This is a genomic window from Thermococcus onnurineus NA1 (assembly GCF_000018365.1).
Taxonomy (GTDB): domain Archaea; phylum Methanobacteriota_B; class Thermococci; order Thermococcales; family Thermococcaceae; genus Thermococcus; species Thermococcus onnurineus.
The window spans coordinates 274,939-332,609 of the sequence record NC_011529.1; the positions used below are offsets into that span (position 1 = coordinate 274,939).

Sequence of the window (57,671 nt, forward strand, 5' to 3'; positions counted from 1 at the left end):
GGGTCTTTGGGCTGGGTTATTCCGAACCTGATGAAGTAGGTAGTTGGATCAGCGTAGAAGGCTCCAATGAGGTCCCACTCATCCTGGCCAACGTTTCTGACCATAACGTCATTGGTGTCAAGCCTACCAAGACCGTAGCCGACGGCGGTGGCGTTGAAGTTATCATAGTTGTTCTCAACTATGGCACTAACGCTAATGTTTGTGGGGGTCGTGAGATATCCAGAAATAAGTTCAGGAGTAATTGTAACTGATGATATATTAACCTCAATCTCGTACTGGGAAGTGTCGTAGCCGCTGAAGTACTTGGTGAATACGCTCGAGTAGGCGGTTATCTCCCAGGTTCCCTCGACCGGGTCAGGGATAACCCAGGTGTACTCGTAGACGTTTCCGGCAGGGTTGGCTCCGACGTAGTAGTAGCCCGGAACGTACGCTGCAACGACCTCACCGAGTGGCCTGGCGATGAGAAGGGTCGTTCTGCCAATCGGGTTGCCCTCGGCGTCGGTTGCGATGCGGAGGGTGACGCGGAGCTCCTTGGTGCCGCGCGGAACCTTAACGAAGTAGTGCTTGGCTTCTCCAGGCTTCTCGGTGTCGGAGAGCTTGGCATAGCTTTCACCGTTCGGGTTCACCGGAATGTCGACGGTGACAGCTATGTAGCCGTCGATGTAGCTGGTGTCGGGGTCGTCGATGTAAACGAGTCCAACGTAGGTGCCGCTCTTCTGGAGCTTGGAGTAGTCGATGTTAATTAAGAACTGTCCTATGAGGTCGTCTATGCTCTGAGCACCGGCGCCGTCGATCGTGACCTCTGTGGTGTTGGGAATGATCCAATTAACGTTGGTGCTTATCCTGTAGGTCTTGTTCTGGAAGACGTACCAGAGTCCCCAACCTGGCTCATAGACGAGCGGTGAGAAGTATATCGGAACGCTTCCCGGATACTCGTTCCTTATGTAGACTCCCCTGTAAAGGTACGGGAAGCCAAAGGCGTTCTGGAAGTAGCCGTTGAAGTCCACATAGGCCTGTGATATCGGGATCATCGGAACGCCTATCGGGTTCTTGAAGCCGGTGTAGGTGGTTCCGGCGAAGATGTAGGTGGTCGGCTCCTGGCTGAGCTTCTCAAGCTCCTCGATGGCCTTGTCCACCTGTATGAGGCCGAAGCCCTGATCTATAAGGGTCCCATTGACGGGCTTGGCGCTGAGTTCGAGGGCGCGCTTTATCATTATGGGATCATAGGTCAGGTTGTGCTGCTTGGCGTAGCTAATCATCAGGGCAACGGCACCGCTGACATGCGGAGTGGCCATTGAGGTACCGCTCCATATTCCATAGTATCTGTTGGAGTCGTTGTAAACGATAGTGTACCACATCGGCAGGCTCGAGAATATGTCGGTACCCGGAGCCATGACGTCGGGGTCGAGCATACCGTCGTCCCTCGGTCCCCTGCTGGAGCTCATAGCTGGACCGGAGATTATGCCCATATCAACCCCGTACCAGAAGGACTCCCTCTCGTTGTCTACGTAGTTGCCGACGGTTATGGCGAGGTCGCTGTCACCCGGTGAGTGGACGGTGTTGGTGGTCGGGCCCTCGTTTCCTGCGGCTATGGCAAATGTAACACCGTACCAGTCGGTTAGCAGGTTAACGTAGAAGTTCTCCGGGCTCTCTATACCGTCGTTTATCTCGCCTCCACCACCTAGGGACATGCTTATGACGTCCGCACCGTTGAGGGTGGCGTATATCATTCCGCCGATGATCCAGCTAGTCCTTCCAAATCCAAACTCACCCGGAAGAACCTTGACCTCCATGAGCTGGGCGTTGGGGGCAACTCCATACACACCGCCGAAAAGCGGGTCGTCTGGAAGGCCAACGCCGGCAACGGTACCGCTGACGTGAGTTCCGTGACCGTGAGCGTCCCACATGAACATTGCGTAGTATGGAGCCATGAACTCGGCAAACGCAACGTTAACGAGGCTGGTGTTGAAGGTGAAGTACTCACCTGTCTCAGTATAGAGGCCAACCCCAGTATCATCAGTAAAGTTATTGTTCATATTGATATCCATGTATGCGGTGTAAGTGCCATTGTTGTCAACGACGAGAATCGGGTAAACATCGTTCTTATCACCATCAAAGTTCAAGTCAAAGTACCTCTCCGGGAGGAGTCCTATATAGTACATGTCACCGGTTATGTTGCCGATGTAATAGGTTCCCATGGTGTAGTTCGTGTAATATGCATCGTGGCCGTAGTACGGCGCATAAACACCCCAGAACAGGGTGACGTTCTTATCGACTGTTATGTAGCCACTAGACGTGGTGTTGGTGGAGTAGTATATCTCCGCGAGCCCCTCATCACTGGCGTCGTATATGTTCACAATCTTAGGCCTTCCATCGAGGGTGACCTGGAGGAACGGGTGGCCGACGTCAATTCCAGTGTCAAGAACGGCAACGGTGACATTGTCTCCGAGGACGCCATAATTAACCCATGTGTCGTAAGCGTGAATCGTGAAGATGCTCATGAACATGTCCGGGTGAGTGGGGAAGCTGGCATCTGGAGAAACATCTCCTGCCCCGGCCTCAGGGGCAACGGGCTCCTCGAGCTTGACCATCTCGTCCTTCCAGACGTGGAGTATTCCGGGTATTTCAGCGAGCTTTTCAACGTTGGAAACCGGCATTTCAACAACTATGAACTGCAGCTCAGGTTTGCTGATGGGGTCAATCTTACCAAGGCTCTTAAGGGCGTTGTAAACCTCAGTCCTGTGATCCCTATCCGGTGCCACTATGAGGCGCACCGTCTTACCGCTGCTCTCCAGAACCTTCTGGATTTCCTTCTGAAGGACTTCCCCTGGTATGAAATTGCTGGGCTTCTCCACCTCGATCTGCTGGGGGCTCTCGGACTGCTGTACTGGAGTCGCCGTTACTGCTAGCACTGATACTGCCGCTGGGATCGCAGAGAGTAGCATCACTACCACGACTAAAAGGCTCAGAGCCTTTTTGTTCATCCTAACACCTCCTAATCGTAATGCTCACCTATACAGTGAAAATCGCATGGATATAAATATTTCGTTCTATGGAGTAACCATATCCCCTCTACTATCCCGGTAACACCAGCAGTGACTCTTTTTGAACATTAGAATGCTAGTCTGTCAATCTCAGTAGAACAGAAAGTTAATACTGATACAGAGCGATGTGACTCCGACACCCTTCTTAGAATCCACCTTGACTCGGATAGGAACGGCACCGGTTACTCCTTTAGAAACAGCAGTGCCCCCAGAAGGAATATCAGCAGGAAGGCATCGATTCCAGGATCGAGGGCGTATATCATAATGGCAAGCACAAATGCAAAACTTTTTGTGTTTTTCTCGCTTTCCCTCAGGAGAAAACCTAACAAATAAGCCTCCAGAAGTCCAAAAAATCCAAAATCGGCAATTGCCTGTCCGAAAAAGAAATATGTGTAGTTGCCGCTCGCCCCAAAGAGCCCCGCAATCATATGTCTAGGATTGTCGCTGAATAGCAGACTCCCATGGAAGATGCCAGTCGGAAGGGAAAGACGAACCAAGTTGTGAAACACTAAAAAAGTAAAGCCAATCCTAATCAGAATTGCTTCGATGCTACCGCTGAGCCATATCACCAAAAGGCCCAAGAGGAGACCACTTCCCAGAGTTTTTGTATCAACTCTGAAAATCCCGCGGGAGTACATGTCAAATACGTAGGCGAGATACATCAGCACTATAAGGGAGCGGAACGTTCCGAGGAAGAAGATGAAGGTAAAGATCAGGAATAGTAGAGTCTTCACTTTGGTGCTGGTGTCTGTATACACAATACTGAGGGCTCCCAAAAGCGCAGAAAAGACAAGTGGTCCAACCAGCTCATACCTCAGGTGTTTTTCAAATAGAGGAACACCCACGACCAGATAAAGACCAATCGGGATAAGAAGGGCAATGACCAAGGCATGAACTGCAAATCTGTTGTACACATTGATACGGAGATAATAAGCCACAATGAGCAAGGTGGCCAACAGCGGGCCGAGGGGATATTCGAGGAATGAAAGCACAAATATTCCCAGAGCGTAGAACCAAGGATTTACCTTGAATCTGGTTGAATATCCGAGGGCAAATACTGCAAAGAACGCCAGAGCATAAACCACGCCCAACAGTAGCATCGAAGGAGAAAGACCTTTAGCATAAATTAGCTCTCTTAACTCGCCGTCAAAGTAGTTGGAATAGAGGGAGATGAGGAGATAACTGAAAAAGGCGAGGCTAAAGATTTTTAACCCCCTCACTTTACCACCAACAAATGTTAAAGGGAGAGCTTAAAAGGTTTGAGGGGTGCCGGTGAGATGAAAACTGGGACTGAAAAGCGTTACCTTTCACTGCTCCTCGTTGCGTCTTTTATCATTAGGCTGATACCTCACAGGACTCTTCTGCTGGCGACCTACGACGAGTACCTTCACAGAGACATAACACTGAGGCTCGCCGAGCAGGGATTAAGTGCGATATCAAAAGATATCCCATCCCTTCTCGGTCTGAGGGCCTACAGCTACCCACCGCTCTTCCACATCATCGGAGCAGCAGTGTATAAGCTGTTTCCCTCGGATTACATATTCTTCATACTCCCACCCATCTACGGCACCATAGCCGTGTTTGGCTTCTATCTAGCCTTTAAAGAGCTCATGGAAGATAGAAAGCGCGCACTCCTTGCGACGGCGCTTTTAGCTTTCGCTCCGAACTTCATATACAGGACTGGGCTCTACATCCCTGAGAACCTCGGACTGGCAATGTTCTCCTTCAGCCTGCTGTTCCTGATAAAGTTCCTGAAGACCAGGCGTCTCAAGTATCTGATAGTCCTCGGCGTTCTGCTTGGGGTGTACATGCTCACCCACAGGGGATGGATATTCTTCATGATGGCGGCCGCACTGATAGTTTTCTCGTACCTGTGGCCAACGGTAAAGAGGAACCTCCACTACTTCCTCGCCCTGCTAGTTCTGGCGTACATAGCATACCTCCAGGTCGAGTTCATTAACTCCCTTGTTGCAGACTTCTTCCTGAGGCTGCAGAAGACGGAAGTCAGCTTCTTGGGCTACTTCAAGTGGATAGGGATCATCCAGCTCGTATTTGGCGCTCTCGGAACGAGATATTACCTCGAAAAGGATCCCATAAGTAGGGGCTTTGCCCTTTGGGCCTGGGCATTTATGCTCGCCGGCGGTATCTCCTTCCGCTTCCGTGACCCCTACGCGACGATACCTCTCGCTGCCATGGCCACCGATTTCCTAATGGACGAAGTATTCCCAAGGGTGGCGTTACTCCTCAGGAAATCCTTTGAGGATATCCGGGGATTCGGAGCGGGCTGGATCAGGAAGATCACAGCAAAGAAGAGCTTCGCAACGGCAGTTATCATATTGATGCTCCTCGTTCCTTTCGCCCAGGGAACCTACGGTGCCTTCAATTACATCAACCCACCGACCATTAGCGACAAGGAGGCCTATCAGTGGGTTATCGACAACACCCCCGAGAACGCCACCATACTCGTCTGGTGGGACATGGGATATCTCATCATAGGCAACACCCATAGGAAGGATGTTGTCATCTGGAAAAAGGTCTACCAGGGCTTCTTTGGTGAGGCGCCAACAGCAATGGAAGCGAGCCGGGCGTACAACGACCACGTTGTGATGTTCAGCTCCAATCAGAGGGAGCGTGTCTATTTCCTCATGAAGAAATACAACGTGAGCTACATCTTCGTGGACAGGACAAGACTGAGCTACGGCCTTATCAAGTATGGCCTCATGGAGTACGCCCCCTATGATACCCACTTCAAGCTGGAGTTCTGCAACGGCAACGCCCAGATATACAGCTTCATTCCGGAGCCTGAACTGAAGCCGGTGGATCCCTTCCCGCTGAACTACACCGGAACCTATGAGCCTCTCGTGAACTTCCTGGAAAAGTTCTGGACTGGCTACAACTACGCTGACTTCGATGACCGCTACAAGGCCTACTTCAACCTCAACGCTTGGATGGTGGAGCTCTACACGAGGCTTTACGAGAAGACGGGAGATACGGCATTCAAGGAACGCACCGACTGGCTCCTACAATGGCTCTCTTACAAGCAGATGGACAACGGAGCCTTCCCGTGGGGCGTTCCACCGAATGATTTCACGCTCTACACGGCGTACACCCTTGAACCTCTGAGGGACATCAATTTCGATGGTAAAGAGAAGTCAATTGAGCTCCTCGAGAGCCGGGAGATGGAAGACTACTTCATGACGACGCCGAAGGACGAGAAGGGGTCACTTGTCGTCAACGCCATGTTACTTCCTCTCTACAAGGAGCTGGGAATACTCAACGAGACCACTGAGAAAAACGTGCTTGAGGGGATACTTAAAGAGCAGAAGAGGGGGGGCAGCTGGAACGATAACGTGGGAACGACCGTGGCGATAGCCTCAGGCCTCGCTAGGTACTATCAACTGACGGGCAATGAGACAGTTCTCGAGTCGATAAAGAAGGCCGCGGAGTGGCTGAGGGATCAGCAGGAAGAGAGTGGAAAGCTAAAGGCTGAGAAGTTTGAGTACGCCTACTCGCGCGCCACCTACGCTCAAATGGCCTATATATACCACATCGCTGGATTCACTGAGGATGAAAACAGGACGATACAGTTCATCTTCAACACCTTTGATCCCAACAGGGAAGTTCACCCACTAGACGCCGTTTTAACTATGTACCGCCACTTCAGTTACGCCTACGGCTGGGATAAAGCCATAGGGATGCTAAACGAACTGCTAGAGCTTCATTCGTTGATTAAATTTAATTAAATATTCCTTAGTTTCTTCTCTGTTTATTGTGCTCGGCAATTACAAATGGTATTGTCGCATTAGGAGATCTGTGGGAATGGGCGAAAAATATAAAAATTCAAGAAACATTTTCAGAAAAAACTTCGTGAGCTCCGCAAAAAGGAATAAAGAATTATGGTGCCTTTATCCATCCAATGCGTACATTTGGAGTTTCTATCATTTCTGTACGCCACCGAACATCACTGGATAGTTAATTTTAAATATAGACTTTCTATATATCACCCGCAGTAAACAACTGTGGAGGGATTTGTATGAGCGAATACAAGTTTATAAAGTGGTTTGAGGAGCTTGGAAAGAAGGACGTTGCCCTTGTAGGTGGAAAGGGTGCAAACCTTGGTGAACTTACCAACGCAGGTATTCCGGTTCCACCCGGGTTCTGTGTTACTGCTGAGGCCTACAAGTACTTTGTTGAGAACGTCCGCGTTGAGGATGGTAGAACCCTTCAGGAGTGGATTCTGGACATCATCACCCAAACCAACGTTGATGACTCCAAGCAGCTCCAGGAGAACACCGCTAAGATAAGGGAGAAGATCATCTCCATGGAGATGCCCGCGGAGATAGCCAAGGAGATTGTTGACGCCTACAAGAAGCTCAGCCAGCGCTTCAACAAGGACGCCGTTTACGTTGCCGTCCGCTCTTCTGCCACCGCTGAGGACCTCCCAGAGGCTTCCTTCGCCGGCCAGCAGGAGACCTACCTCGACGTCTACGGCGAGGACGACGTTCTCGACAAGGTCAAGCGCTGCTGGGCCAGCCTCTGGACTGCAAGGGCCACCTTCTACAGGGCCAAGCAGGGCTTTGACCACAGCAAGGTCTACCTCAGCGCCGTCGTCCAGAAGATGGTCAACAGCGAGACCAGCGGTGTCATGTTCACTGCCAACCCGGTCACCAACGACAGGAGCGAGATCATGATCAACGCCGCCTGGGGCCTCGGTGAGGCCGTCGTCAGCGGTGCCGTTTCTCCGGACGAATACATCGTTGAGAAGGGTACCTGGAAGATTAAGGAGAAGTACATCGCCAAGAAGGAGATAATGATTGTCAAGAACCCCGAGACCGGCAAGGGAACCGTCACCGTTAAGACCGCCGAGTATCTCGGTCCAGAGTACGTCGAGAAGCAGGTCCTCACCGACGAGCAGATACTCGAGGTCGCCAAGATCGGTGCCAGGATCGAGGAGCACTATGGCTGGCCGCAGGATATCGAGTGGGCCTACGACAAGGACGACGGCAAGCTCTACATCGTCCAGTCCAGGCCGATTACGACCCTTAAGGAGGAGGTTAAGGCGGAGGAGGCCGAGATGACCGAGGAGATGAAGGTTCTCCTCAAGGGTCTTGGAGCCTCACCGGGCATTGGTGCCGGTAAGGTTGTCGTCATCTTCGACGCGAATGACATAGACAAGGTCAAAGAAGGCGATGTCCTCGTCACCACCATGACCAACCCGGACATGGTTCCGGCCATGAAGAGGGCCAGCGCTATCGTCACCGACGAGGGCGGAAGAACATGCCACGCCGCCATCGTTAGTAGGGAGCTTGGCATCCCAGCCGTCGTCGGTACCAAGGAGGCCACCAAGGTCCTCAAGGACGGCATGCTCGTTACCGTCGACGGTACCAGGGGTGTCGTCTACGAGGGCATAGTCAAGAGCCTCGTTAAGAGCGAAGAAGAGAAGGCCGAGGGTAAGGTCGTCGTTGCCGGTGCTCCACTCATCACCGCCACCGAGGTCAAGGTCAACGTCTCCATGCCGGAGGTCGCCGAGAGGGCCGCCGCCACCGGCGCCGACGGAGTTGGCCTCCTCAGGGCCGAGCACATGATCCTCGGCATCGGTGCCCACCCGATCAAGTTCATCAAGGAAGGCAGGGAGGAAGAGCTCGTTGAGAAGCTCGTCGAGGGCATCAGGAAGGTCGTTGAGGCCTTCTACCCGAGGAGGGTCTGGTACAGAACCCTTGACGCTCCGACCAACGAGTTCCGCGAGCTCCCAGGTGGCGAGGACGAGCCAGAAGAGAGGAACCCGATGCTTGGCTGGAGAGGCATCAGGCGCGGTCTCGACCAGCCTGAGCTCCTTAAGGCCGAGTTCAAGGCCATCAAGAGGCTCGTTGACGAGGGCTACGACAACATCGGTGTCATGCTCCCGCTCGTCAGCCACCCAGAGCAGATAAGGAAGGCCAAGGAGATAGCCATGGAGGTTGGCCTCATTCCGCACAAGGACGTCGAGTGGGGCGTCATGATCGAGACCCCGGCTTCAGCCCTCATCATCGAGGACCTCATCAAGGAGGGCCTTGACTTCGTCAGCTTCGGTACCAACGACCTCACCCAGTACACCCTCGCCATCGACAGGGACAACGAGCGCGTCTTCAAGCTCTACGACGAGAAGCACCCGGCCGTTCTCAAGCTCATCGAGAACGTCATAAAGACCTGCAAGAAATACGGCGTTGAGACCAGCATCTGTGGCCAGGCCGGCAGCGACCCGAAGATGGTCAAGCTCCTCGTCAGGATGGGCATCGACAGCGTCAGCGCCAACCCAGATGCTGTCGAGCTCGTCAGGAAGACCGTCGCCAGGGAAGAGCAGAAGCTCATGCTTGAGGCCGCCAGGAAGAGGCTCTTCGAGTGAACCTCTTCAAGCAGCGCTCTGCGCTTCCTTCTTTTCTATCCCCTTTGATTTCTATCTTCCGTGACTTAAGCATTCTCCAGTTTTCTGAAAAACAGAGATGGATTCTTTATCCACAGCAAGGCTTTTATATTAGCGTTTCGACACCCGTTTGATTGACATGGATGGCGACAAAAGGGACAAAATAGATGCGATGAGGCAGCAAATCGTCGAGGGACACGTGGAGAAGACCCTCATCAAGTTAGCTTCCCCGCTCATAATCAACAACTTAGTGCAGGTTCTTTACAACCTCACGGATACCTTCTGGCTCGGCAAGCTCGGCAGGGAAGAGCTCTCCGCACCGGGGACCGCGTGGCCCCTCGTGTGGTTCTTTATGAGCATAGGGATGGGCTTCGCCATAGCAGGCTTTGCCTTCGTGAGCCAGTACGTGGGAGCCAAGAGGTACGACGAAGCAAACAGGGCGGCGGGCTCCCTCTATTCCCTCATGATGATATTCTCTGCCATTGTGGCGGTCGTCGGTGTTCTGATAGCGCCTCTGGCGATGGATTTCATGAACGTCACGCCTGAGGTTTATGACTATGCCCTAAGCTACACGAGGATAGTCTTCATCGGAATACCCTTCTCTTTTACGCTCTTCGCTTTCAACTTCCTCCTGAGGGCTATAGGAGACACCAAGACGCCAATGAAGATAAACGCATTCACGGTCTTTCTTAACATAGTCCTAGACCCGTTTCTAATCTTTGGCTGGCTTGGCTTTCCGGAGCTGGGCGTCGTCGGAGCGGCTGTGGCTACGATGGTCTCAAACAGCATCGGCTCGCTCATAGGCGGCTACCTGCTCTTCACAGGCAAGGTTGGAATCCACCTAACGCTGGAAAACCTGAAGCCGAACTGGGACTTCTACAAGCGTATCTTCAGGGTGGGCATTCCATCAAGCGTTGGTTTCTCCACGGATGCTCTAGGCTTTGTTGTGCTTACAAGGATTATATACGGTTATGGAACTGTAGCCTTCGCAACGTACAGCATAGCCAACAGGCTGATCAACTTCATGTTCGCCTTTGCCAACGGCATAAGCCAGGCCATGGGTACGATGGTAGGTCAGAACGTTGGGGCAGAGAAGTACGAGAGGGCCAAGAAGATAGCCGAAAAAGCGATGCTCATCAACTTCATAATCCTGAGTGCTGGAACGGCCATAGTCATAATTTTCAGGCCGCAGATATTCGGCTTCTTCCTAGAGGACCCAGAAGTTTTAGCGGAGAGCGTTAAGTTCGTGAAGTACTTCGCGGTCTCGCTGCCCTTCTTCGGCATACTCTCCGCGGTAAGCAACGTCTTTCAGAGCGCTGGCCACACTAAGAAGGCCATGGTGCTTGGCATGATAAGGCTCTGGATCCTGAGAATTCCTCTCGCTTACGGTCTCGGGCTGTTCCTGAATGACACCATTGGAGTCTGGCTCGGTATGGGGCTAAGCAACATCCTTAGCGCGCTGTTTGCCCTCGCTTGGTTCCTCCAGGGAAGCTGGATGAGAAAAATAATAGAAAAAGCACCATAACCCTTTTATATCAACGTTTCGATTGCGGTCTGATTGAACATGGGGGGCAAGAAAGTTCAGAAAATGCGCGAGGAGATACTCCAAGGGCCCATCGAGAAGACGCTTTTTGCGCTCTCATTTCCCCTAATAATCAACAACTTAGTGCAGGTTCTTTACAACCTCACGGATACCTTCTGGTTAGGACGCCTTGGTAGGGCAGAACTTTCAGCTCCTGGAACGGCATGGCCAATGATAGGGACTCTCATGGCTTTAGGCATGGGCTTTGCAACTGCCGGCTTTGCTCTGGTAGGCCAGTACGTTGGGGCCGGAAGATACGACAAGGCCAACAATGCAGCTGGCTCGCTTTACTCCCTTGTCCTCATATTTGCGACAATCGTTGGCGTATTCGGCTACTTCGTGACCCCCTATGCGCTTCATTTCATGAAGGTCTCGGAGAGCGTCTATCCCTACGCCCTGGCCTACACCCGAATAATCTTCCTCGGCATACCCTTTGCATTCACCAGCTTCGCCTTCAGCTTCCTTCTGAGGGCGGTTGGTGACACCAAAACGCCAATGAAGCTCAATCTTTTAACGGTTGCCATAAACGTAATTCTTGATCCGATACTTATCTTCGGCTGGCTCGGCCTTCCGGAGATGGGAATAAAGGGAGCCGCTCTGGCAACGATAACGGCCAACAGCGTCGGCTCACTCATCGGGGTGTATCTCCTCTTCAGCGGTAGGGTTGGGGTTCACCTGACACTTGAAAGCCTCAAGCCCAATCTGGAGTTCTACGGCAAGATATTCCGCATAGGACTACCCTCGAGTGTCGGGCAGTCGGCAAATAATTTTGGCTTCGTAGTTCTGACGAGGATTATATTTGGCTTCGGCGATGTAGCTTACGCTGCCTATATAATCACCACTCGCCTAGTGAACGTCCTCACGAGTATAGCAAGGGGAATAGGAATGGGAATGGGCACAATGGTCGCCCAGAACGTCGGTGCGGAGCAGTACGAAAGGGCCAAAAAGATAGCCGAGAGGACAATGATGGTGAACTTCGCGATAGCCTCGCTTTCAGTCCTCCTGATAGGGATCTTCCGGGAGGATATTTTCCGCATCTTCCTCAATGATCCAGCCGTTATAGCAGAGAGTGAGATAGTGCTCAAGTACTTCCTCATCTCAGTCCCATTTTTCAATGGCATCTTTGTCGTCGTGACCAACGTCTTTAGGAGTGCCGGCCATACCAAAAAGAGCATGACGCTGAGCATACTGCGCCTCTGGGGGCTCAGAGTACCTCTTAGCTACGCCTTTGGATATATACCGGCGATAACAATACTCGGACTCACGATACCCCTTGCCGAGTTCTTTGACTTCACCAGCAAGGGCGTCTTCTTCGGCATGGGATTGAGCAACTTTATAGCCGCAGGTGTTGCATTAATATGGTTCGTGCGGGGCACATGGATGAAAAGGATCATTGAAAGATGGTAATACCCTCCTATTTTGCCCCCCAAAGGGTAGGGCCTGAAAAGTCGTTAAGTAAAGATGTTCGTGAAAAGTTTCCTGCCTTCACGAGTAAGAACCGATAATTTTTTAAACTTTCTTGCGAATTATAAGTAAATATTCGAATCTAAAATCATGGGGGTAAAATCAGCAGCTCAAATCAGGAGTCAGACTAATAAACCCCCTCCCCAACCCCCTTTTGGTGATGGCATGATCAGGGACGAACGCTGGGAAGGTGTCTACTCTTTTGAGGACTCCCCATTCATTATGGAGATTTTGACTGAGCTGAGAGATGAGAACACAGGCCCGATAGCCTTCAGGAAGGGTCTTGTCAAGCTTGGCAGATACATGGCCTACGAGATAACCAAGACAATGGAGACGGAGAGGATCAAGATAAAGACGCCCCTCGAAGAGACCGACGGGATCCTCATTGCCGACAGGCGTAACGTTGTCATAATAACCGTTCTGAGGGCAGCAATACCTCTTATGGAGGGACTCATTAAGGTCCTCGACCACGCCCGCGTGGGCATTGTCTCAGCCTCCCGCGGCAAGGCTCCGAAGTTCGAAATAGAGATGAAATACGTCAAGGTGCCCCAAATAACTGAGAAAGACACAGTCATCATAGCCGACCCTATGATAGCGACAGGCTCGACGCTGATTAAGGTTCTCGACGAGGTCAAGAAGTACGGAAAGGCTAAGCGCTACGTCATCGTCGGCGTCCTGGCCGCTCCAGAGGGAATAAGCAGGATAAAGGAAGCTCACCCCGACGTGGAGATGTTCGTCGCGGCGATAGACAGGGAGCTCAACGAAAAAGGCTACATCCTGCCGGGCCTTGGCGATGCTGGAGACAGAGCATTTGGGGCGCCGATTAAGGTCTGAGATGCGTTTCTTTCCTTTTTCGATTTCCCAAGATGCACGACCTACGTTAAATTTATAAGTTCGCGCCTGGTTATTCCTTTTGACCCGTAGACGCGGGGGTTGCCGAGCCTGGTCAAAGGCGGTGGACTCAAGATCCACTCCCGCAGGGGTTCCGGGGTTCAAATCCCCGCCCCCGCACCATTCTAACAAACTCCACCTTCGCGAGATTTGATCGGGGTTCGCATGTGGGTTCCAGAATGGCTGGTTCTTAAGTGAGTTTACTCATTAAGTTGTCAGTTTCTCAGTGTTTACTTCAAAATAACGCCTGAATTGGCGTTGAGAGAGGATAAACCGCCTAACTTGCTTGTTCCTTGTTAAACCCTCGTTGAACTTGCAGTCTTAAGATGACATGCAAACTCCTTCAGCCGATTGGGGGAGTTTACCACTTGATCAGACTTTGCAGAGCGAAGTTCGCTTGCTGGCGCATGTTGAGACGCAGTCTCAACATGTCGGGAAGCTTCGCTTCCCATGAAGCGTTGACGGGAAACTTGAGTACAGTCCTAAAAGTGCTTGTTCTCAAGGGGTTAACTTTTTGATTAACTTTGCCCATCAAAGCTTGTTCCGCAGAATTTTTATACGGCCGTCCCGTAGGGAGTAGAGGTGTCGTCATGGTCACGCTCATTATCGCCGAGAAGCCTAACGTCGCGAGAAAGATAGCCTATGCCCTGGCAGAGGGTAGGCCGGTCAGGAAGACCATCGGTAAGGTTCCTTACTATGAGTTCACGCGCGACGGGAAGAGAATAATCGTAGCTCCGGCAGTTGGCCACCTCTTCTCGCTCGCCCCAAAGACGAAGACTTACGGTTATCCGGTCTTTGATATTGAATGGGTTCCTGTCTATGTTGCCGAGAAGGGCAAGAGTTACGCTAAAGACTACATCAAGGCTCTGGCAACTCTAGCCAAACGCGCCGACGAGTTTGTAGTTGCCTGCGACTACGATACCGAGGGTGAGGTTATCGGCTATACAGCCCTCAAATACGCCTGCGGCGTTGACCCCTCAAAGGCCAAGCGCATGAAGTTCTCCGCCTTAACGAAGAAGGACCTCCTAAAGGCCTGGTACAACCTGGAATCGACCATAAACTTTGGAATGGCCGACGCGGGAATAGCACGCCATGTCCTCGACTGGTACTGGGGAGTGAACCTCTCTCGCGCCCTAACCTCTGCGATAAAGCGCGCCAGTGGCAAGTGGATGGTTCTGAGCACCGGTAGAGTCCAGGGGCCCACTCTTAAGTTCCTCGTGGACAGGGAGAAGGAGATCCAGAACTTCAAACCCACGCCATACTGGGTCATTAAAATGGTTTTAGAGAAGAACGGCCAGCAGTACACGGCCGTTTACGAAAAGGAGCGCATCCTTGATGAAAATGAGGCCAAGCGCATCGTTGAAGAGGCCAAGAAGGGGCCGGCCTTCGTCGAGAAGGTTGATGTGAAGCAGCAGAACAGACATCCTCCGGTTCCCTTCGACCTCGGAACGCTCCAGAGGGAAGCATATTCAGCCTTTGGATACTCACCTAAAAAGACATTAGAGCTCGCACAGAAGCTGTATGAGCGCGGATTAACGAGCTATCCAAGGACAAGCTCGCAGAAACTCCCAAAGAACCTCAACTTCCGCTCCATACTCCAGAACCTGGCTAAGCTTCCGGAGTACAAGCCCTTTGCCCATGAGCTTCTGGGTAAGGAGAGGCTCAAACCTGTCGAAGGCAAGAAGGACGACCCAGCCCATCCTGCCATTTACCCTACAGGCGAGCTTCCAAAGCCGGGAGAGCTGACTAAAGACGAGGCCAATCTCTACGACCTAATCGTGAGGCGCTTTTTGGCTCTCTTTATGGAGCCGGCCGTTAGGGAGATAATGAAGGTCATTATAAACTCAAACGGTCACCGCTTCATTCTGAGCGGAGCCAGAACGATTAAGGAAGGGTGGCTCAAGGTTTATGGAAAGTATGTCAAGTTTGATGAGGCTATCCTGCCCGCCTTTAAGGAGGGCGAGCCTGTTAAGGTCCTCCAGATAAAGCGTGAGAAGAAGAAAACCAAGCCGCCGGCAAGATACTCTCCCGCAGCCGTAATCAAGAGGATGGAGGACCTCGGAATCGGAACCAAGGCAACGAGAGCTCAGATACTCGAAACGCTCTACAGTAGAGGCTACATCGAGGGTAAGAAGAAGATAAAGGTAACTCCCCTCGGCATGCGAGTCGTCGAGGCCTTGGAGCGGAACGTCCCGGACATAGTGAGCGTCGAGCTGACAAGGGCCTTCGAGGAGAAGATGGAGGAGATAATGGCTGGCAAGGCCGATAAAGACAGGGTTATAGAAGAGAGCAAGGAGCAGCTCATCAAGATTCTTCAGCAGTTCAAAGAAAAGGAGCTGGACATCGGAAAGGTCCTCATGGAAACTACGGGCACCGGTGTAACAACGAGCAAGGAAAATGCCAAGCGCGCTGGGACGGTGAAGGAACTCAGTGAGACCGAGGAAAAAGATGTGAAGAAGACCATTGAAAAGGGAGAAAAGACGCCCCTTGTCGTTGGCAAATGCCCTAAATGTGGCGGCGATTTGGTCGTCCGCTACAACAGAAAGACGGGGAAGAGATTCGTTGGCTGCTCGAACTGGCCGAAGTGCAACGTTACGTACCCACTCCTCCAGCGCGGGCGGATAATCCCAACGAACAAGACCTGCTGTGATGGTGCCCCTGTTGTCAAAATCCGCGAAAAGGGCAGGGAGTATGAGATTTGCCTGGATATGAACTGCAAGGACTGGAAGAAGGGAAAGAAGTGATTAGAGCAACTCCTTTAGGAGGCTCAGCCTCCTCTTGCTCATGAGCACCTTGGGGTGCTTGAGGAGGGCCTTTACAACCTCTCCATAGTCGCCGCTGGCTATCTTTTCGGCATCCGCACCACTGAGTATCTGGATGAAGAGGTCAAGGTCTTCGTCGGTGAGCTTCTCCGTGACGCGCCTGACCCTTAGGACCTTCTCAAGCCTCTTTCCGTCGGTCCCCCACCATTCGGTCGTGTAGTTCTTGAGAAGTTCCGGGTTTTCCTCTTCCAGAGCCTTGACTATCCACTTGCTGGCTATGGTTCCGGCTTCCATTGCCTCGGCCATTCCGCCTCCGTGCATGGGGTTGACCTGCCTTGCTGCGTCGCCGACAACGATAACGTTGTCCTTGGCGAGCTCTTTGACGAAGCCGCCAACCGGAACGACGCCGACGTTTATCTCCAGAAGCTTCTTGACAGGGATGTTATTCTCCTTTAGCCACTTGTCGAGGTAGTACTTGGCCGTCCGGGGATTGTCGGAGTTTATGCCTATTCCGACGTTGGCTCTATCCTCATCCTTGGGGAAGACCCAGACGTAGCCCCTCGGCGCTATCTCGTTCCCGAACCAGAGGTGGATTAGGTCAGGGTCAAAGCCCTCGATGAGCATCTCGTACTCGTAGCTAGAATCGAACTCGTGCGGCGGAGCGTAGGTGTTTATGCCGGCCTTCCTCGCTATGGTACTCTCCACGCCATCGGCAGCAACGATGATATCAGCATAAATCTCAATGGGCTCGTCCTCGTGCTTGGCCTTTATTCCTGCTATCTTTCCGTCCTTTCTTATGACATCCATTGCCTCAGTTCTAGCCAGGACGTCGGCCCCAGCTTTGGCGGCGTAATAAGCAAGCATTTTGTCAAAGACCTTCCTCTCGAGGATTACACCGCTGACTTCCTTGTATCTGAGCTCGAGCTCGTAGCCGCTTGGGGAGTAGAGTTTGGCACCGTAAATTTCACGGTTGATGAAGCGTCTGTCGTAGGGTATGTCGTACTTCTCAAAGACCGTCTTGCTGATTCCCTCGGCGCACTGCTTTGGAGTGCCTATCGCGGACTTCTTATCGATGAGCAGGACGGAAAAGCCAGCTTTAGCAACGTTTCTCGCGACGATTGGGCCGGCGATTCCTGCGCCGACAACCACTACATCGTACTTCATCTCGGTCATTCGGACACCCCCAGGGGTTCAGCGGTTAGGGCGCCAACCGGGCAGGCGTTGATGCATATGCGGCAGGATATGCACTTGTCTTGGAAGAACTCCCACCTTGAGGAGCCTACTTTTATGGCCAGCGTTGGGCAGACGCCTGCACAGCCGCCGCAGAGGTAGCACCTGTCTTCGTTAACGACGACTTTAATCTTCTCCGGCATCTTCGACACCGCCAAGCTTTTGTTTGAGCCTTTCCTCGTCGATTTTGACGATTCCGTCTTTTATTCTTAACGGTATAAACTTGTCCAGCTCTTGGGCTTTGGCGATGACTTCCCTCTCCTTGAGGTTCAGCCTGTCGCTCAGGCCTTCGATAGTGGCCTCACCGTTGAGGAGTAAGTAATGGAGTATCGCCATTTGAGTCATGTCGCCGATTTCCTCTAGGTAGCGCTCTTTTATCTCCTTCATCAGCCTATCCCTTCTGCTCTCAACTGCTTGAAGGGCCTGGAGAATCTTCTCGAGCTCTTCGGTAAGCTCAAGGAATGAGGCAACCATACTGATGAGTGTTTCGTGCTCGAGGGGTATGCGGGAGAGGTCTATCTCGGCTTTTTCTATCAAAGATCCGCCCAGGTCAAGGCCGCGGTACCAGAATAGGTTGGGGGTTACCGTGGTGACGTAAGTTCTGGATATGGCTATGTCATAGTACTTCCTCGCGGGCCCAATGAATGGGCCTTCCCTCTCGTAGGACTTGAGTATGCCTTCGCGCTCCATGATTTTAAGGTGCTTGGCAACTGCCGTTGAGGAAACGTTTACTTTACTGCTGAGGAAGCTAAAGTAGCATTCCGTACAGGTGAGATGGCTGAGCAGATCGCGCCTCACCTTGTTTCCTAATATGTAAAAGATGTCCGGTTCAGTCATGACCCACACCACCCAGATCTGTGACGCAAAGCTTATATAGTGAACATTCAACCTTAGGTTGCAAACCTGGAGATTAAGCCTCACCAGGTATTGTGCTCAAAGCGTTATAAACCTTTAGCTATGGAGGTGTTGAGAATGGGATTGATTAGCGATGGAGATAAGAAGGTCATCAGGGAGGAGTTCTTCTCCAAGATGACGAACCCAGTCAAGATTATCGGATTCATCGGCAAGGATCACTGCCAGTACTGTGACCAGCTGAAGCAGCTCGTCCAGGAACTCTCAGAGCTCAGCGACAAGCTCAGCTACGAGTTCTATGACTTCGACAGTGAGGATGGCAGGAAGCTCGCCGAGCAGTATGGTATCGACCGCGCCCCGGCTATTACCATAACCCAGGACGGCAAGGACATGGGCGTAAGGTTCTTCGGCCTTCCTGCCGGCCACGAGTTCGGTGCCTTCCTTGAGGACATCGTCGATGTCAGCAACGCCCAGACTGACCTCATGCCTGATACGAAGGAGGAGCTTGCCAAGGTCGACAGGGACGTCAGGATACTCGTCTTCGTCACCCCGACCTGCCCATACTGCCCGCTCGCGGTCAGGATGGCCCACAAGTTCGCCATCGAGAACACCAACGCCGGCAAGGGCAAGATCAGGGGAGACATGGTTGAGGCCATCGAGTATCCGGAATGGGCTGACCAGTACAGCGTCATGGCCGTCCCGAAGATCGTCATCCAGGTGGACGGCGAGGACAAGGTTCAGTTCGAGGGAGCTTACCCGGAGAAGATGTTCATGGAGAAGCTTTTGGCTGCCCTCGAGTGAGGGCGATTTTGTTCCTTTTCTGTTTCTTTGGGTTTCATAGTGCCTTCCACTTAACGCTAATTTGCTGCGATTTCCCTCCAGATCTATCTTTGCACAATTAGATTATTGGTTTATTGTAGAATTATGTAATTAATTCCTTCCCAGAAGAACTTCTAGAATTCTCCTAGAGTCTTATTGCAACCATTGGTTGGAGCAACACTTGGGAAGGTGAGTATCCCCGTTTCAATTCTCCTAGAGTCTTATTGCAACAAGGCTACGAGGCAAAGTATAAAGTGGAAGTCAGTAAGTTTCAATTCTCCTAGAGTCTTATTGCAACCCAAACATTTCCATCCACCTCCATCTTTTTGCTTTTTGTTTCAATTCTCCTAGAGTCTTATTGCAACTTGAAGAGATAACTACAGACATGGAGATGTTAGGGGTAGTTTCAATTCTCCTAGAGTCTTATTGCAACATATCGCCGCCCCATTCGACGACATAAGGGCGTATAAAGTTTCAATTCTCCTAGAGTCTTATTGCAACGAGGGAGAGCCATGAACACCTTCGGTCATTTTTTTGTGGGTTTCAATTCTCCTAGAGTCTTATTGCAACCCCGATGTCGGTCAGGTCAGCAGCCCCGATGTCGTGTTTCAATTCTCCTAGAGTCTTATTGCAACGCACTCGGTTGATGGATTCGCCGAGCTCATGGCCGACATGTTTCAATTCTCCTAGAGTCTTATTGCAACCTTGGAAATCTCCATTATGGGTTGATTGTAGTATTCAGTTTCAATTCTCCTAGAGTCTTATTGCAACCCGTTCGTGGTGTTCTTGAAGAGGCCCTTAATGAGTAGTTTCAATTCTCCTAGAGTCTTATTGCAACTGAGGTCGAGCTCGCCGACGAGGCGGTCATTAAGTCTTGTTTCAATTCTCCTAGAGTCTTATTGCAACGCTACTACGACCGCAGGGATGGCTTTGCCGTGGAATTCGTTTCAATTCTCCTAGAGTCTTATTGCAACCGGGCCTCACCTCCATAGTACGCTTTTTCGATAGTTACGTTTCAATTCTCCTAGAGTCTTATTGCAACGCGCTGGAAGCCGCCCGATACGTCTATGGCCCAATAGTTTCAATTCTCCTAGAGTCTTATTGCAACAGTTCCTGCTCCCACTTCTTGAGCCGGGCCTCGCGCTGTTTCAATTCTCCTAGAGTCTTATTGCAACAGAACTCACCCGCGACCGCCTTCGGGTCCTTCCTCTTGTTTCAATTCTCCTAGAGTCTTATTGCAACATGCTAGTATTCCTGCAAAGTTTATAAACACAGAATAGTTTCAATTCTCCTAGAGTCTTATTGCAACCTGCTTATTGGGGCTGCTGGGGCTGCCCTGGTTCTAGGTTTCAATTCTCCTAGAGTCTTATTGCAACGGCCGGTAGTCTCCAGATCCAGGACTATCTCTCCCTCGTTTCAATTCTCCTAGAGTCTTATTGCAACCTGTCCAGCAGGTCTTTCACCGTACCCTGCACAAACAGGTTTCAATTCTCCTAGAGTCTTATTGCAACGCGAGATATGCCAGGACAAGGCCGAACGCAGCCGCGAGTTTCAATTCTCCTAGAGTCTTATTGCAACACCCCTTCGTCGTCCTCGCTTTCGCTTTCGAGGGTCGTTTCAATTCTCCTAGAGTCTTATTGCAACAGGATGGCGTCGGAGTTTAAGGCGGTGGTGAGCCGTGTTTCAATTCTCCTAGAGTCTTATTGCAACGAGATGCTAAAGGGAAAGGCCCCTGAACTCGCCGCGAAGTTTCAATTCTCCTAGAGTCTTATTGCAACAGGGCGGCTTTTTCCTTCTTCTGCCTAACAAAAGATTATGAGAGCTTAGTTTTTATAAGCCTTTCTCCGGAGGTCTGCTAATGCGTATCTATGTGGCCTTGGAAATCTCCGGATTAAAATGATCAATTGGAGAATAGAAAGCTCCAAGACGTCTTTCTGGTGTTGTGTGTGGTAATCCTTGCAAGTTCCGGAGGATAGAGATCGCTGTGATTGACTTAACGAGCAATTGGACCCTTTGGGTTATAAAAACGCCGAGTTTAAACAGGTTGCTAACTTTTTGGGGGCCCATGAAGTTTCATCTTAACTTTCAGAAAAATTTCGTTACATCAAATATCTTTGATGCAACATTAAGTTTGATAATTACTTTATGTTACTAAAGACTTCCCATCCGACGACAGTGCCATGTTTTTCCTTTTAAATCCTCAGAGTACGCCAGTTCCAAAATGTGCCCCTCCAAACTTGATACTGCCTTCCAAAATCCCTAAAAGACCTTATTCAGTATTTCTTTTAGGTGAGCTCATGTACGTGGTCATCGTCTACGATGTGGCCGTTGAACGGGTGAACAAAGTCAAGAAGTTCCTACGCCGGCATCTCCACTGGGTTCAGAACAGCGTCTTCGAGGGTGAGGTAACCCTCGCCGAGTTCGAGCGCATAAAAGCCGGTCTGCTCGATCTGATTGATGAAGACGAAGACTCCGTGGTCATTTACAAGCTCCGTTCGATGCCAAAAAGGGAAGTGCTGGGAATGGAAAAGAACCCTCTGGAGGACATCATTTAGACTCAACGGCCTCACATATGGGTCTAAAGAGGCATCCTCCACATTCCCGCTTTCCGTAGCGGGGCTTTATCCACTCTGGGAAACTGCCGGATTCGAGCTGCCTCACACCTTCAATAACCACCTTGGCCCTTCTGAGTATCCTTTGAAAGGCCTTTTTGTCCCTTTCTACGGGGAACGGCTTGAAGCTTAGACCATTTCGGTCAAAGACATAGATGTAGCCCAGTTTCTTGTCCATCATGTTAAGATATGCGTTGAGCTGCTCCTTTGCAAGCTTTGGGGGTTCGTTCATCTCGTCCGGTGTCTTTGGACTGCTCTCGTCCTCTCCGTTGAATCCTTTGAACTTGAACTCAAGTGGATAATTCCCCTTTACTGCGTCCACCCTGCCTACGAGCTTCCATCCGTCCTCTAGGGGATACTCAACGGTAACCTCAAACTCTATGTCTTCGCTACTGAGCGCATTGCCGAGCCATTCATGGAGAACACTCCCCACGAGCATTTCGCCCGTCCTCTCGTACTTGAATGTGCCCAGGTAGATGGAAAGTGCAGCCTTTCTCAGGCAGTAGCTTAGAGATGTCACCCATATCTTCCGCTCAGGGGTCTTTCCCACTATCGCGTTCCGAATCCTCTCGTTAAACTCCTCAATCTCTTCGGGATACCCCATCTCATCCACCTCAGAACCACGCTACCAGCGGCTGGTGATTTCTGCTACGAAACTTGGAACAGGGCAGATTTGATGACTAGATGTCTTCTCCAGTAAGGTGGTTTTTCGGCACCGTATCCAATTTTGGAGTCTAAGAGGGAAAATTTCCTGTATTGGGTCATTCTTCGTGATCCTTTTACTAGCTCTGCGATTTTTTCTGGAGACCATGGCCTCCAAGTTTCCAAGAATTTTTTGTTATGGATAATATACTCAGAAGTTATTGCACTTCTACTATTGCGGTCTAGGGGATAGATATGGTAATCCAAAAGATCCCCCCACCCCATATTGCGTTTTTTACCCATACCAAACTTCCTCAAGATAGAAAGCAGTTCTTCAAGCTTCTCTTTAGATGTTCCTTCAACAACTGAAACCCACATTAAATTGGGAGTGTGTATTTTAACCAAATAATCAACGGCCTTATACGGGCCACTTTGAGAACTTGGAAGCGCTTTGATTTTTCTTGTGAGCTCAATGCCCAGAGACTTACGTAGAATCTCGACTTTAATAATGTCATCTCGTCGCCCAAGCCGAAGCAATATCTGAGAGGATTCCATCCGTCTAGGATACTGACTTTGTGAAAGCTCATAATGAGCCTTGATACCAACGGTAAATATTGCTTTAAAGCCCATTGGAGTCGTTACTACGAGGTTCTTGCCATCCATAATGGTGGGTAACAGGTAAGAACTCTGGATTTTAGATCTCCATTCGACTTCTTTTGAAGTCAACATGTCTTCTAATATTGCATCCTCCAATCCGAATCGGTGGATAGTTTAATTTTGTAGTATTCTGCGAATGCCAATGCACCATCCAAGGGCGTTAGTTCTTGGGAAAGTTCATTAGGATTAGAAAGGGATAATGAAAGAGGATAAGTCCTGAATTTTAGAGTCACCAAGTACATTACTGCAACCTCCTATGATCTATTTCAAATTATTGAGCTTTTGGGGCCTGCTCACTAGTCTCTGAATCATTATGGGACTTTTTGAAAAAGTCGTTGGGGTTAGTCTTCAGTGCGGTTAGTATGCTGTCTAGGTTATCCTTGATGTAATCATCGTAAGCTTTGATGAATTTGTCTGTTGAAACTCCTTGAATGTCGACTTTTACCTTACCAAGTCCCCCTGCAACACGGCCACCAACTTTGTTCAAGCGTTTAAGGGTCTTTAGAACAAGCCCCCACTCAGCGTCAGTCATTGGTATTACATCCTCGATGTAGCTGTAGAATACTGTACCTGGCACGACCACTTGTCGATACAGTCTTTGCTGAATTGCACTATCACTCGCTTTTGCTTCTTCAGGATCACCTTCAACATCCAAGAGTTCTCTCAACTGCATTACTTTGTTAGTATCATCCTTGCGGGTTATTAAGACTGAAGAATGGGTAATCTCTTGTAAAGAGGGAGTGTTTCCTTCTGGATTAACTCCGAGGTCTATCAGTAGGGATTTGGTCTCCTCTGTAAGTGGATATCCAATACCCACTTTGATTTTCCCGGGTATAATTATTTTTTTGAGGGCAACGCCCATTATCGAAAGTGGCAGGAGGGGATAGATGTAGGTGTCCATGATTTCTTTGATATTGGGGGTACTTCCTCCCTTTTCTTCACCGCTGAGTATGCCCCCGCTAAAGAGCGACAAGAGTGTCCCAATGTTGGCGGTTAGAGAATCGTAATCTGCTAAATCTTTTTTGTCCTCACCCCCATTATGATTTTTGCCCTTGGCTACGATGGTGGATTTCACATCTTCAAGGAACTGGAGTGCCATCTGATCTCTTAAAACTCCTCTAAGGCTGTTACCAGGAAGTATTGGAACATCAATGGCCGTACCATCCTCCTTTACTATGGGCAATGAATAGAGTAAGGTTTCTATGCCTATGGACTCGTATCCTACACTTATGGGCTCAAGAGCTTTCATTTTTAATATTACTTTCATTTTTTGTCACCTCCTAGTCCTTCAACATAGGCAGCGTATAGAACTGTGCTTAAGTAGGGGTAGTCTTTTAAGAATTGAAGAACGTCCTTTTCTTGCTTTTTTGCCACTAGATAGATTTTTCTAAACTTTTTGCCCTTTTCCTTAGAAACAAAAAGAGAATCTCCAGCTATCTGGCTTAGCAGTTTTTCAACAAATTCGTTAAGGTTGTTTGAACTCTTAGCTACTACTGCTATCCTCTTTGCTAGGATCGAGTATTTCTTTCTGTGTACTTTGTCCCCCATTGAACTCCAGTCCACGAGGCCATCTATAGCTCCCAACAGGGAAACAACCAAATCTTCAACCTTTTCGTTTTCTTGCACGAGAGACACCTCCTTTTCGTATCTCAACGTTTGGAACACCAAAAACTGGAGAGTATACATTCCTAATTTTTTGAAGGAGGTGTATACCAGTACTCGGGTGTGAAATGTAAAATCGTCTCATTGCTGAAAACTCCTCAGGAGTTAAGTCCTTTTCACTACCCGGAAACACGATATTGGAATGAAGGCCACTTTGAAGAACAAACTTCTTCTTTGGATGTCGGAGAGCAACCGTCAAGACCTGTGGAATTAGGTCAGCCACATATGGATAAAACAATACCTTGGGATTTAAATAGAACTTCACTACCCATTCTTTCCTTTTTGTTATTTTCTGCAATTCCTTGGAGTTGTGTAGAGAATAATAGATCTCACTGAGCAACTCTAACCAGATCTTAGATGAGATACTTTTCATAAAATGCTCTTTTCCAAAGATTGGAATACTATGAATCAGGTGGTAATCCTCTAATAACGCCTCTTGAACTATATGTTTGTTCATTCCAGAGCCTCTGAAAAGCTCTTCAATCTCGAATCCTAACTTACATACAGGGCATACGCTTGTTCCACAAGTTAAAAGTAACCAGGTGTCTGTGAACTTAGCTTTCAGGATACTACTAACTTTTTCGTGACTCTCAATTGGCTCTCCGGGTTCCCCACAGAGAGCACATAACTCGTCACTATGAAGGTCACTACTTAGAGATTTTACAACTTTGTCTAAGTCCACATACTCAAATGCATTCTTTCGCTTTTTCTCGGACAAAGATTGCTTTAGGTCGCTGAGCACATCATCAAGGAGATACTCTAAGGACAACGAACCAAACCCGGCATCCACATAGAGCAAATATGCATCCTGAGATCCAGTGAGATATACTGTGGACAAGGCCTTTCCAAAGGGGACTTTGACTCCACGGATAGCCTTTGCCTTTGTATCCACATCGAGCACTACTTCTGTTCCCTCGTAGTATTCAAAGTAGAAAGCATCCTTATGGAATCGGGATGGAAGAGGTATTACCATCATGTTGTCTTTAACCTCAATTCTCCAGTCATTCTCTTTTATTATCCTTCCAGCGTCTTCGAGGGTGTCAGCACTATTAACTGGCCTGTACTCGTAACGTATTCTTGAAACACCCAGAATTTTCTGAAATCTCTCTGAGTATTTTTCACTCAATGTCTTGGCGAGCTTCTCTTTTAGGAGGGCTAAGATGAACATCCTGTACTTTCCTAGGACTCGTAAATGATGAACCACAGTATATTCTCTCTGAGTTGGCAAAATAAACGGAACACTCGTTTCTAATGTGGATATAAGCTCGCTATTCTCAATCTGGCATATTTCATTACAGTTTTTCCTTTTGTGGTGCCATTGTGAGATGTTAGCAACGTTAGAGATATTGGTTGAGTCATCGAACTCAGATAATAATTGTGAATACAGATCAGGATCTGTTATGAAATGATACCATTTGCCATTTTTGAAATCAAACACTGGCTTAAAATAGTCGTGAATTAATGCCGCCAAAACCACATCCGGAGAGTTAAATTTCAGAGAAGCCGTAGCAACGGCGATCAGATGGTGAGTTAGCTCATCCAAGTGAGGTAAACCACTTATTGGGTCAGTTCTGGCTATTGTGCCTTTGATTAGAGCAGAATTGGGCTCAGAACTTGAAGTCTCTATAAGTTGCATGGTTGAATGCTTGTTAGATTTACTTCTTGATTTACGAGGCGTTGGCCTTCCAAAGTTTTCAAAATACACATCAAGGGACCTTTCCTTCCCGATCTCTTTCACCTCCTTTCCAGCGCCTTTTTACTTTTGACTTTCGCCTCTCATCAACCTTCACCATCCCAAATCCGATCGAGTTCTTCTCTCCGAAGCCGGCCTGGTAGCCAACCCTCAGCAGACCCTCGTCGCCGTAGGCCCTAAAGACAAGATGCCACGCGATCTGGAATATCCCCGGCTTGACCTCAAAGCGCTTGGGCTTGGCGTTGAGGACCTTCATCTCAAACTCTTCTGGCGGCTTGCTCCCGTGCAGGATAACATATTTCTCGCGCAGATTCTCTTTGATCAGCTCGTAGAACTCCGGCTCGTTGGGGCCAAGGTCATAGCTCCTCGGCTTCCCGAACTGGATCCTCTTGGTTGTCACGGCTATCGGTGAGAGGGTTACGAACTTCTTTCCACTCAGCTTTCGCGGCTCGGCGAGAGCTTGGACTTCCTCGACCGTGAACTTCTCGCCCCAGAGTTCTACCTCAGGATTCTGGAGCAGGCCGCCGATGAAGGCTTCAGCAATCTCGGCGATGGGCGTCGAGAAGTAGAAAAAGCCACGCTTGTAGCCCAGCAGAGAGCTCTTGTCCTCAGCCAGCTCGCGCCTTTCTGCCATGAAGAGAGAATACGTGAACAGCTTCGGAACCTTGGGGGCGTGGAGACGTAGGCTGAGGTCAGGGTTTACGCGCTGGATGCGCCTGTATATCAAACCTTGGAGCTTGTGCTGGTGGTTGAAGGGTATTCGGAACGGTTCATTCTCCGGGCGGAGTCTTATTGCAAAGCGCACGGTATCACCTCATCCATTGGTACAATAAAATATACAGACGCACGGAAAGATACGACTTCAAACCTTATAACTTTTTCTCACGGTTTGGAGTACAAAGAGAAGTTCACCGAAAACTCTTCCACTCAAACAAAACATGAGTAATAGAAGAAAAGGGCCGAAAGCTCAGAGAAGCATCCTCGCGTCAACGGCAACCGCGCTGTCCTCGTAGGCGAAGATCGGGTTGATGTCGAGCTCCTTGATCTCCGGAAGCTCAAGGGCGAGCTCGCCGACCTTGACGATTATGTCCGCGAGAGTATCGATGTCCACCGGCTTCTCACCACGGGCTCCGGCGAGGATCGGGTAAGCCTTGATCTCCTTTATCATGTCGAGGGCTTCCTCCTTGGTTATCGGGGCAACACGGAAGCTGACATCCTTAAGGATCTCAACAAAAATTCCACCGAGACCGAACATGATGGCCGGGCCGAACTGTGGGTCGCGGATCATACCGACGATGACCTCCTTGCCGAGCGGGAGCATCTTGTAGACGATGACGCCCCAGAGGTCGGCGTCCGGCTTGTAGTTCTTAGCGTTCTCCATGATGGTTCTGAAGGCCTGTCTGGCCTCCTCATCGTTCTTGATGTTGACCTTAACTCCACCCGCGTCGCTCTTGTGGATGATCTGCGGAGAAACGATCTTCATAACGACCGGATAGCCGATTTCCCTTGCGAACTGAACGGCCTCCTCCTCGTTGGTGGCGACTTTGAAGTCCGGAACGGGGACACCGTAGAGCTTGAGTATCTCCTTGGCTTCCGGCTCGACGAGCTGCCTGTTTTCAGCCTTCGCCTTCTCGATTATCTCCCTAGCCTTTGCAATCCTGTCCATACCAATCACCTCATCAGCTTGACAGTTGTGAATCTCTCGGGAGAGTTAAAAGGGTTTCCATTTGCCAACCTTTCGTTATCGGCTCGGTTTGAAGCGATAACCGGGGTATAAATACTATGCCGCCGAAAGGGATATAGGTGATTGCGATGAATAGAAAAATGATCGCTGGACTCGGAGGAATTTTAATTCTGATTCTGGCGGTTTTCTCGTTTCAGGGGGAGAAGGCCATGGATGCCAACACCACGGTTGTCCTCTACAATTCTGTCCGGATTGGGGTTATTGAAGAGACCATTGAGCTCGACCTGAATGAGGGGATTAACGATGTTCCCCTTGAGGAACTGGCCGGGCTGAACATAGCAGAGGTCACGATAAGGCCTCTCGACGAGGGAGTTAGAGTCTTAGGGATTTTCAGTAAGAGCTCCACTGGAGACGTTTACAGCGCCAACGTTGGAAGCGATGTTGAGGTCAAGCTGGGGAGCGGCGATACCGTTACCGGAAAGTTCCTTGGCATCAAGAACGGCAAGCTTGCCATTCAGGGCGATGCATACTACCTTATTAACCCGAACGAGGTGGTTTACTTCAAAGCTGAGACCTGGGGGGCCTTGAGCGTTTATGCTGCTATTCAGGCTGATGCAGCCGGCAAGTACCGCTTCGACGTAATATACCGTGTGGCAAACATGAGCTGGTCCTCTCGCTACAAGCTCTACATTGGGGATACCGCCAAGCTCTACGGTTATATCGTGATAGACAACCCCACTGCCCAGGCTTTTGAGGGTGCGAGGGTTCTCCTCGTTGCCGGTGATGTTCAGCTTTATCAGCAGGCCTTCCCGCAGCCGAGGGTTCTCTACGAAAAGGCCGAGATTGGTGTGGTAGAGCCGGGTGAACCTGAGAAGATAGAGGCATTTTATCTGTACAAGCTCGGTATAGTCGACCTGAGCCCTTCGAGCAAAATGGTCTTCCCGTACATCAGCTTCGAGGCCCCCTTCGAGAGGGAGTACCTCTACGAGAGCTACACATACTGTGGAGAGGGTGCAGTTTACGAGTCAATCTCCTTTAAGACGGATGACGTTCTTCCGGCTGGAGTCGTTGAGATTTACAGGGAGACCGAAGACGGGACGCTCTTGATAGGTGAGAGAATGATAGAGCACACGCCTGAGGGCGACATGCTCAGAATAGGGATCGGCAGAGACTACGACCTGAAGGGAAGCACCGTTCTCCTCGAGGAGAGGCACGCAGAGAGCTACTACTATTACAAGGTGAAGGTCACGCTCGAGAACTTCGGGGAAAAGACGAAAACCATAATAGCTAGGCACTACAAGTGGGGCAAGATAATTAGCTCGAGCATCGAGCCGATAAGCGAAAGGGCCAACTACGTCGAGTTCAAGGTTACGCTGAAGCCGGGAGAAAGGAAAGAGATAACCTCTGACTATGAGAGCCGCTATTAGGACTTCCTCAGCGTTATCTCGAACCTTTTTTCTCCTTTTGTCACGTCCAGCACGAGGCCCTTGTCGTAGTCTATGAACTTAGTCCCAACGAGGGCGTAGCCTTCCTCCTTGAGGAACTCCACCATCTTCAGTCCAAGCTCATCGAACAGCTCCGCAGCCATTGTGGCCATACTGGGATCTTTTATGCCCAGCTCGTCGTGATACTTCCTTGCAAGTTCAAAAACGTCCATAACTCACCACCATATTTACTCCTCGCGAAGGGATAAAACAGTTGCGGTCGAAAGGCTTAAAACTGCCAACAATTACCACATTAAGAAGTGGTGAACATGGAAGAAAAGACCCTTAAGAAAGGGGAGCGATATTACAAAGCTGGAAAGGTTCTCTGGGTGGTTAAACAGGGGGATACTCTCTTCTCCAAGGTTCTCGGTACTTATCCCTATTACGCTGAACTCACCCTCTCAACCGGCGAAAACCGTTGCACCTGCCCTCTCGGAGGGGACTGCAAACACGTCGCTGCCACGCTGAAGGCCTATGAGAACGGCTTCTACTTTGAAGCCCTGGAAAAGCACGCCGAACTCTACCCCGAGGCGGTGGCGATGGAGTTCCTCGCCGAAGTCCCCGAGCTGGCCCTCGACGTAACTCTGAAGGAGCTCCGCTTCGCCATGAGCACCGATGAGAGCGGCAGTGAAGCGGCGAGGATCTTCCGGAGGGCACTGAAGCTCGTAGGGATTACCAAACGGACCGAAGCCCTTCACGTCCTCGAGGAGGTTCTCGACGAGTACGGGCACATCTTCAGCGATTATGAACTCGCTTTAAAGCTGGAGGATGAGCTGAGGGAGCTTGAGGCCGGTCTCTAAAAAGCCTTATAAATCCCCCAAACACCAAATAGAGACTTAGAGGGTGGGAAAATGAAGGCCGTTTATCGGGAGATGTGCCCAAACTGCCTCGGTAGAATCTCGGACGAGAGGCTCTGTCTGAAGAATCCCTGTAATGAGTGTCTCGACGAAACCGCTCACGCTGACTCTTATTTTGAGCTCATAACTGCCGTAAGAAATGCCCTTCAGCTGAAGGGCACGCTTAAGGAGTGGGAGAGAATATACGAACTTGAAAGTGGTGTGAGGGAAGTCGAAGCATTCTTCGAGAATGCAACCGGCTTCACCTTCTGGAGCGCCCAAAGGACGTGGGTCAAGAGGCTCCTCAAAGGAAGGAGCTTCTCGATAATAGCTCCGACTGGAATGGGCAAGAGCACCTTTGGCGCTTTCATGGCCCTCTGGCACGCCACCAAGGGCAAGAAGAGCTACATAGTGGTTCCGACTACCCCGCTCGTCATCCAGACTGTCAAGAAAATCCAGGCAATAGCTGAGAAATCAGGCGTCCAAATCAACCTCGCCTACTATCACGGCAACCTACGGAAGAAGGAAAAGGAAGAAATGCTGGCTAAAATCGAGAATGATGACTACCAGATACTCGTAACAAGCGCTCAATGGCTTGCAAGGAACTTCGACGAGAAGCTCAAAGGCAGGCGCTTCGACTTCATATTCGTTGACGACGTCGATGCCTTCCTAAAGGCGAGCAAGAACATAGACCGCTCGCTCCTCCTTCTGGGCTTCACGGAGGAGGTAATTAACAAGGCTTGGGAGATAATAAGACTCAAGAAGAGCATGGCCAAATACATCAACGGCCGTGCTGAGGATAGAGACGAACGCTTGAAGGAGCTCAATAGGGAGATTGAAAAGCTCCAGCGCGAGATCGAGGAGTTTAAAGAGAAGAACGGCGTCGGCATAATGATCATAGCATCAGCCACCGGAAGCGCCCGCGGCGATAGAATAAAGCTCTACCGCGAGCTGCTCGGCTTTGAGGTCGGAAGCGGCCGTTCAGCTTTGAGAAATGTTGTGGATAGTTATCTGATGCCTACCAAGGACATCAAGGAACACGTTGAGGAACTCCTAACCCGGCTCGGAAAGGGTGGAATCATTTTCACACCCATTGACCAGGGACTGGCCTACGCCGAGGAGCTGGTGAACTATCTAAGGGGGAAGGGCTTCCGCATCGAGCTGGTCTCTTCAAAGAACAAGAAGGCGATAGAGAGGTTTGAGAAAGGCGAGGCTGACTACCTCATCGGCTCGGCCACATACTACGGCTCCCTCGTTAGGGGTCTTGATATGCCACATCTCATACGTTACGCGGTTTTCACAGGCGTTCCGAAGTTCCGCTTCTCAATAGACCTTGAGAGGCCGACTATCTACCGTGCGCTTGGTCTGCTGACAGAGGTGATGGACTTTCTGAATGACGAGCAGAGGAGAGAAGCAGAAAAGCTCCACGCGAGACTTAGAAGGCTCATAAGGAACATCCCTCAGTTCGAGCTCCTCAAGATTGAGGAAGCTTTGGCCGAAGGCCTTCCGATAGACAACTCCTTCCACAACCACGTTCTCAACGTCTTCCGCGAGCTGGTGGAGTTTCTGAGGAAGGTTCTTCGCGACGAAGAAGTCCTCAGGAAGCTTGCCGAAGATCCGTTCATAAGCCTGAAGGAAGAGGGTGGGAAGTGGTACATTGAGATTCCCGACGTGAGAACTTACATACAGGCAACTGGAAGGACCAGCAGACTCTTTGCGGGTGGAATTACCAAGGGTCTCAGCGTCCTCATAGTGGACAACGAGAAAGTCTTCAACGGCTTAGTGAGGCAGATGCGCTGGCGCTTCACGGAGTTCAAGATGACTCCCTTTGAGGAGCTGAACCTCGATGAAATCCTCAGGCAGATAGACGAGGACAGGGAGAAGGTCAGGCTCGTCATGGAGGGCAAGATAAGCGCCAAGGTTAAAGACCTCGTTAAGTCGGCCCTCATGATTGTCGAGAGTCCTAACAAGGCAAGGACGATAGCCAACTTCTTCGGCCAGCCCAGTAAGAGGCGCATTGGAGATTTGGTGGCCTACGAGGTGAGCATAGGCAACAGAATGCTCACCATTCTGGCCAGCGGTGGGCACATGTTCGACCTCGTTACGAACGAAGGCTACCACGGCGTTCTGATTGAGGAAAAAGATGACATGCTCAAGTTCATCCCGGTTTACGACACCATCAAGCGCTGCCGCGACTGTGGACATCAGTTCGTTGACTGGGAGGAGAAAGGCATCTGTCCTCGCTGCGGCTCGACCAACGTCCGCGATGCCCTGGAGAATGTGAAGGCGATGCGCGAGATTGCCCAGGAGGTTGACGAGATACTAATCGCCACGGACCCAGATACCGAGGGAGAGAAAATAGCCTGGGATATCAGGAACGTTCTCTCGCCCTATACACCCAATATCAAGCGCATAGAGTTCCACGAGGTTACGAGGCCAGCCATACTTAGGGCAATTGAAGAGGCGCGCGAGGTAAACGAGGGCCGCGTCAATGCCCAGCTTGTGAGGCGCATAGAGGACAGGTGGATAGGCTTCGAGCTGAGCCAGGAACTCCAGAGGGTCTTCGAGAACCGCAACCTCTCTGCCGGAAGGGTTCAGACTCCTGTTCTTGGGTGGATAATCGAGCGTTATAAGGAGTTCACGGAAAGCGAAACTTACTTCCTTGGTTTGACCCTCGAGAACGAGCTCAGTGTAACAATCGAACTCGGCAAAGATGCAAAAGAAGTTGAACCGCCGGAAGAGGTTCTCGTTGAAGATGTAAGCCTCGAGGAGCGCGAGCTGAATCCTGCTCCACCGTACACAACCGATGCCATGCTCAAGGATGCGTCAACATTCCTCAAGCTCTCTGCCTCTGAGACGATGCGCCTCGCTCAGGATCTCTTCGAGCTCGGTCTTATCACATACCACAGAACAGACTCAACCCACGTCAGCAACACGGGAATTGAGGTTGCCAAGGAATACATCACCCAGGAAGTTGGCGAGGAGTACTTCAGGCCGAGACCGTGGGGGGAGGAGGGAACCCACGAGGCCATAAGGCCAACGCGGCCGATAGACACAGGTCGCTTGATGCAACTCATCCGCGACGGCATAATCCAGCTCTCCAAGAACCTCACCAGGAACCATTACCGGCTCTACGACATGATATTCAAGCGCTTCATGACAAGCCAGATGAAGTCGGCAAAAGTTCTCTATGAGAAGGCAATAATCGATGCAAAAGTTGGAAAGGCCGAGATCGAAGGTTATGTGGAAGTAATTGAGGACGGCTGGACCAAGCTCAGAAGTCCTCCCATGAGGCAGCTCCCGAGACTTGAAAAGGGAGTCAGTCTCAAGGTCGTTGAGGCAAAGAAGTGGAAGGCACCTAAGGTTCCACTCTACACCCAGGGAGACATAATAGCCCTCATGAAGGAGCGCAAGATTGGTAGGCCTTCGACTTACGCCAAAATCGTTCAGACACTCCTCCAGCGCTACTACGTCATAGAAACCCGTGGAAGAAAGAAGCTCGTACCAACCGATCAGGGTATCAAGGTCTATCACTATCTCATAAGTAAATATAAGGAACTAGTCGGCGAGGAGAAGACAAGGGAACTGGAGGAGATAATGGACATGATAGAGGAGAACAAGACAGACTATCAGGAAGTGCTCAGGGGACTATACAGTGAGATACGGGAGTACTTGAAATGAGTCTGCATTAGATAATACCAAACTTTTCCTCCCGTTTTATAGGTTTTATTTTTGTACCTATTTTCTAATCATGGTTTAAATTTTGAAATCCAATATATTCTAGATTGATGTATATACGAATTATTGTAGATTCTGCAAAAATATTACATTATGATATATTTTTGACTATAGTTGTCACATTTGATACTCAATTATTGGCTGTAGATTTGCTCTTTAGTAAAACCAAAAATTTTAAAATCTCTTTGTAGTAATAGATTTGCATGTACATGCAACGGCCATAATATCCAGTGAAGTCATTGCCGAATAATTTTCGGTGCAAACTGGGAGCACTAACAGAATGTGGAAAAAATTTATATGGGGCCAAACCCAAACAATAAAATAGGAAAAATGGTGGTGGTAAAGATGGTTAAGGATAGGATGGTTGAGCTCCTTCAGGAGCACTTTGAGTTGAACCTCTACGAGGCCAGAGCGTACGTGGCACTGGTTGGCTTCGGTGTTCTTACCCCAGCTGAGCTGGCCAGCGTTTCAGAGGTCCCGGCTCCAAGAACCTATGACGTTCTCAGGAGCCTCGAGAAGAAGGGTTTTGCCATAAGCCAGCCCGGTAAGGTCAACAAGTACAGGCCGGTTCACCCCCAGAACATTCTCGAGAAGTTCATCGAGGAGTGGCAGGAGCGCGTCGCTGAGGAGCTTGAGGCCAAGAAGAAGGCGAAGGAGGAGCTCCTCGAGCTCATGAGCCCGCTTATTGAGACCGAGATTCCTAAGTACGGCGTCGAGAAGGTCTGGGTCGTTAGGGGTATAAGGAACGCCACCCTCAAGACCAAGGAGATGTTTGAGGAAGTCAAGGAGCAGATCCTTCTGGCTGACGACGGCTACATCGCCATCAACCTCGAGAGCGACATCCTCAAGGCCATCGACAACGGCGCCAAGGCCAAGATAATCGTCACCGAGAACATCTATCACAGGCTTAGCACTTCAAAGATACTCGACTACTACAAGGCCGGCAAGCTTGAGCTCAAGGTCATCGACAAGCTTGAGCTTCCGATGCTCATCTGCGACGACGAGGTCTTCTTCGCCCTTGAGGATATGGCTGCTAGGTACTTCAACTACGAGACCCAGATCTGGATCAAGGACTTCCGCGTCAAGGCCCTCTTCGAGAACAAGTTCAACGAGTACTGGGAGAAGGCCAAGAAGGCCTGATATCTTTTCTCTTTTCTCTACGTTTTCCTGATCAACCCAGTGTCAATTTTCTGCGTCAGAAGAGAAAAGAAGGGCTCAGACGTACTTGAACTCTTCCTCTTTTTCGTCCTTCTCTTTAATCTTCCAGAAGAGTTTTCCGTTTTTCTGGTAACTCTCGACCTTACCTTGCTCGAGGAAGCGGAGCAGATATCGTCTCACTTCCATTTTTGGGAGCTTGGTGATCTCTGCTATCTCCTCGATGGTTTTAGGCCCGTCCTCAAGAGCCTTCATAACCCTGACGTTCTTCATTCTCCTCCCCCCAGTTTCCGGTATCTCTCTAACAGTTCGATTATCTTCTCCATAACTCTTAAGTGTTTTTCAAGTTCGATAAGATCTTCGGGCATGGAATTTGCCAGCTCGTTAAGTTTCTCCATGAGCCTCTCCTCGATGCCTTCCATCTCAGCCTTCCTCTGCTTTGCCCTGTGTTCGCATATCGGGCAGAAAACCCTTCCATCCTTTTCAAAGAGCGGAGAGCCACACTTGGAGCAGTGTCTGTCGAGCATCTTTGCCCCGGAAAGCATCAGTGGCATAAGAACGGTTCTCATTTCTTCCTCAGTGGGCCCTTTCAATACCATCCAATCACCCCATTAGCAGCTGGAAGACCTCAATGAAGGCTTTTTTTCCGAGGCGAGAACGCCTTATTCTGTCAGACACCTCGGCTATGTCGAAAGCAACTATCTTGAATCTCCTCTTTATTTCCTCAAGGATTTCCAAGAGTTCCTCGAGGCTCAGTTCCCCGTGTTGGAAGCGGGCTATCTTGTACTCCGGCTTCAGGACGTCCATGTCAATGGTCAGGTAAATCTCATCGCCGAGATATTTCTTAGTCTCAGCCAGTATCTCGTCGAGTGAGTTAGTCTGTAGGTTTTTGTATGCCCTCCACTTCCCGCGGACCTTCCTGCTCCTTAGCAAAGCCGGGAAGATTTTAACCCTCCTCGTCCAGAGCTGGGTTCTCTCCGTTGTCGGAATCATCAAAACCGGGGCAAGAACAACGGCCCGGTTAAGGATGTGCTCCTCGAGGGCATAAGCGAGCCACGAGCCGTGGTCAAGGTAGTCGTGCATCAGATCGGTATGAGCGTCGAGACTTATCAGAGAGCCCGGCTTGAGCTTCTCCACAATGCCATATGTGGCAAGATGATCCCCTATTATGTAAGCCTTGTCTTGAGGTATCCTTTCAGCCAGAAGTTCGACTCTGCTCGATTCGACTATCATGTAATCCTCTATGAGCTTGTTCCTTCTAAGAAGTTGCAGAACGTAGAGAACACCGTCGCGGTTAGGCTTCTCGCCGAAGGGGATGAACGTTACCATGATTCCACCCCCCGAGAGTTGGCCTCCTCCCTTTTAAACCTTGGTAAGGTCTTTCGACAAAATCATGTTAAATTTTGACGCCAAACTTTAAAAAGTAGACCTCTAAGATTAAAACGAAAACTCCTTGGAGGCGAGGAGATGATACTCCAGGTTGCCCTTGACCTGACTGACATTGAGCAGGCAATTTCTATCGCTGAGAAGGCCGCTAAAGGTGGCGCTCACTGGCTTGAGGTTGGAACTCCCCTCATTAAGAAGGAAGGCATGCGCGCCGTCGAGCTTCTCAAGAGGCGCTTTCCGGACAGGAAGATCGTCGCGGACCTAAAGACCATGGACACCGGTGCCCTGGAAGTCGAGATGGCAGCCAGGCACGGTGCTGATGTTGTTTCTATTCTTGGCGTAGCCGACGACAAGACCATCAAGGACGCTGTCGACGTCGCCAGGAGATATGGAATCCGGATCATGGTGGATTTAATCGGCGTTAAGGACAAGGTCAAGCGCGCCAAGGAACTTGAGAAGATGGGCGTTCACTACATCCTTGTCCACACGGGCATAGACGAGCAGGTCCAGGGCAAGAGCCCAATGGAGGATCTTGAGAAAGTCGTCAAGGCCGTCAGCGTTCCTGTGGCTGTTGCCGGCGGCTTGAACCTCGAGACCATCCCGAAGGTCATAGAGCTCGGTGCGACGATAATCATAGTTGGCGGAGCCATAACCAAGGCGAAGGACCCTGAGGACGTCACTAGGAAGATAATCGATCTCTTCTGGGGCGAGTACATGATGACCATCAGGAAGGCCATGACTGATATCCTGGAGCACATCAACCAAGTTGCTGAGAGCATAAAGCTCGAGCAGGTCAGGGGCTTCGTCGATGCCATGATCGGAGCCAACAAGATATTCATCTATGGCGCCGGAAGGAGCGGTTTGGTCGGAAAGGCCTTCGCAATGAGGCTCATGCACCTCGACTTCAACGTCTATGTCGTCGGTGAGACGATAACTCCTGCCTTCGAGCCGGGAGACCTGCTCATAGCCATCAGCGGTTCCGGCGAGACCAAGAGCATCGTTGACGCTGCTGAGATAGCCAAGAGACAGGGCGGAAAGGTTGTAGCAATAACTTCCTATGCCAACTCAACCCTTGGAAAACTCTCCGATGTTGTCGTTGAGATACCCGGAAGAACAAAAGCTGACATACCGACGGACTATATTGCCAGGCAGATGCTTACCAAGTACAAGTGGATAGCGCCGATGGGCACCCTCTTTGAGGACTCTACCATGATATTCCTCGACGGCATAATAGCTCTCCTAATGGCCACCTTCCAGAAGACCGAAAAGGATATGAAGAAGAAGCATGCGACCCTTGAGTAAGGGGTCGCCATGCCGTCTTTTACCCATCTTTTTGTAGGAATAGGGAGCACGGGAGCGAGGATAGTCAACAGTATACGCGCAGATGGAATCGTAAAGGTAACTGTCAATCCAGCCTATTACCTCCTTCCTCGCTCCGATAAGTACGAGGAGCGCCTCAGGAACTTCTTCTCCAGCCTTCCGGAGAGCACTTTCCTGTGGCTAGTTTTCGATGACAAGGAGGTAAACCACGAACTTCGAGAAATAATCGTCAGCAGCGCTCCGAGAGACACCATAAAACTTGCTTATGTGCTGACTCCCAAAAAGGAGCTGGTGACTGAGAAAAAGCCGGACTGGGCCAATGATTTCGAGACGGTCTTTTACGACTCCCTCTGGGACTTTCTTACCGACGGCAATATTTCGTTATCACTGGCCTTTCAGGGAGCCTCCAAAAACATAGCGGAGATGTTCTCTAGGCTCTACTACTACCTTGAGACTCAGATGCTGGTCAACATAGACTATGCCGATTTATTCAACATGATACGTGGGGGAAACGTTGGGATCCTGCGCCTCCTTGACCGAGTAGACTTCAACTGGCACTGGGGCATCTGGGACCGGGGCCTAATTGGAATTCTTGTTGGAAGGGAGTTCCCGCTCAAGGACGCTCACGGGATACTCGGTCGCTTTCAAGATATACTTAAGGAGAAAGACATAATATGGGGAGTCATTATGGAGGATGATCTGACGAGAGATGTTGAGATACTGGCATTGCTCGTTAAGAGGTGGTAGAATGAAGGCTGTTCTCTTCGATATCGATGGAACGATACTAACTGAGGAGCCTCTGATAATGCTCTTCCTTCCGCAGGTCTACGATAAGCTCTCTAGAAAGCTTGGAATCAGCAAGGACGAGGCAAGGGAGAGATTCCTCTCAGAGATACTCGGCAGGAGGGACAGTTACGACTGGCACGATTGGAACTTCTTTTTCAAACTGTTTGACCTCGATTTGAAATATGAGGAGCTTCTCGAGAGGTATCCCCACAAACTTCAGGTTTATCCGGACACTATTCCTACCCTGGAATGGCTGAGGGATACCGGCTATAAGCTTGGTATTGTGACGAGCGGACCGAAATATCAGAGGCTCAAGCTTAAGCTCACCGGTCTTCTGGATTACTTCGACGTCGTCATTACACGGGACGACGTCAACGCCATAAAACCCGAGCCTAAAATCTTCCTCTACACCATTGAAAGGCTCGGAGTCGAGCCCGGTGAAGCTGTTATGGTCGGCGACTCCCTCAGCCAAGACGTTTATGGCGCCAAGAGCGTCGGTATGACCGCCGTGTGGATAAACCGTAATGGTGATAGGGGCTACAACATGGCTGATTACGAGATTAGAACCCTTTACGAGCTTAGAAAGATTTTGGGTGGTGAAAGATGAAGGAAATATTCAATGCTAAGGGCCTTTTTGTTAAGTATATCGAAAAGAAGGTGAAGCTCGAGAACGGCGACGAGCTGACCCACAGGAGCGAGGAACCGACGGAGCTCTGGTGGAAGCTGAAGGAAGCTGTGAAGGGCAAGAAGGTTAGAATCATTGTCTATGAGATCGAGGAATGAGCTATGATAGCGCATCTAATAAACACCGATATCGGGAACAGAGGAGTGCTGAAGGTTTACCTCGACTACAGGAGGAAGAACTTTAATTTTTTACATAATTCTACAAAGATGTTCTTAGACAATCTCGAGCGGGTTCTCATAGTTACGGGCTTTCCCATTCCACCAATGATGGTGGCCGAAACTGACGGGCCACCGGGAGCACTGGCCATTTATCGCGCCGTTGAGATGCTTGGAGGAAAGGCTGAAATCCTGACGTATTCAGAGGTCGAAAAGGCTCTCGAACCCTTCGGCGTTTCCCTTGCCAGGACTCCTGAGCCAGAGGATTACTCCCTGATAATCAGCGTCGAGACCCCGGGTAGGGCTGCCGACGGTAGATACTACTCCATGAGTGCCCTGGAGATAAAGAGAGATCCCCTGGATGGCATCTTTCTCAAAGCGAGAGCCCTTGGAATTCCCACGATAGGGGTAGGCGACGGAGGCAACGAGATTGGCATGGGAAAAATCCGGGAGCTGGTTGTGGGTCACGTTCCACACGGAGAGAAGATAGCGAGTGTTGTCGAGACGGACGAGCTCATAGTTTCCGCCGTCTCCAATTGGGGGGCCTACGGCTTGGTTGCTCAAGCATCGATTGAAGTTGGAAGAAATCTCCTCGAGGGGTGGGACGAGAGAAGAGTTATTGAGGCCATCTCCAGCGCTGGGTTAATAGACGGCGTCTCAAAGACCTTGGCTCCGAGCGTGGACGGGATACGTTTAATGGTTCACGAAGGAATCGTTGAGCTTTTAAAGGCAGTAGTCGATGAAGCCATTTAGGTGGTTGAATGGAGCTGGACGCGTTCATAACTGATAAGAAAACTCTCAAATTGATAGAACGTGCCAGAGAATTTGCTATGAGCTTCTTTGAACGCGAGGGGACCCACGGCTTCAGCCATGTGGAGCGCGTTTTCAACCTATGTATGCACATAGGCAGAGAAGAGGGTGCGGATCTGGAAATCCTAGCTTTAGCGGCGCTTCTCCACGATGTTGCCAGACCTCTTGAGAGCGTCGGAAAGGTGGAAGACCACGCCGCTGAAGGGGCGCGGATAGCCAGGCAGTACCTGAGAAGCTTAGGCTATCCAGAAGAGAAAGTCGAGGCCGTTGCTCACGCGATAGAGGCTCACCGCTTCTCGCGCGGTCCGGAGCCGGCCACTCTTGAGGCGAAGATACTCAGCGACGCCGACAAGCTCGATGCGATAGGGGCGATAGGCATTGCGAGGGTCTTCATGTACTCAGGCGAGCACGGCAGGGACATAGAGGCTTCTCTAAGACACTTTGAGGAGAAGATACTTAAGCTCAAAGACCTCATGTACACGGAAACCGCTAAAAAGATGGCCGAAGAACGCCACCGCTTTACAGAGGAGTTCATAGAGCGTATAAGGCGCGAGATAGGGGGAGAAATCTGAACTCCCCTTTGGCCTTTTCTTCCATAATAAGGTTTTTAAAGGACTTCCAGAATTAAGGGTTAGCCCTTTAAGGTCATTCTTCAGGCTGAGGGAGGTGAGGAGATGAAGGCGCCAATCTGTGAGGTGTGTTTAAAGACCGACGACATTCTGTGCCCGGCTGATGAGAAAAAGCTTCAAGAAGGGATTATCTCCGAGCTGGATGTTAAAGTCGCGAGACTCCTATACAAGCTCATTGGCGACGCTGACGTTGAATTCAAGAAGGCCGTTGAAGCTGGCGACCTCGTAATAATCATGGTTGGCGAGGGCGACGTTCCTATAACCATCGGAAAGGGTGGCAAGAACATAAAGGCCCTTATGAGGGAGCTCGGTAAGAGGATAAGGGTCATTGAGAGCGTTGAAGTGAAAGGCACTGACGACGTTAAGAAGCTCGCCACTGACCTGCTCTACCCTGCCGGAGTCTTTGGCGTGAACATCGTTTACAAGCCGGGCGGAGGAACCTACTACAAGGTTCTCGTTCTCAGCAGGGATAGGAAGAAGCTCCCGGAGAAGGCGGAGGTTCTGGAGAGCATACTCTCCCAGATAGTCGGCCAGGAAGTTAAAATAAACTTCATTTGACTTCTTTTTTCTTAATGGAGGTTGTAGAGATGTACCGGACGCACTACTCGAGTCAGATTACGGAAGACCTAAACGGCCAGCGCGTCAAGGTTGCTGGCTGGGTCTGGGAAGTTAAGGACCTCGGAGGAATAAAGTTCCTCTGGATAAGGGACAGGGAAGGCATAGTTCAGATAACCGCACCGAAGAAGAAGGTTGACCCGGAAATATTCAAACTCATCCCGAAGCTCAACTCAGAAGACGTCATAGCCGTCGAGGGAATAGTCAACTTCACACCCAAGGCAAAGCTCGGCTTTGAAATCCTCCCCGAGAAGCTCGAAGTTCTCAGCAGGGCCCAAACACCCCTTCCCCTTGATCCGACGGGAAAAGTCAAGGCCGAGCTTGACACGAGGCTCGACAACCGCTTCATGGACGTCAGAAAGCCCGAGGTAACGGCGATATTCAAAATCCGTTCCAGCGTTTTCAAAGCGGTTCACGACTTCTTCCACGGCGAGGGTTTCATAGAGGTTCACACGCCAAAGATAATCGCCACCGCAACCGAAGGTGGAACCGAGCTCTTCCCTATGAAGTACTTCGAGAAGGACGCCTTCCTTGCCCAGAGTCCGCAGCTATACAAGCAGATAATGATGGCGAGCGGCCTCGACCGTGTTTATGAAGTCGCCCCCATATTCAGGGCAGAGGAGCACAACACCACCAGGCATCTCAACGAGGCATGGAGCATAGATGCGGAGATGGCCTTCATAGAAAACGAGGAGGAAGTAATGGAGCTCCTTGAGAGGCTCATTGCTTACACCATCAATCACGTCCGCGAGCACAACGAAAAGGAGCTTGAAACGCTGAACTTCGAGCTTGAGGAGCCGAAACTGCCGTTCCCAAGGCTGGCCTATGACAAAGCACTTGAGATCCTCGCCGACCTTGGCAAGGAGATCCCCTGGGGCGAGGACATAGACACAGAGGGCGAGAGACTTCTTGGAAAGTACATGATGGAGAACGAGAACGCACCACTCTACTTCCTCTACCGCTATCCGAGCGAGGCCAAACCCTTCTACATCATGAAGTACGACGACAAGCCGGAGATATGCCGCGCCTTTGACCTTGAATACAGGGGAGTAGAGATAACCTCAGGCGGCCAGAGGGAGCACCGCGTTGATGTCCTCGTCGAGCAGATTAAGGAGAAGGGCCTCAACCCGGAGAGCTTCGAGTTCTATCTCAAGGCTTTCCGCTACGGCATGCCTCCTCATGGTGGCTTCGGTCTCGGGGCGGAGAGACTCCTCAAACAGATGCTCAACCTCAACAACATCAGGGAAGTCGTACTCTTCCCGAGGGACAGGAGAAGACTCACACCGTAATGCCTTTATACCACCTTTTCCTTTTGGTGATTAGTTGACTACTCTTTGGAGGCTGGAGATATGAAAAAGGCTGCCGCTTTAATCCTCTTGGGTCTGATGATTTTCTCATTTGCACCTATGGCACACCTAGTAAAATCCGCAACGGTGCCCGAGTACGCCAGCATAACGGGAATCTCGCTTGGACTAAAAGACAAGGCTGTTCTGGGTCCCTTTGAGGTGCAGTTCATCGACGTTGATATGTACTGGAGCAGGCTGAGCTTCCAGGTCAACGGACCGGATGGTCCAAAGCTCTACGTTGTGGGGCAAGGCGAGTCGTTTGTTTATCCCGCGGCCGACAACCAGTACCTCAACATTACTCTGACCTGGATCAGATCCGATACCAAGACCGCCCTCATCGAGATACAGTCCCCTCTCCAGAAGTTACTCTCTGGCCAGAAGCTCAACGTGGGTGACACAATAAACCTCCCCGAGGGCTTCCCACAGATAAGCATTAAACTCACCTCAACCTCGGACACACAGGCTACCTTCCTTGTGACTCTCCCGTACGGCGAGACCCAGACCCTCGTGATAACCGAGGGCTCTGGTGGAAGCGTTAGGTATAAGCTCGGTGATGTTTACTCCTACTCCAATTACGTTTACATTCACCTCTTAAACACCACAAGCGATGGTCCGGCGACAGTTGACATCTATGTCCCCAAGGTCGCCTCGACCGACTTCAAGATAGTGAGGGAAGGCGAGGAAGAAACCGCTCCAACGACAACCGTTGAGACGGTTCTCGTTTACAATGACCTCCTTTACGTCAACGAGAAGCTCCCGATAACCGTTGACAATGTTACCTACTACGTCAAGCTCATATCAGCTACTAGAGGTGCAATTACTGTTGAAGTCTTCAAAGGTGATCAGAGCCTTGGATCAATGATCCTTGAGATAGGTGATTTTCCCAAAGACGTTCCGAACGCTCCCCTCAAGCTGTCTGTTCAGAGTGCTGAGCCCGACTATAAGAGGGCTATCATCAGGGTTTACGCTCCCATTGGTGCTCAAGTAACTCCAATCCTTAGGCAGGCCAATGTTATTGCCATGATAGATGCCGTTCCTAAGGAGATAATGCTTGGCGACAACCTCGTTGTGGCCATAAATGTCGAGAACCTTGGCAGGGGCGATGCTTACGATGTCAGCGTTGCAGCTCCAATACCAAACGACTTCGAGCTGGTCAGCATGACAAAAACATGGGCGTTTGAAACACTTCCTGCGTTTACCAAAATGCCTGCCCTTATCTACGTCCTCAAGCCAACCAAGGTTGGGGAATTTGACATTGGTAAGGTAATAGTCACCTTCTACGACGATAAGAGCCTTGAAACTGGCCAAGAGCGGGTGATATACTCCCAGCCTCTCACTGGGATCAAGGTATACGGTATACCTGCCATTGACGTCACAGCCCAGGCCTACAACGGAACGTGGGGAAGCTATGTCACCGCAAATGTGGGCGATAATGTCACCGTCAGGTTCATCCTCACGGCCGCTGATGGAAATCCGGACTACGAGTTCGTCCAGAACGCCACACTCCTCCTCGACCTGCCCAACAGCGTTGATGGCCCCACTGCCGTTGAGGTGGGCACCATAAAGGCAGGCGAAACGAAGACCGTCAGGGTTGACTTCAAGGTCCTTAAGGAGAACCTCACCAACGTCAAGGCGGTACTTGTTTATGCAGACCCGCTCGGAAATGAACACCAGCTTGAGCTCGGCAATCTCGTCACCATAAACAGCATCCCACCGAGGGTCATCGTTAAAGAAGTTCCGGTCTATCCGGGCCCGGAGGAGCTTCCAAAGTACATCAACCAGACCCTTGCCAACATGAGCGATCCAGCCCCAGTTGCCAAGGAGATAAGTGCAGTCGTCGAGAAGTACAACCCAACGACCAACTACTGGAAGGTTCTGGGAATACTCTTCCTGATACTCGCACTGGTCTTCGGAGGTTTGACCTACAAGTACTGGGACGAGTCCGAGAAGCTCAGAGAAAAGCTCGAGAGGAAGAAGCACAGGCGCCCAGGCGGACTCCCTAAGAAGGCCGAGGAAGAAGAGCGGGAAAGCTCTGAAATGGTTGAGCTCTGAGCTTTTTTCCTTCTCCTTAAATTTATAAGTCCCTTTTCTCACTCTCCACGGGATGAGAGATGTTCAGGTACAAGCAGGTCATGGTCATTAGGAAGGATCTGAAGCTCAGCAAGGGTAAAATGGCGGTTCAAGTCGCCCATGGTGCGGTGACGGCTGCTCTAAAAGTCCAGAAGGAGAAGCCAGAGTGGTTCAAGGCATGGTTCCATGAGGGACAGAAGAAGGTCGTGGTCAAGGCTGAGAACGAGAGGGAGCTCTTCGAACTGAAGGCCCATGCGGAAAAGCTGGGCATACCAACGGCACTTATCAGGGACGCGGGGCTGACGGAGATTCCCCCGGGAACAATAACCTGTTTGGCGGTAGGGCCCGCTCCAGAGGAGCTCGTTGATAAGGTTACTGGGCATTTAAAGCTGGTGTGAGGCATGGACTACCGTGAGTTCTTCTCCCAGTTCAAGTATTTGAGTGAAAAGCCCGGGATAGGTGGGAGAATAAAAGCCCAGCCGGAGGACTTCATCGTTATGGAAGAGCCTCTGAGGAGTGCCTTTGATGGCAAAAAATATGCGATTTTCCTCCTCAAAAAGCGCAACTGGGATACGATGGCGGCAGTGAAGGAGATAGCCAAACGTGCTGGAATCTCTTATAAGGACATCGGCTTCGCGGGAACGAAAGACAGACATGCCGTGACTTATCAGTACATCAGCGTGCCGCGAGATGCGAAGGAAAAAGTTGAGGCTGTTCGAATCAAAGACATCGAACTCCGCTTTGTTTCCTATGGGAGAGCTCTCAAACTTGGCCACCTACTTGGGAACCGCTTTAAAATCATCGTTCGCGACGTTGACGAGAGCGCCTTCGAGAGAACGAAGGAAATAGTGAGAGAGCTCCGCTCGAAGGGAGGCTTCCCCAACTACTTTGGTTATCAGCGCTTCGGTGAGAGACGTGTTACCAACCATCTGATTGGAAAGCTCCTTCTGAAGGGAGACTTTGAAGGTGCCGCAAGGCTCTTTCTTGGCGCCCATGGAGGGGGAATGGAAGGGGATGAGGCCAGAAAGAACTTCTGGGAGACCGGGGACGTGAACAGGGCCCTTGAAGAATTTCCCGGATTCCTCCGCTATGAAAGGGCGATGCTTTACAGGTACAAGGAAACCGGGAGCTGGCGGAAAGCCTTCCTCTCGCTTCCGCTGCCCATAATGCGTATCTTCATCCACGCCTATCAGTCATACCTCTTTAATCTCTACATCTCCCGGAGAATCGAAGAGGGACTCCCCTTGAATGAGGCTCTGGTTGGAGACATCGTCGTCCAGATTAAAGGGGGTATCCCCTACCGCGACAGAACCTACCGCGTCACAGAGACGAACATCGACTTTGTGAAGGAAAAAATCCGCAAGGACGAAGCCATGGTTTCGGGACCGCTTTTTGGCTTCTCGATGAGACGAGCCAGGGGCGTCCCGGGAAGGCTTGAAGAGGAGCTCCTCGCTGAGGAAAACCTCTCACTAAAAGACTTCAAGAGACTCCCGAAGCCAATGGCTGAGCCTGGCGGGAGGAGGGAGCTCCTCATAAGGCCCCTCGGCCTGACTTACGGCTATGTTCCGAGCGTAGGGATGTGCTTCCGCTTTTTCCTGCCCAAGGGGGTTTACGCCACGAGCGTTCTGAGGGAGATAATGAAAGATCATTAGCCACCACAAGAATGAGAAGAAACCCTTTTATCGGTGGCCGTTGAGTGGCCTCAGGGTGAGGAGAATGATTAAAGCCATATCCCTAGACATTGATGGCACCATCACCTATCCCGACAGGCGGCTTCACGAGGATGCTCTAAAGGCCATAAGGCTCGCCGAGAGCCTCGGTGTCCCAGTCATGCTTGTCACGGGCAATTCCGTGCCGTTTGCTGAGGCAATGGCAATAATGATAGGAATCACAGGCCCGGTCGTGGCCGAAGATGGCGGTGCTCTCTCGGTAAAGGACGGCCGCTTGAGAAAGAGGATATACCTCACAACGATGGACGAGGAGTGGATCCTCTGGAGCGAGATAAAGAGGCGCTATCCCGAGGCGGTTCTCAGCTTCTCAATGCCCGAAAGAAAGGCGGGTCTCGTCATACTGCGTACGATTCCAGTTGAGGCTGTTAGGGCACTCATTGAGGAGCTTGGACTCAACCTCATAGCAGTGGATTCTGGCTTCGCGATACACATCAAGAAGCCCTGGATAAACAAGGGGGCGGGCATAGAGAAGGCCTGCGAGATTCTCGGCATAAGTCCGAAAGAAGTTGCTCACGTTGGCGACGGCGAGAACGACCTCGATGCGTTCCGCGTGGTTGGTTATCGCGTGGCCGTCGGGCAGGCCCCAGAGACACTGAAAGCTGAAGCCGACTATGTGACGCAGGCGACCTATGGCAAGGGAGGGGCGGAAGCGGTGATGCACATCCTCAGGAAGTTCGGATATCTAGGTGATTGAAATGGACATCAAAATAAGGGTTGCTACGTTGGATGACGTTGAGAGCATAGTCGGGGTGCACACCGCCGGTGAAGACCTCTCTGGTCTTTCTGTGAGGGGCCAGTGCTCGATGAAGACATGGCGGATGCGCTGGATGCGGAAAAGAAGGGGGACGTCCCAATAATTGGGAAAAGATTGGGGCATTAATCCTTCAGAAACTCAAACGCCAAGGCCACTTCCATCGCTGTTCCGAGGTGAAGGACGTCCTCATCAACGTCGAACTTCGGATGGTGGTGGGGATGAACTATTCCCTTCCCCTCGTTCCTTATTCCAAGCGCCAAGAAAGCCCCCGGAACCCTCTGGAGATAGTAGGCAAAGTCTTCTGCGCCCATCGACATCGCGACATCGCCGTGCCTGAGGCGGTACTTCTCGGCCACCTTTCTCGCGAAGTCCGCCATTGCCTTGTCGTTTATCGTTGGCGGAACGAGGTCGTTGATGCTGAACTCGGCTCGTGCGCCATGGGTTTTGGCAACGCCTTCTATTATCTCGGCCATCCTTTTCTTTATCATCTCTCCAACCTCTGGCTTGTAGTAGCGGAAGGTTCCTTTTAGGGTAACTTCCTCGGGAATAACGTTGAAGGTTGTCCCGCCGTTTATGGCCGTAACGCTAACAACTCCCGTCTCGATTGGGTTAACGTTCCTGCTCACTATCGTCTGAAGGGCCAGAACGGTTTCAGCGGCTATTGGTATGGGGTCAATTGCCTCGTGGGGAGAAGCACCATGTCCGCCCTTTCCGATTACCTTCGCTTCGAAAAAGCCAGCTCCTGCCAAAAACGGTCCGTCTCTGATGCCTATTATTCCGCTGGGCAGATCCATCCAGACGTGGAAGCCAAAGATGGCATCGACTCCATCGAGAGCTCCTCCCTCTATCATCTTCAGTGCCCCGTTGCCACCTTCCTCTGCCGGCTGGAAGATTAGGCGAACCTTTCCACCCAGCTCGTCCGCATGCTCTGCTATTATCTTCGCCGCCCCGAGGAGCATGGCAGTGTGAGCATCGTGGCCGCAGGCGTGCATCTTTCCGGGAATTCTCGACCTGTAGGGAACGTCGTTCTCTTCCTGGACAGGCAGAGCGTCCATATCCGCGCGGAGGGCTATAGTCTTCTCTCCCTCGCCGATGTCCCCTATTATCCCAGTGCCGACGCGCTTTATTTTGTATCCCCACTCACGAAGGTGCTCCTCGACGATTCTGGAAGTCCGTTCCTCTTCGTATTTTAGCTCTGGATGCATATGAAAGTCTCTTCTCCAGGCTATTATCTCGTCTTTAATTTTCAGGGCCTCTTCAATGGGGTTCATGGTATCACCGCATCAACCTCGACAAACACCCATATTAGCTTTTCGATGCCCATCTAAAGAGACCAAAAAATTTATAAATCCACCCTGGTAGGTGATTACGGCGTCGATGGGAAGTGGGCCGGTAGCTCAGCCTGGTATGAGCGCCGCCTTGGCAAGGCGGAGGCCCCGGGTTCAAATCCCGGCCGGTCCACCATCCTTGGGTTGGGCCCGTGGTCTAGACTGGTTATGACGCCACCCTGACAAGGTGGAGGTCCGGGGTTCGAATCCCCGCGGGCCCACCAGTTCTACAAACTTCGCCTGCGTGAAGTTTGATCAAGGTTGGTGATTCTTTTTTGAGGCGTTTCTTTGAGAGGATTTGCCTTTTTGAGTGTGGTTTTTGGTGAAGGATTCCTTTTTTGAAGTTGCTTTATTTGACGTGGGTTTTCTTCCGCGCTTCTTTGGAGCGCTTTAATGGTTTAAACCCGCGTTTTGAGGCTTGTGAAATGCGAATTCCAGCTTAAAATAGCAGTTTGGTAGTGCAAACCCTTTCAACTGCACCTTTGGGGAGAAGAATCACAAACTTTGATGAAACTTTGCTCTGCAAAGTTTCTTTGGTCAAGCTTTTTCTAAAAGCTTGTTCGCCTGCGCGACGTCGAGCAAAGCTCGACGCGAGGGACGATAGTCTCGTAGAGTTTCATCAAGCTAGTATGTCGCTTTTGGATTGCTAATTCCTAGGAGTGGTTTCTACAATCAATGGCCATTTTGCAGTATTTCACTTCAACACGGCGCCCGAAGGACGTCAGAATAAAAATGAAACCCCACAAGCTGCCGTTTATATTGATAAACTCGTTGGAGGGTGCCATATTAGAGTTGCATGCCGTTCTGATTTTATGTTATATGAGCAGTAAAAACTTTCCGCCAGCGCTTGCCGAAGGCAAGGGCTAATGGGATAAGGTTTATAAGATTCCTTCCTTACCAACCGTGAGGCGAGACCGGTGGAGCGAGAGATAACCGAGGAAAAGCTCCAGAAGTACTTTAGAATCACTGAGGAGGCGCTTAGGACGCTTGAGATAGCTGTCCACGAAAAGAGTCTTTTGAGGAGCGTTGCGGAGGACTTCCTCACTATGGCGAGGAGCTATTTTGAAGACGCTAAATACTACTACAAGAAAGGCGACTATGTAACGGCTTTCGCCGCGCTCAACTACGCCCACGGCTTTATCGATGCTGGGGTAAGGCTCGGAGTCTTTAGGGGAGAAGACGATAGGCTATTTGCTTTTGGCTGAGAGGTGGGAGCGATGGGAGATTACGTAGTCGTTTTGGAGGCGCCGATTATAGTCAGGGATGTCGAAACGAGTGAGGATGCCATAAACGTTGCTGTCTCGAAGGTTGCCAAAGCGCTCAACAAGGAAAAGCTTGACTTCGTGAGGGTGGAGATTGGTTACTCCCAGTGCCCGGTCTGCGGCGCCCACTTCGAGAGCGCTTTCGTGATCGGTTCGGTCGGACTCGTAGGCATGTACCTCACGATTAAGGTTTACAATGCCCAGACCATAGAGCACGCCGAGAGGATAGCGAAGGCCGTCATCGGGAAGGCCCTCAAGAAGGTTCCGCTCAAGGTTTATGAAATTAGGGAGCTGACAGAAGAGGAAGAGGGTGAAGGAGTGGAGTTTGAGGAATGATTACGGCTATCCTGTCTTTTCTCCCTCAGTTCCGCCGAGATAAACAACGAGAGCCGCAAGACTGTCCAACATGTACTTCACGAGACCAAGCAGCGCCAGAATTGCCGCGCTCCAAATGCCTAGGTAATGAGTATAAGCCGCCTCGAACAGCCAGCCGACGATCATAATTAGAAGACCAAGCACGGTGTATCCACCGGGGCATCTTTTGGCGGTTCTTAGAATCTCCTCTATAGGGATAACAAGGCGCGTGAAGTAGTAGGTGGGGGTCACCAGTGAGAGTGCGGGCATTATCAGGAAAGCCACCAGCATTATTCCAAGCTCGCCGAAAATCGCTGCTAAAGATACTGCGAGGATGACGCCGATTAGAAACACCGCCAGCAGGGTCGTCAACTCCGCTATAATAAGCCCAGGAATTGAGTTGAGTCCCTTCAAGAGGGCATCTCTAAGGGCCGGCTCTGTGCCCTTCATGAGGAGGTATTCCGTGTCAACGAGAACGTAGTTGAAGTACAGCATCAGAACCGCCAGGAGGGGAAGAAGTGGAATCACCTTGTGAAGATCATCCAGTGTTCTTCTCCTAGCATCTTGAAACTTCTCGTATGTGTCCCTGTAAACCACCAAACCTTTGTATGTTGTTGTCGAGATGTTGGGACGGTAGTATTCGTTATCACAGGTCGCATTGATTCTCTCAAAGATGCCGGAATTCATTGAGTATATCTGGTGGCAGACCATTGCATCGTGCTCCTTCACCATTTGCATCTCAAAGGACTTCAGCTCGCTGTAATCTTCCATAAGGGGCTTGAAGATAGGGAAGAACAAGACATAGGTCACGAGAATGGCCAGCAGCAGGACTGCCCAGAACTTCCAACTATTGAGAGTTCTAATTAGATCGTTAGTTGAAATTGGCATAGTTACATCTGATAAAAGTACATTGAACCCTTCTTAAAATTTCTGGTGTCAAACCTCATCGGATCTCAACAAAGCTTTTAAGCACTCATTAATCAACCAACGACATAACCGATGGAGGTTTTGCCATGGCCAAGTTCATATTCGTAACCGGCGGTGTGGTTAGCGGTCTTGGAAAGGGTATAACCAGTGCTTCTCTTGGCATGCTCATGAAGGCCAGGGGTTTCAAGACGACGAACATTAAAATCGACCCTTACCTAAACTACGACGCTGGAACTATGAATCCCTATCAGCATGGTGAGGTCTTCGTCCTTGACGATGGCGGAGAGGTTGACCTCGACCTCGGCAACTACGAGCGCTTCTTGGACACAAGCCTTACCTTCGACCATAACATCACCACCGGCAAGATTTACTCGGCCGTCATTGAGAAGGAAAGAAGAGGGGATTACCTCGGCGCCACCGTTCAGGTCATACCGCACATCACCAACGAGATAAAGGAGCGCATAAGGGAGATAGCGAGGGACTACGATGTCGTCGTCGTTGAAATAGGCGGAACCGTCGGCGATATTGAGAGCATGCCGTTCCTTGAGGCGGCAAGGCAGATGCAGCTTGAGGAAGGCAGGGATAACGTTGCCTTCGTGCATGTAACCTACGTCCCCAAGCTCCGCGTTGTCGGTGAGCAGAAGACCAAGCCGACCCAGCACAGCGTCAAGGAGCTCAGAAGCTTGGGAATCCAGCCCGATGCCATAGTTGCCCGTTCCGAAGACCCACTCGAGGAGAGTGCAAGGAGGAAGATAAGCCTTTTCACAAACGTTCCACCGGAGGCCGTTATAAGCGCCTACGACGTCGAGGACACTTACGAGGTTCCACTCATGCTTGAAAAGGAGGGTCTTGCAAGATACATCACCAAGAGGCTCGGTCTCCCTGAGAGGGAGCCCGAGCTAGATGCTTGGCGCGAGATGGTGGAGAGGTACAAGTCCCTCACTGACACCGTCGAGATAGCCATCGTTGGTAAATACGTCAAGCTCTCCGACTCGTATCTCAGCATAAAGGAAGCCCTGAAGCACTCTGGCGTGGCCAACGGCGTCAAGGTCAAGATCCGCTGGGTAGAGGCAGAAGACGTTGAGAAACATGGGGTTAAGCTCCTTGAGGGTGTGGATGGCATAATAGTGCCTGGGGGCTTTGGAGCAAGGGGAACCGAGGGCAAGATGATGGCGATAAGGTACGCGAGGGAGAACGACATCCCGTTCCTCGGCATATGCTTCGGCTTCCAGCTGACGGTTGTCGAGTTTGCGAGGAACGTTCTCGGCCTCAAAGGGGCACACTCGACGGAGATCGACCCGCAGACACCCTATCCCGTCGTTGACCTCATGCCGGAACAGAGGGGCCTCGACAAGCTCGGCGGCACCATGCGCCTTGGTGCTTATCCGGTCAAGATAAAGCCAAACACCCTCGCAAGGGAGCTCTATGGCAGGGAGCTCATCTACGAGCGCCACAGGCACAGGTGGGAGGTCAATCCCGAGTTCATCGAGCGCTTCGAGAAAGCTGGCCTCGTCTTCAGCGGCGTAGCGGGAGACGACGAGAGGAGGATGGAGATACTCGAGCTTCCGGAAAAGCGCTACTTCATAGCAACGCAGTTCCATCCCGAGTTCAAGTCGAGGCCGATGAATCCGGCGCCTGTCTTCAGGGGGCTCGTAAAAGCAGCAAAAGAAAAGAAGTTTGGGGATTAAATTTCTATTCCCAGCCCTACCAGCTCTTCATCAACTTTTTTCAGCTCTTCCATTCTCTGGAGCTCCCTGTAGAAGGCAACCCCGCCGGCCCAGAGGAAGAAGTATAGCAGGGCGTCTAAGGGTGCCTGCACGAAGGCTGAAACGTAGGGAGCCAGGTTCTCCGGAAGCGTGAGCTGGATTATGAAGGCCAGAGGGCTGGCTATGATGGCGATGCCTATGGCTGCGACACCCAGCAGGGCGCCGAATCCAACGGTTGAGAGGACGTTCCTGAACCCTAAGCCGAATGCCTCGAAGGCGGCCCCTATGGTGCCCTTGTCCGCGTAGAGGGGGATTGCCATAGATGAGAGTCCCAAAGTGAAGGCCAGAACCAAGAACAAAAGAACCACGCCAATCAGTATGAGCACGGCTCCAGCCGGGAGGAACAGCGCCCCCACAACCATTGGAATGGTCGCGACGCTTATGAAAACGAGCATTATGAGGCTATAGATTATGTTTATCACCAGCACTCCCGGAAAATGTTTGAGTCCATCCGCAAGCAGTTCGCTGAGGCTGTAGTCCTCATCGTTAAGGTACGTGAAAATACCCTTTGTTATCCCGTACTCAACGATTGAACTTAGAACGATGGTTATGATGAGGTAAATCATCAGGCCTTTGAAAAACTCAATCAATATGTCCATCTCATCTTCCGTTATCGGCGTCCCGTATTCCTCAACTATGACATTGCCCTTTTGGATGGAGGTCTGATTGTATGTGTACTCAAAGTCACTTGGTATGAGGTATATTGACAGCAGGGCTAGGATGAGCGCCATTGCCAGGACGAGTAGGTAAAGCCTTTTGTTGGCGAGAACTATCGAGAAGGTCTTTGTAAAAGCATCTATCGCTCCCATACCACCACCCGATGGAGTAATGGGGACAAGGCTTTAAAAAATTCTTCCAGAAAAAGCTTATAAACGAACCGCCCAAAGTGGCGATAGGTTAAAGATTAAGCTCATGAGGTGAGATAAATGGCTATCTGGCAGGGAAGGTCACTCAGGAAGCCTTCAGGTGGAAGGATTATCCTCGCTAGGAAGAAGAGGAAGAGGGAGCTTGGAAGGGAGCCCGCTTTCACGAAAGTTGCCGAGGGCAGGGAAAAGAAGAAGATAATCAGAACCTACGGCGGCAACAGGAAGGTCAGGCTCATTGAGGCCCTCTACGCCAATGTCTTCGACGGTGGCAAGGGCAAGAAGGTTAAGGTACTCAGAGTCGTTGAGAACCCGGCCAACAGGCAGTACGTCAGGAGGAACATCATCACCAAGGGTGCCATCATCGAGACTGAGATCGGCAGGGCCATCGTTACCAGCAGGCCCGGCCAGCACGGCGTCGTTAACGCCGTCCTCATCAAGGAGGAAAACGCCTGATTTTTCCTTCTTCCTCTGGATGTGTCCTTTTAGCTTTCCTTTAGATGTTCGGTTCTGACGTCTTTATGTCAACTTTTTATGAGTTCCAAACCCTTATATGGTATGGCGACTAATTTACAGTGATGGTATCCTATGGAGAATGAATATTCCCGAGCTGAGAAGATACTTGCAACCCTTTTTGTCATTTTCCTCCTTCTGGCGAGCATCAACTTTCTTCGAGAGCTTGAACGTATTCCCGCGGAGCCAGACTATTCTGATTACCAGGCCAAGTATGGACTAGACGAGCTCCTCGACAATCAGAGCAGGCTACTTACCCTGGAACGGGAGCTATTCAAAACGTATCAAGCGACCGAGGACAACCTGACTGAGGCGGAGAGGGTTTACCTCTTCAAGCGCGAGGAGTACCGCCTGGCCATTGAGAGTGGCAATGTCACGGAGGAGCTGAGGCAGGAATACCTTCAGGCAAAGGAGAACTACGAAAGGGCATACGCGAGGTATCTGGCGGCTAAAGGGGCTTATGAGGATGTTCACCAGCAGCTGGTGGAGCTTAATGCGCGTATAGGCGAATTGAGTGCAAAAACCTGGGACGAGTACAATCTGGAGTATCAGATTTACAGACTCAAAGTTCTGGCGCTAAAGCTCCTCTTCGCTCTGCCGATTTTCATAATCTCGTTCCTGCTCTTCAGAAAGCGCAGGAACATCTACACAACCTCTTTAATAGCCTACTCTTCACTGCTGCTCATCTACCTAATCCTCTCAGCGATATGGAGCACTATCCAGATGATAGGGCTGAGTCTCTTCGGAGCAGGAGCTTCAGCTGCGGCGCTCTACTACCTGAGGAAGGAGTACTTCAAGCCTGGGAGGGTTTACAAGCGCAGGATAGGACAGAACAGGTGCTACCGCTGCGGATTTCCGGTTAAGGATGACTACCTCTACTGCCCCAACTGCGGGGCAAAGCTGAAGGAAAAGTGCGAGAACTGTGGGGCCATGAGACCGCTCTATCTGGAGTTCTGCCCCTACTGCGGCGTCAAGGTTGAGAAGATGGGAGAAGAGAGCTAGAATTCTTCTTCCCTGAACTTCCTCAGTTCATTCTCCATTATTTTCCGCGCCTGCTCCTCGACCATTGGCTGTACCAGCTCTATGACGCGCCTCTTGAGCTCGTTCAGCCCCTCGCCGTTCAGCGCTGAAATTCTCAGCGGCTTAAGGCCTTTACTCTTAACGAACTCCTCGACCTGCCTAATCTTCTCCTCGTCGGCGATATCCACCTTGTTGAGGACAACTATAAACGGGAAGTCTTTGAACTCCTCGTAGATTTCCTCGAAGAGGTGCATCTGCTCCTCAATGGGGAAGCCGCAGTACTCTGACGGGTCGAATATATAGACTATCACTCTCCCAAGGTGCTTCAAAGCGAGAATTGCCTGCCTCTCGATTTCGTTCCTCTCGCTCAGCGGCCTGTCGAGCAGTCCTGGGGTATCAATGACCTGGTACTTAAGGTAGTGTTCCTCGAACTGGCCGACATTTATGCCCTTTGTGGTGAACGGGTAGCTGGCAACTTCAGGCTTCGCGTTAGTCAGGGCCCTCAGCAGAGTACTCTTGCCAACGTTTGGGTGGCCGGCTATGACAACGGTTGGAAGTTCCAGATCAACGACCGGTAAATCTTTGAGAACGTTCCTTGCCTGGTTGAGGTACTCAAGGTCGTCTCCTATCTCTTTAATAACGTCTGCAACTCTTCCGTAGAACTGCCTTCTAAGCTTGGCTATTTCTTCAGGTTCTCTGGAGTAGCGTATCTTTTCAACGTATCTCTGCTCAAGGTTCCTTATAGTCTTTATCGCCCAGTTGACGTGAGCCAGCGAGCGGTGGAACTGGTCCCGGTCAACGAGCGTATCAACCAGGTCCTGGTAGAACTTCGGAAGCGTCGAAACGCCCGGCGTTCTGTCGAGTATCTTTCTGAGATTGTCCCTCACAACATTGGAGACCGTTCTAACCCTGAGCTCCTCCCTCTGCCGAGCTTTCATTACCCGGTTGCCCTTGGGGGTAAATGCTGAGGCGGCTTTTTCAGCCCTTCGGAAGGCTTTATCGATGAGCTCGTCAGCAGTAAGGACAGTTGGCATCTTCTCGAATGGGTTCTTCATCTCTCTCACCTCCCCTTTTCTCTCGCGGTGGTTAGCTTTTCGACTGGGTATTTAAAGGTTCGCTAGAGCTCTACCGTTTTGCCCACGTGAAGGTGCTCTATTCTATCCCCAAGTCTCGCCTTCAGATAGGCGTAGGAGTCTATGCCCGTGCAGTGGCCTGCGTAGAGCTTTTCGGCGTCAATTTTCTCAACTACGTCATCAAGGAGCTCTTTGCTCGCACCGAGGAGATGCAGCCCTCCGATTAGGGCTTTAACGGGCTTCCCCAAAACGTCTTCGGCTTGCCAGGCTATGTTGAGAACGCCTGAGTGTCCGCAACCGGTGATAACTGCAGCGCTCTCTCCCAGGTCGACTATGAGAGCCATGTCGTCCCTAACGGGGTCTTTGATGAGCTCCCCTTTCTCTTCGAGATAGCCTACCGCCCTGTCCCAGGTTCTTCTCTCGATTTCGCCGGAGCTGATGAAGCCGGGCGCGAACTCGAGGGGCTTCTCGCTTAAAATAAACTCGGCTCCAAGAGCTTCAAGCTCTTCCCTCGTGAACGGAATCCCTATATCGCGCCTGTGTGGCTTAAGTGCTATTCTTCTCCGGAATATCTCCGGATGAGCTATCACCTTGATAGGTTTTCCCCTCGCTTCGAGGAACACTTTAAGCCCGCCCGTGTGGTCGTAGTGACCGTGGGTGATGAATATGTAATTGATTTTTCTTGGTTTTACTCTGAACTCCTCCATGTTGTTGAGAAGGATCCTCCCGTCCGTTCCAGTATCAACGAGAACCCTAACTCCCCGGTGTTCCACCAGGGCAGAGAAGCCATGAGCCCCGAGGGGACCCTTTTTAAAACCCGAGTTATTTTCGTAGAGAACCGTCAGTTTCATATCACTCCCTCGAAAAGTTTATGTTCCCATAGAGTTAAAACCTTTCATGTGGTCACCATGGTATATTTGAATGACTACTCTCTCCCCTTGATTTCGGGTATCATCGTTGCACTGTCCTCGTGGCTTCCAATCAGCCCTGAAGGATATTCCGTAAAGCTAATGTTCCAGAGTATGGGCCCACTGTACGAAAGCTACCTTGTCCCCGCTTATCTGGGGATTCT

52 protein-coding genes, 3 tRNA genes and 1 CRISPR repeat array (2 of these 56 only partly in view) are annotated in these 57,671 nt (G+C 50.7%); of the genes, 34 read left to right on the plus strand and 21 right to left on the minus strand.

What is annotated here, in order from left to right:
• Together TON_RS01600 and TON_RS01605 are read right to left on the minus strand one after the other, a co-directional pair.
• Window positions 1-2,984, minus strand: the 5' portion of a protein-coding gene (locus TON_RS01600) for a S8 family peptidase (RefSeq protein WP_012571265.1). It extends 1,261 nt beyond the left edge of the window; only the first 2,984 of its 4,245 coding nucleotides appear in the window; its start codon is at window positions 2,982-2,984; its stop codon lies off the left edge, out of view.
• 242 nt (window positions 2,985-3,226) lie between these two features.
• On the minus strand, window positions 3,227-4,264 hold the full coding sequence (locus TON_RS01605; RefSeq protein WP_012571266.1) for a hypothetical protein: 1,038 nt from the start codon (window positions 4,262-4,264) through the stop codon (window positions 3,227-3,229).
• A 57-nt stretch (window positions 4,265-4,321) separates the two neighbouring features.
• Between TON_RS01605 and TON_RS01610 the strand changes: the two genes are divergently transcribed.
• The 7 genes from TON_RS01610 to TON_RS01645 all read left to right on the plus strand — a co-directional run bounded on the left by TON_RS01610 (window position 4,322) and on the right by TON_RS01645 (window position 16,125).
• Window positions 4,322-6,787: a glycosyltransferase family 39 protein gene (locus TON_RS01610; RefSeq protein WP_012571267.1), complete on the plus strand. Its 2,466-nt coding sequence runs from the start codon at window positions 4,322-4,324 to the stop codon at window positions 6,785-6,787.
• A 290-nt stretch (window positions 6,788-7,077) separates the two neighbouring features.
• Window positions 7,078-9,426 (plus strand): phosphoenolpyruvate synthase, encoded by a 2,349-nt coding sequence (gene ppsA, locus TON_RS01615; RefSeq protein ID WP_012571268.1) that lies wholly within the window; start codon window positions 7,078-7,080, stop codon window positions 9,424-9,426.
• Window positions 9,427-9,583: 157 nt separating this feature from the next.
• Complete coding sequence (locus TON_RS01620) at window positions 9,584-10,969, plus strand: MATE family efflux transporter (RefSeq protein ID WP_012571269.1); 1,386 nt, start codon at window positions 9,584-9,586, stop codon at window positions 10,967-10,969.
• A gap of 39 nt (window positions 10,970-11,008) precedes the next feature.
• Window positions 11,009-12,433, plus strand: coding sequence for an MATE family efflux transporter (locus tag TON_RS01625; RefSeq protein ID WP_012571270.1), 1,425 nt, complete (start codon window positions 11,009-11,011; stop codon window positions 12,431-12,433).
• 222 nt (window positions 12,434-12,655) lie between these two features.
• Window positions 12,656-13,324: a uracil phosphoribosyltransferase gene (gene upp / locus TON_RS01630; RefSeq protein WP_012571271.1), complete on the plus strand. Its 669-nt coding sequence runs from the start codon at window positions 12,656-12,658 to the stop codon at window positions 13,322-13,324.
• Between the two features lie 92 nt (window positions 13,325-13,416).
• Window positions 13,417-13,504 (plus strand) — tRNA-Leu (locus TON_RS01635).
• Between the two features lie 467 nt (window positions 13,505-13,971).
• On the plus strand, window positions 13,972-16,125 hold the full coding sequence (locus tag TON_RS01645) for a DNA topoisomerase I (RefSeq protein ID WP_012571272.1): 2,154 nt from the start codon (window positions 13,972-13,974) through the stop codon (window positions 16,123-16,125).
• Here the strand turns inward: TON_RS01645 and TON_RS01650 are convergent, their stop codons facing one another.
• The 3 genes from TON_RS01650 to surR are packed head-to-tail and all read right to left on the minus strand — an operon-like array spanning window position 16,126 to window position 18,210.
• Window positions 16,126-17,307 (minus strand): geranylgeranyl reductase family protein, encoded by a 1,182-nt coding sequence (locus TON_RS01650; RefSeq protein WP_394295144.1) that lies wholly within the window; start codon window positions 17,305-17,307, stop codon window positions 16,126-16,128.
• Between the two features lie 5 nt (window positions 17,308-17,312).
• The gene (locus TON_RS01655; protein ID WP_012571274.1) at window positions 17,313-17,516 is read right to left on the minus strand and encodes a DUF362 domain-containing protein; all 204 of its coding nucleotides are present in this window, start codon (window positions 17,514-17,516) and stop codon (window positions 17,313-17,315) included.
• A complete protein-coding gene (gene surR / locus TON_RS01660; protein ID WP_012571275.1) occupies window positions 17,500-18,210 on the minus strand; it encodes a sulfur metabolism transcriptional regulator SurR in 711 nt (236 codons plus the stop codon). The genes TON_RS01655 and surR overlap by 17 nt, the downstream gene beginning before the upstream one ends.
• 135 nt (window positions 18,211-18,345) lie before the next feature.
• Here surR and pdo point away from each other — a divergent pair, with 135 nt between their 5' ends.
• Entirely contained in the window at window positions 18,346-19,026 is a 681-nt protein-coding gene (gene pdo / locus TON_RS01665) for a protein disulfide oxidoreductase (RefSeq protein WP_012571276.1), read from the plus strand.
• A 151-nt stretch (window positions 19,027-19,177) separates the two neighbouring features.
• Window positions 19,178-20,822: direct repeats of the CRISPR family, unit length 30 nt; unit sequence GTTTCAATTCTCCTAGAGTCTTATTGCAAC.
• Between the two features lie 519 nt (window positions 20,823-21,341).
• Complete coding sequence (gene cas2 / locus TON_RS01670; RefSeq protein ID WP_012571277.1) at window positions 21,342-21,599, plus strand: CRISPR-associated endonuclease Cas2; 258 nt, start codon at window positions 21,342-21,344, stop codon at window positions 21,597-21,599.
• Here the strand turns inward: cas2 and TON_RS01675 are convergent.
• From TON_RS01675 to TON_RS01705, 7 genes are all read right to left on the minus strand, one after another.
• Window positions 21,592-22,260, minus strand: a complete 669-nt coding sequence (locus TON_RS01675) for a CRISPR-associated protein Cas4 (protein ID WP_012571278.1) — start codon at window positions 22,258-22,260, stop codon at window positions 21,592-21,594. The genes cas2 and TON_RS01675 overlap by 8 nt on opposite strands.
• Window positions 22,261-22,304: 44 nt before the next feature.
• Complete coding sequence (locus TON_RS01680; protein WP_148202353.1) at window positions 22,305-23,051, minus strand: hypothetical protein; 747 nt, start codon at window positions 23,049-23,051, stop codon at window positions 22,305-22,307.
• 175 nt (window positions 23,052-23,226) lie between these two features.
• Window positions 23,227-24,222, minus strand: a complete 996-nt coding sequence (locus TON_RS01685; RefSeq protein WP_012571280.1) for a hypothetical protein — start codon at window positions 24,220-24,222, stop codon at window positions 23,227-23,229.
• Window positions 24,219-24,581: a hypothetical protein gene (locus tag TON_RS01690; RefSeq protein ID WP_012571281.1), complete on the minus strand. Its 363-nt coding sequence runs from the start codon at window positions 24,579-24,581 to the stop codon at window positions 24,219-24,221. Before TON_RS01690 ends, TON_RS01685 begins: the two co-directional genes overlap by 4 nt.
• Complete coding sequence (locus TON_RS01695; RefSeq protein WP_148202354.1) at window positions 24,559-26,355, minus strand: hypothetical protein; 1,797 nt, start codon at window positions 26,353-26,355, stop codon at window positions 24,559-24,561. Before TON_RS01695 ends, TON_RS01690 begins: the two co-directional genes overlap by 23 nt.
• Window positions 26,324-27,115, minus strand: a complete 792-nt coding sequence (gene cas6, locus TON_RS01700; protein WP_012571283.1) for a CRISPR-associated endoribonuclease Cas6 — start codon at window positions 27,113-27,115, stop codon at window positions 26,324-26,326. The genes TON_RS01695 and cas6 overlap by 32 nt, the downstream gene beginning before the upstream one ends.
• A gap of 162 nt (window positions 27,116-27,277) precedes the next feature.
• Window positions 27,278-27,976 (minus strand): acetate--CoA ligase family protein, encoded by a 699-nt coding sequence (locus tag TON_RS01705; RefSeq protein WP_012571284.1) that lies wholly within the window; start codon window positions 27,974-27,976, stop codon window positions 27,278-27,280.
• Window positions 27,977-28,122: 146 nt separating this feature from the next.
• Here TON_RS01705 and TON_RS01710 point away from each other — a divergent pair, with 146 nt between their 5' ends.
• The gene (locus TON_RS01710) at window positions 28,123-29,421 is read left to right on the plus strand and encodes a DUF4139 domain-containing protein (RefSeq protein ID WP_012571285.1); all 1,299 of its coding nucleotides are present in this window, start codon (window positions 28,123-28,125) and stop codon (window positions 29,419-29,421) included.
• Here the strand turns inward: TON_RS01710 and TON_RS01715 are convergent.
• Entirely contained in the window at window positions 29,418-29,651 is a 234-nt protein-coding gene (locus TON_RS01715; RefSeq protein ID WP_012571286.1) for a hypothetical protein, read from the minus strand. The two genes, TON_RS01710 and TON_RS01715, sit on opposite strands and share 4 nt — an antisense overlap.
• A 96-nt stretch (window positions 29,652-29,747) precedes the next feature.
• On the opposite strand from TON_RS01715, the gene TON_RS01720 reads away from it, so the two are divergent.
• The 3 genes from TON_RS01720 (at window position 29,748) to trmBL2 (ending at window position 35,192) form a co-directional block, all read left to right on the plus strand.
• Window positions 29,748-30,278 (plus strand): SWIM zinc finger family protein, encoded by a 531-nt coding sequence (locus TON_RS01720; RefSeq protein WP_012571287.1) that lies wholly within the window; start codon window positions 29,748-29,750, stop codon window positions 30,276-30,278.
• 51 nt (window positions 30,279-30,329) lie between these two features.
• On the plus strand, window positions 30,330-33,995 hold the full coding sequence (gene rgy, locus TON_RS01725) for a reverse gyrase (protein WP_012571288.1): 3,666 nt from the start codon (window positions 30,330-30,332) through the stop codon (window positions 33,993-33,995).
• Between the two features lie 402 nt (window positions 33,996-34,397).
• Window positions 34,398-35,192 carry an HTH-type transcriptional regulator TrmBL2 gene (trmBL2, locus tag TON_RS01730; protein ID WP_012571289.1) on the plus strand — a complete coding sequence of 265 codons (795 nt, stop codon included), beginning with the start codon at window positions 34,398-34,400 and terminating at the stop codon, window positions 35,190-35,192.
• Between the two features lie 75 nt (window positions 35,193-35,267).
• Here trmBL2 and TON_RS01735 read toward each other — a convergent pair whose 3' ends face one another.
• Genes TON_RS01735 through TON_RS01745 form a run of 3 tightly spaced genes read right to left on the minus strand, consistent with a single transcriptional unit; the run spans window position 35,268 to window position 36,536 of the window.
• Window positions 35,268-35,480, minus strand: coding sequence for an ArsR family transcriptional regulator (locus TON_RS01735; RefSeq protein ID WP_012571290.1), 213 nt, complete (start codon window positions 35,478-35,480; stop codon window positions 35,268-35,270).
• Window positions 35,477-35,806: an Sjogren's syndrome/scleroderma autoantigen 1 family protein gene (locus TON_RS01740; RefSeq protein WP_012571291.1), complete on the minus strand. Its 330-nt coding sequence runs from the start codon at window positions 35,804-35,806 to the stop codon at window positions 35,477-35,479. The genes TON_RS01735 and TON_RS01740 overlap by 4 nt, the downstream gene beginning before the upstream one ends.
• Window positions 35,807-35,810: 4 nt before the next feature.
• Window positions 35,811-36,536, minus strand: a complete 726-nt coding sequence (locus tag TON_RS01745) for an arginase family protein (RefSeq protein WP_012571292.1) — start codon at window positions 36,534-36,536, stop codon at window positions 35,811-35,813.
• A 138-nt stretch (window positions 36,537-36,674) separates the two neighbouring features.
• Here TON_RS01745 and hxlAB point away from each other — a divergent pair, with 138 nt between their 5' ends.
• From hxlAB to TON_RS10415, 13 genes are all read left to right on the plus strand, one after another.
• Window positions 36,675-37,895 carry a bifunctional 3-hexulose-6-phosphate synthase/6-phospho-3-hexuloisomerase gene (gene hxlAB / locus TON_RS01750; RefSeq protein ID WP_012571293.1) on the plus strand — a complete coding sequence of 407 codons (1,221 nt, stop codon included), beginning with the start codon at window positions 36,675-36,677 and terminating at the stop codon, window positions 37,893-37,895.
• Between the two features lie 9 nt (window positions 37,896-37,904).
• The gene (locus TON_RS01755; RefSeq protein ID WP_012571294.1) at window positions 37,905-38,660 is read left to right on the plus strand and encodes a hypothetical protein; all 756 of its coding nucleotides are present in this window, start codon (window positions 37,905-37,907) and stop codon (window positions 38,658-38,660) included.
• Between the two features lies 1 nt (window position 38,661).
• On the plus strand, window positions 38,662-39,306 hold the full coding sequence (locus TON_RS01760) for a TIGR02253 family HAD-type hydrolase (RefSeq protein ID WP_012571295.1): 645 nt from the start codon (window positions 38,662-38,664) through the stop codon (window positions 39,304-39,306).
• Window positions 39,303-39,482, plus strand: a complete 180-nt coding sequence (locus TON_RS01765; RefSeq protein WP_012571296.1) for a hypothetical protein — start codon at window positions 39,303-39,305, stop codon at window positions 39,480-39,482. Before TON_RS01760 ends, TON_RS01765 begins: the two co-directional genes overlap by 4 nt.
• A 3-nt stretch (window positions 39,483-39,485) precedes the next feature.
• Window positions 39,486-40,292 (plus strand): DUF4392 domain-containing protein, encoded by an 807-nt coding sequence (locus TON_RS01770; protein WP_012571297.1) that lies wholly within the window; start codon window positions 39,486-39,488, stop codon window positions 40,290-40,292.
• A gap of 8 nt (window positions 40,293-40,300) precedes the next feature.
• Entirely contained in the window at window positions 40,301-40,921 is a 621-nt protein-coding gene (locus tag TON_RS01775; RefSeq protein ID WP_012571298.1) for an HD domain-containing protein, read from the plus strand.
• A 102-nt stretch (window positions 40,922-41,023) separates the two neighbouring features.
• On the plus strand, window positions 41,024-41,536 hold the full coding sequence (locus TON_RS01780; protein ID WP_012571299.1) for a KH domain-containing protein: 513 nt from the start codon (window positions 41,024-41,026) through the stop codon (window positions 41,534-41,536).
• Between the two features lie 29 nt (window positions 41,537-41,565).
• On the plus strand, window positions 41,566-42,882 hold the full coding sequence (gene aspS / locus TON_RS01785; protein WP_048055023.1) for an aspartate--tRNA(Asn) ligase: 1,317 nt from the start codon (window positions 41,566-41,568) through the stop codon (window positions 42,880-42,882).
• Between the two features lie 60 nt (window positions 42,883-42,942).
• The gene (locus tag TON_RS01790; protein ID WP_012571301.1) at window positions 42,943-44,991 is read left to right on the plus strand and encodes a COG1361 family protein; all 2,049 of its coding nucleotides are present in this window, start codon (window positions 42,943-42,945) and stop codon (window positions 44,989-44,991) included.
• Between the two features lie 59 nt (window positions 44,992-45,050).
• On the plus strand, window positions 45,051-45,407 hold the full coding sequence (gene pth2 / locus TON_RS01795; RefSeq protein ID WP_012571302.1) for a peptidyl-tRNA hydrolase Pth2: 357 nt from the start codon (window positions 45,051-45,053) through the stop codon (window positions 45,405-45,407).
• Between the two features lie 3 nt (window positions 45,408-45,410).
• A complete protein-coding gene (gene truD / locus TON_RS01800) occupies window positions 45,411-46,661 on the plus strand; it encodes a tRNA pseudouridine(13) synthase TruD (RefSeq protein ID WP_012571303.1) in 1,251 nt (416 codons plus the stop codon).
• 64 nt (window positions 46,662-46,725) lie between these two features.
• The gene (locus tag TON_RS01805; protein WP_012571304.1) at window positions 46,726-47,433 is read left to right on the plus strand and encodes a phosphoglycolate phosphatase; all 708 of its coding nucleotides are present in this window, start codon (window positions 46,726-46,728) and stop codon (window positions 47,431-47,433) included.
• A gap of 1 nt (window position 47,434) precedes the next feature.
• The gene (locus TON_RS10415) at window positions 47,435-47,596 is read left to right on the plus strand and encodes a hypothetical protein (protein ID WP_187146215.1); all 162 of its coding nucleotides are present in this window, start codon (window positions 47,435-47,437) and stop codon (window positions 47,594-47,596) included.
• A 19-nt stretch (window positions 47,597-47,615) separates the two neighbouring features.
• Here TON_RS10415 and TON_RS01810 read toward each other — a convergent pair whose 3' ends face one another.
• The gene (locus TON_RS01810; protein ID WP_012571305.1) at window positions 47,616-48,764 is read right to left on the minus strand and encodes a M20 metallopeptidase family protein; all 1,149 of its coding nucleotides are present in this window, start codon (window positions 48,762-48,764) and stop codon (window positions 47,616-47,618) included.
• 115 nt (window positions 48,765-48,879) lie between these two features.
• Between TON_RS01810 and TON_RS01815 the strand changes: the two genes are divergently transcribed.
• The 4 genes from TON_RS01815 (at window position 48,880) to TON_RS01835 (ending at window position 50,419) form a co-directional block, all read left to right on the plus strand.
• Window positions 48,880-48,957, plus strand: a tRNA-Ala gene (locus tag TON_RS01815).
• A 10-nt stretch (window positions 48,958-48,967) separates the two neighbouring features.
• Window positions 48,968-49,045: transfer RNA gene (locus TON_RS01820), tRNA-Val, on the plus strand.
• A gap of 693 nt (window positions 49,046-49,738) precedes the next feature.
• Window positions 49,739-50,026 carry a DUF357 domain-containing protein gene (locus tag TON_RS01830; protein WP_012571306.1) on the plus strand — a complete coding sequence of 96 codons (288 nt, stop codon included), beginning with the start codon at window positions 49,739-49,741 and terminating at the stop codon, window positions 50,024-50,026.
• Window positions 50,027-50,038: 12 nt separating this feature from the next.
• A complete protein-coding gene (locus tag TON_RS01835; protein WP_012571307.1) occupies window positions 50,039-50,419 on the plus strand; it encodes a DUF555 domain-containing protein in 381 nt (126 codons plus the stop codon).
• Window positions 50,420-50,425: 6 nt separating this feature from the next.
• Here TON_RS01835 and TON_RS01840 read toward each other — a convergent pair whose 3' ends face one another.
• Window positions 50,426-51,325 (minus strand): MATE family efflux transporter, encoded by a 900-nt coding sequence (locus tag TON_RS01840; RefSeq protein ID WP_012571308.1) that lies wholly within the window; start codon window positions 51,323-51,325, stop codon window positions 50,426-50,428.
• Between the two features lie 125 nt (window positions 51,326-51,450).
• On the opposite strand from TON_RS01840, the gene pyrG reads away from it, so the two are divergent.
• Window positions 51,451-53,052: a glutamine hydrolyzing CTP synthase gene (gene pyrG / locus TON_RS01845; protein ID WP_012571309.1), complete on the plus strand. Its 1,602-nt coding sequence runs from the start codon at window positions 51,451-51,453 to the stop codon at window positions 53,050-53,052.
• On the opposite strand, the gene TON_RS01850 is transcribed toward pyrG, so the two are convergent.
• The gene (locus tag TON_RS01850) at window positions 53,049-53,939 is read right to left on the minus strand and encodes a membrane protein (protein ID WP_012571310.1); all 891 of its coding nucleotides are present in this window, start codon (window positions 53,937-53,939) and stop codon (window positions 53,049-53,051) included. The two genes, pyrG and TON_RS01850, sit on opposite strands and share 4 nt — an antisense overlap.
• 117 nt (window positions 53,940-54,056) lie before the next feature.
• On the opposite strand from TON_RS01850, the gene TON_RS01855 reads away from it, so the two are divergent.
• On the plus strand, window positions 54,057-54,449 hold the full coding sequence (locus TON_RS01855; RefSeq protein ID WP_012571311.1) for a 30S ribosomal protein S8e: 393 nt from the start codon (window positions 54,057-54,059) through the stop codon (window positions 54,447-54,449).
• A 132-nt stretch (window positions 54,450-54,581) separates the two neighbouring features.
• A complete protein-coding gene (locus TON_RS01860) occupies window positions 54,582-55,508 on the plus strand; it encodes a zinc ribbon domain-containing protein (RefSeq protein WP_012571312.1) in 927 nt (308 codons plus the stop codon).
• On the opposite strand, the gene TON_RS01865 is transcribed toward TON_RS01860, so the two are convergent.
• Window positions 55,505-56,581 carry an NOG1 family protein gene (locus TON_RS01865; RefSeq protein ID WP_012571313.1) on the minus strand — a complete coding sequence of 359 codons (1,077 nt, stop codon included), beginning with the start codon at window positions 56,579-56,581 and terminating at the stop codon, window positions 55,505-55,507. The genes TON_RS01860 and TON_RS01865 overlap by 4 nt on opposite strands.
• 62 nt (window positions 56,582-56,643) lie before the next feature.
• Window positions 56,644-57,450, minus strand: a complete 807-nt coding sequence (locus TON_RS01870) for an MBL fold metallo-hydrolase (RefSeq protein WP_012571314.1) — start codon at window positions 57,448-57,450, stop codon at window positions 56,644-56,646.
• Window positions 57,451-57,507: 57 nt separating this feature from the next.
• Here TON_RS01870 and TON_RS01875 point away from each other — a divergent pair, with 57 nt between their 5' ends.
• Window positions 57,508-57,671: the 5' portion of an undecaprenyl-diphosphate phosphatase gene (locus TON_RS01875; RefSeq protein ID WP_012571315.1), read on the plus strand. The gene runs 652 nt beyond the window's last position; the window shows 164 of its 816 coding nt (coding positions 1-164); its start codon is at window positions 57,508-57,510; its stop codon lies off the right edge, out of view.

Coding starts and splice junctions, on each gene's coding strand:
- TON_RS01610 (WP_012571267.1), top strand. CDS start 4,322: ATGAAAACTGGGACTGAAAAGCGTTACCTTTCACTGCTCCTCGTTGCG.
- TON_RS01835 (WP_012571307.1), top strand. CDS start 50,039: ATGGGAGATTACGTAGTCGTTTTGGAGGCGCCGATTATAGTCAGGGAT.
- TON_RS01790 (WP_012571301.1), top strand. CDS start 42,943: ATGAAAAAGGCTGCCGCTTTAATCCTCTTGGGTCTGATGATTTTCTCA.
- TON_RS01655 (WP_012571274.1), bottom strand. CDS start 17,516: ATGCCGGAGAAGATTAAAGTCGTCGTTAACGAAGACAGGTGCTACCTC.
- trmBL2 (WP_012571289.1), top strand. CDS start 34,398: ATGGTTAAGGATAGGATGGTTGAGCTCCTTCAGGAGCACTTTGAGTTG.
- TON_RS01760 (WP_012571295.1), top strand. CDS start 38,662: ATGAAGGCTGTTCTCTTCGATATCGATGGAACGATACTAACTGAGGAG.
- aspS (WP_048055023.1), top strand. CDS start 41,566: ATGTACCGGACGCACTACTCGAGTCAGATTACGGAAGACCTAAACGGC.
- TON_RS01620 (WP_012571269.1), top strand. CDS start 9,584: ATGGATGGCGACAAAAGGGACAAAATAGATGCGATGAGGCAGCAAATC.
- TON_RS01805 (WP_012571304.1), top strand. CDS start 46,726: ATGATTAAAGCCATATCCCTAGACATTGATGGCACCATCACCTATCCC.
- truD (WP_012571303.1), top strand. CDS start 45,411: ATGGACTACCGTGAGTTCTTCTCCCAGTTCAAGTATTTGAGTGAAAAG.
- hxlAB (WP_012571293.1), top strand. CDS start 36,675: ATGATACTCCAGGTTGCCCTTGACCTGACTGACATTGAGCAGGCAATT.
- TON_RS01650 (WP_394295144.1), bottom strand. CDS start 17,307: ATGAAGTACGATGTAGTGGTTGTCGGCGCAGGAATCGCCGGCCCAATC.
- TON_RS01720 (WP_012571287.1), top strand. CDS start 29,748: ATGGAAGAAAAGACCCTTAAGAAAGGGGAGCGATATTACAAAGCTGGA.
- TON_RS01855 (WP_012571311.1), top strand. CDS start 54,057: ATGGCTATCTGGCAGGGAAGGTCACTCAGGAAGCCTTCAGGTGGAAGG.
- rgy (WP_012571288.1), top strand. CDS start 30,330: ATGAAGGCCGTTTATCGGGAGATGTGCCCAAACTGCCTCGGTAGAATC.
- TON_RS01865 (WP_012571313.1), bottom strand. CDS start 56,581: ATGAAGAACCCATTCGAGAAGATGCCAACTGTCCTTACTGCTGACGAG.
- ppsA (WP_012571268.1), top strand. CDS start 7,078: ATGAGCGAATACAAGTTTATAAAGTGGTTTGAGGAGCTTGGAAAGAAG.
- cas2 (WP_012571277.1), top strand. CDS start 21,342: ATGTACGTGGTCATCGTCTACGATGTGGCCGTTGAACGGGTGAACAAA.
- TON_RS01715 (WP_012571286.1), bottom strand. CDS start 29,651: ATGGACGTTTTTGAACTTGCAAGGAAGTATCACGACGAGCTGGGCATA.
- surR (WP_012571275.1), bottom strand. CDS start 18,210: ATGACTGAACCGGACATCTTTTACATATTAGGAAACAAGGTGAGGCGC.
- TON_RS01850 (WP_012571310.1), bottom strand. CDS start 53,939: ATGGGAGCGATAGATGCTTTTACAAAGACCTTCTCGATAGTTCTCGCC.
- TON_RS01740 (WP_012571291.1), bottom strand. CDS start 35,806: ATGGTATTGAAAGGGCCCACTGAGGAAGAAATGAGAACCGTTCTTATG.
- upp (WP_012571271.1), top strand. CDS start 12,656: ATGATCAGGGACGAACGCTGGGAAGGTGTCTACTCTTTTGAGGACTCC.
- TON_RS10415 (WP_187146215.1), top strand. CDS start 47,435: ATGGACATCAAAATAAGGGTTGCTACGTTGGATGACGTTGAGAGCATA.
- TON_RS01645 (WP_012571272.1), top strand. CDS start 13,972: ATGGTCACGCTCATTATCGCCGAGAAGCCTAACGTCGCGAGAAAGATA.
- TON_RS01710 (WP_012571285.1), top strand. CDS start 28,123: ATGAATAGAAAAATGATCGCTGGACTCGGAGGAATTTTAATTCTGATT.
- TON_RS01765 (WP_012571296.1), top strand. CDS start 39,303: ATGAAGGAAATATTCAATGCTAAGGGCCTTTTTGTTAAGTATATCGAA.
- TON_RS01685 (WP_012571280.1), bottom strand. CDS start 24,222: ATGAAAGTAATATTAAAAATGAAAGCTCTTGAGCCCATAAGTGTAGGA.
- TON_RS01775 (WP_012571298.1), top strand. CDS start 40,301: ATGGAGCTGGACGCGTTCATAACTGATAAGAAAACTCTCAAATTGATA.
- TON_RS01870 (WP_012571314.1), bottom strand. CDS start 57,450: ATGAAACTGACGGTTCTCTACGAAAATAACTCGGGTTTTAAAAAGGGT.
- TON_RS01810 (WP_012571305.1), bottom strand. CDS start 48,764: ATGAACCCCATTGAAGAGGCCCTGAAAATTAAAGACGAGATAATAGCC.
- TON_RS01860 (WP_012571312.1), top strand. CDS start 54,582: ATGGAGAATGAATATTCCCGAGCTGAGAAGATACTTGCAACCCTTTTT.
- TON_RS01780 (WP_012571299.1), top strand. CDS start 41,024: ATGAAGGCGCCAATCTGTGAGGTGTGTTTAAAGACCGACGACATTCTG.
- TON_RS01625 (WP_012571270.1), top strand. CDS start 11,009: ATGGGGGGCAAGAAAGTTCAGAAAATGCGCGAGGAGATACTCCAAGGG.
- TON_RS01735 (WP_012571290.1), bottom strand. CDS start 35,480: ATGAAGAACGTCAGGGTTATGAAGGCTCTTGAGGACGGGCCTAAAACC.
- pyrG (WP_012571309.1), top strand. CDS start 51,451: ATGGCCAAGTTCATATTCGTAACCGGCGGTGTGGTTAGCGGTCTTGGA.
- TON_RS01770 (WP_012571297.1), top strand. CDS start 39,486: ATGATAGCGCATCTAATAAACACCGATATCGGGAACAGAGGAGTGCTG.
- pth2 (WP_012571302.1), top strand. CDS start 45,051: ATGTTCAGGTACAAGCAGGTCATGGTCATTAGGAAGGATCTGAAGCTC.
- TON_RS01745 (WP_012571292.1), bottom strand. CDS start 36,536: ATGGTAACGTTCATCCCCTTCGGCGAGAAGCCTAACCGCGACGGTGTT.
- TON_RS01705 (WP_012571284.1), bottom strand. CDS start 27,976: ATGGACAGGATTGCAAAGGCTAGGGAGATAATCGAGAAGGCGAAGGCT.
- pdo (WP_012571276.1), top strand. CDS start 18,346: ATGGGATTGATTAGCGATGGAGATAAGAAGGTCATCAGGGAGGAGTTC.
- TON_RS01675 (WP_012571278.1), bottom strand. CDS start 22,260: ATGGGGTATCCCGAAGAGATTGAGGAGTTTAACGAGAGGATTCGGAAC.
- TON_RS01840 (WP_012571308.1), bottom strand. CDS start 51,325: ATGCCAATTTCAACTAACGATCTAATTAGAACTCTCAATAGTTGGAAG.
- TON_RS01755 (WP_012571294.1), top strand. CDS start 37,905: ATGCCGTCTTTTACCCATCTTTTTGTAGGAATAGGGAGCACGGGAGCG.